This is a genomic window from Photobacterium sp. GSS17 (genome assembly GCF_028621875.1).
GTDB classification, from domain to species: domain Bacteria; phylum Pseudomonadota; class Gammaproteobacteria; order Enterobacterales; family Vibrionaceae; genus Photobacterium; species Photobacterium ganghwense.
This window is the reverse complement of record NZ_CP117517.1, coordinates 3344952-3400887: the sequence shown is the minus strand read 5'-3', so window position 1 is coordinate 3400887 and position 55936 is coordinate 3344952. Positions and strand designations below refer to the sequence as shown.

Sequence of the window (55936 nt, the reverse complement as noted above, 5' to 3'; positions counted from 1 at the left end):
GACAACGCGCACCTCTGCGCCGCGCTCGATCAGCCGACGGGTCAGTTCGGCACATTTGTACGCCGCAATCCCGCCGCTGATTCCAAGAAGAATGTGTTTTCCTGCCAGTGTTTGCATGGTGTTGCCTGTCTCTCTGAACCTGTAAATCCGGCCCACAAGATAGCACCAAAGCCGGTGAGATTCACGGCTTGGGATCAAGCGCTGCGCATGAGATCAGGAAAATGTGGTAGCTCTCGCGGTCTGTTAATGTCAAAAGTGTTGATGACTTCATGGAATATTGTCATGAAATCCTTAGGGTTAAAGCATACCGCGTTTAAAACAGGATATTGATCAGATGGAGTTACGCTGTCGTAGCAAGCTGTTGCTGCTGGTTTTATTGCCGCTCGTGATTGTGGCGGCCTTGATTAACGGGATTTACCTTTCGGAGCAAAAGTCTGACTTGGCGTCGCAAATTGACACCTACCGCAGCCAGATTACCGCAATGAAAAAGCAGGAGCTGCAAACGGCGCTGCAACTGGCGCGGACGGCCATTGCCGATCTGTATGAAGCCGATATCAACGGGAACAATATTCCGGCCGCGAAAGCCCGGCTGGTGGCGATGCGCTTTGGCGAAGATGGTTACTTCTTTGCTTATAACAGCCAGGGCGTCAATACCCTGCATGCGGCCCAGCCGACGCTGGAAGGTAAAAACCTGATTGATGTGGTGGACCAAAACGGCGTGCGGGTGATTGCCGGTCTGATTGATGCCGCCAAACGCGGGGATGGTTTTCTGAATTTCAGCTGGCATAAGCCGTCGATAAATGCCACCGCGCCCAAGCTGGGGTATGCCGAGTATCTGGCAAAATGGGACTGGGTGCTGGCAACTGGGGTGTATGTCGATGACATTGAGGCCGAAGTCTCGGCATTTCAGGCGAGTGTTGCTGCCAGGTTCGAGCATCAGGTGTGGCTGTCAGTCAGCGTGACTCTGACCGTGGTAGTGCTAGTCGCGGCACTGGTGGCCTGGCTGACAGGGCGGGCGCTGCAGCCACTTAGCCACATGCTGGTTGCCTTGCAGGGTATTGCGGCCGGAGGTGGCGATCTGACTGCTCGGTTGCAGGTGGAAAGCCGGGATGAGATTGGCGAACTGGCTGCCGCGTTTAACCAGTTTATGGCCAAGCTGCAACAGCTGATCGGTGAAGTTCAGCAGGTTGCAAGGCATGTCAGCGATGCTTCCGGTAGTCTGCAGCAGCAGACCGAGCAGGCCGGATTACAGATGGATGAGCACCATCGCCAGACCGAGCTGGTCGTGACGGCGGTGACGGAACTGAGCGTGTCAGCGCGGGAAGTGGCGAACAACACGGTGAACACGGCGACCGCGACACAGGAAGCGACCGCCCAGACGGAGGCGGCCCAGCAGGAAGTAGATGCCGTGGTTAACCGTATCGATCAGCTGGCGGCGCATGTCGATAGTGCCTCTCAAGCCATGGTGCTGCTCAATACCCAGACCACGCGCATCAGCTCGGTGCTCACTGTGATTGGTGACATTGCCGCTCAGACCAATCTGCTGGCGCTGAATGCGGCCATTGAAGCTGCCCGCGCCGGAGAGCAAGGACGGGGGTTTGCGGTGGTAGCAGATGAGGTCCGCTCGCTGGCCGGACGGACTCAGCAAAGCACGGAAGAAATTAATCAGATGCTGACAGAACTGCAGTCGGTCACCCGGGAAGCGGTGCAGGCGATGACGGTCAGTCAGCAGCAGAGTCAGGAAACTCTGGCGGAGTCGCAGCGTATTACGGCCAGTCTGGTGACCGTGACCGATGCGGTGAACAGCATTAATGCCATGGGGGTGCAAACCGCCACAGCGGCGGAAGAGCAAAGTGCGGTGTCGGAGGAAATTAACACGAACATGGTCGCCATTCAGCACATCCTGGATCAGATTGTCGGCGCGCTGGGGCATACCCGAACCACAACCACCGAGCTGGCCGCCGCCGGAGAGCAGATGCGTAGTCTGGTCGGGCAGTTCAAGGTGTAATGAGCATCGGTTTGTTTCGCACTGCCGTGAAAGTGTCGTGAAGTTGCCGGTAAAGAGTGCGAACATTTTCCCATAAGTCGGTCGGCGCTCTTGCGGCTAGGTCCGTCAGGCTCTCTTCTGGGCAGAAAACCAGGAGAGAGCCTGATGTCACTAAAACTGTTACCGTCTGATTCCCGGCCGCGGGAAAAATTACTGGCCCGGGGCGCACAGGCATTATCTGATGCCGAATTGCTGGCTATTTTTCTGCGAACTGGTATTGCGGGCATGAATGCCATTGAACTGGCCACCGACTTGCTTGAGAAATTTGGCTCACTGCGGGCCTTACTGGCTGCCGATCAGCTCACCTTTTGTCAGTACAAAGGCCTAGGCCCGGCAAAATTTGCCCAGTTGCAGGCCGTGCTGGAAATGAGCCAGCGTCATTTTGAAGAAACCCTGAAGCGTGGCGATGCCCTAACCAGTCCGGATCATACTCGGCGATATTTAAGTCATTTATTGCGCGATCGGCATCGGGAAGCCTTTTTTGTCCTGTTTCTGGATAACCAGCATCGGGTTCTGAGCGGAGAAGTATTATTTGAGGGCACAATTGACGCTGCAAGCGTTTATCCGCGTGAAGTTGTAAAAAGATCACTAGAACTTAATGCAGCCGCGCTCATTTTAGCGCATAATCACCCATCGGGCGTAGCTGAGCCGAGTCAGGCAGATCGTCGAATTACCCGCCGCATATGTGATGCATTGGCGTTGGTAGATATTCGGGTTCTGGATCACTTTGTTATTGGAGACGGAGAAATTACGTCTTTCGCCGAAAGAGGTTGGCTATAAAATAGGCCAAAATCGATCAAAATGATGCGAAAGGATCTGCTCGGGACTTGAGCAACTGGTTTTGACTTAGTATAATGCGCGACCTTTGATAGCTATGGTTAGCGGAAATGAAGATTTCCGTTTGGTTAACCATGGTTGATATCGAGCTGAAACGATTTGGAGAAGACAGTAATGTCCCGTGTATGCCAAGTAACTGGTAAGCGTCCTGTAACGGGTAACAACCGTTCACACGCACGTAATGCCACCAAGCGTCGTTTTCTGCCGAACCTGCAAACTCATCGTTTCTGGGTAGAAAGCGAAAAACGCTTCGTTAAACTACGCCTTTCTGCGAAAGGCATGCGTATCATCGATAAGAAAGGCATCGACGCCGTTCTTTCTGATATGCGTGCTCGCGGCGAGAACGTTTAAGAGGATTTGAACAATGGCTAAAGGCATTCGTGAGAAGATCCGTCTAGTATCATCTGCTGGCACTGGTCACTTCTACACTACCGACAAAAACAAACGTAACATGCCAGGCAAATTTGAGATCAAGAAATTTGATCCAGTAGTTCGCCAGCACGTTATGTACAAAGAAGCGAAAATCAAGTAATTGATTTTTTGCCTCTTGGTAAAAAGCCCAGTTTATTGACTGGGTTTTTTTATGTCTGCAATTTGGCGCCCTGCCACCTTTCCTGCTTCTCTCATACACTGATACTCATGGTATGATTTCGCATCTGCATGTGAAGGAGTCGTGTTATGAGGCTGTCCCGCCGAGGCTGGAACAATGTCATCATCATCGGAGTGGTTTGTTTTATCGCGGTGATCCGTCTGCCGGAATTGCTGCAGCAGCGTTTTGCAACGAACGAACCAGAACCGATGGTTGCCAGCGGGCTGACGCGCTTACTGCCCGAGGACACCCCAATGACCCGTTTGAGCCTGCCGCAGGTTGCCCTGAGACAGAGCGAACTGGGTTGGCTGGCGGAACCGCCGGTATCTTTGCCAGCCGCGACATTGGCTGCCCACTGGCAGCGCCTGGAAGGGACCCCGGTTAACCGGGACATGATGGCTCAGTTGCAGCCTACGCTGCAGGCCCCGAGAACCGCGGAGATCTGGCTAGCCAGCCACGAAGAGCCGGTACGGGTGACGATTTACCAGTTACCGCAATTCTGGCTGCTCCAGAACTGGCAGGGGGAGTGGCTGGCCGTCTCGGTTGATGAGGCCTATTTATTTCCGCGTCACATGAATCCGTCTGAATAATCGGACCTGCGGACAACGCGGGGTCTGAACGAGAGAAAAAATGCCTGAATTACCGGAGGTTGAAGTCAGCCGGATGGGGATTGCCCCCCATGTGACCGGCCAGCGGGTAACTGATATCGTGATCCGCAATCCCCAATTGCGTTGGCCTGTCCCGGAGGCGATCCGCCAAATCGTTGGGCAGGAGATCCGGCGGGTCAGCCGCCGGGCGAAATACCTGATGCTGGAAACCGATGCCGGTTATGCCATTGTCCATTTGGGTATGTCGGGCAGCCTGCGAGTTTTGCCGGCAGGGATTTCGCCGGAGAAGCATGATCATGTGGATCTTTGTCTGGCCAGTGGAGAAGTACTGCGCTACAACGATCCCCGCCGATTTGGTGCCTGGTTGTGGCAGGACAAAGGCGGCGAGCACCCGGTGCTGGCCAAGTTGGGACCTGAGCCATTAAGCGAGGCGTTTTGTGCACAATATTTGCAGGAAAAAGCCCGAGGCAAGCGGACCGCAATCAAGCAGTTCATCATGGATAACCATGTGGTGGTGGGCGTAGGGAATATTTACGCCAATGAATCCCTGTTCAGTGCCGGTATCCATCCGAAACGGGAAGCCGGAAAAGTTTCGGCCAAACGGTTGGCGGTGCTGGTGGCGGAAATCAAGGCCGTGCTGGCGTTTGCCATTGAGCAGGGTGGCACAACGCTGAAAGATTTCAAGAATGCGGATGGCAAACCGGGCTATTTTGCTCAGGAACTGCAGGTGTACGGCAAAGCCGGTCAACCTTGCCCGCGCTGTGACAAGTTGCTCAGTGAAGTGAAGATTGGTCAGCGGACCACAGTATACTGCAGCGATTGTCAGAAATAAGCGCACCGTAAAGACAGGAACATCGCTTCCGGTCTGCGTGACATGGGATCCCGGTTGCATGCCTAGTGATAGGTTCGTCAGTGTGAGAGTGCTATGATCCTGTTATCCAATACGTTTTATGTGTGTCGGGAGACGCACGCTGAGAAGGGTGAAACGGATGAAAAAATATCTGGTTACCGGTGCGGCCGGTTTTATCGGCAGCGCCGTTGTTGAACGTCTGTGCGCGATGGGCCATCAGGTCGTCGGGATTGATAACCTCAATGACTACTACGAGGTGTCGCTCAAGCAGGATCGTCTGACCCGAATTCAGCATCCTGGCTTCACCTTTGTGGAGCTGGATCTGGCGAACCGTGACGGTATGGCCGCGCTGTTTGCAGAGCAAAAATTCGATCGGGTGATTCATTTGGCAGCACAGGCCGGGGTACGTTACTCGATTGATAATCCGATGGCCTATGCTGACAGCAACCTGGTTGGCCACCTGACGGTTCTGGAAGGCTGTCGTCATCACAAGATAGAACACTTGGTGTATGCCTCTTCCAGCTCGGTTTATGGCCTGAATCAGAAAATGCCGTTTAATACCGCTGACAGTGTCGACCACCCGATTTCCCTGTATGCGGCGACGAAAAAGTCCAACGAGCTGATGGCGCACACCTATTCCCACCTTTACGGTGTGCCGACGACTGGCCTGCGTTTCTTTACCGTGTACGGCCCGTGGGGGCGTCCGGATATGGCGCTGTTTAAATTCACCAAGGCGATTGTCGAGGGGAAAGCCATTGATGTGTATAACAATGGCGATATGCGTCGCGATTTCACCTACATCGATGACATCGTGGAAGGCATTATCCGGATTCAGGATGTGATTCCGCAATCCTCACCGGACTGGACGGTCGAAACCGGTTCTCCGGCAACCAGCTCGGCACCTTACCGTGTGTATAACATTGGTCATGGCAGTCCGGTGAAGCTGATGGATTTCATTGATGCGCTGGAGTCGGCACTGGATATGGACGCGAAGAAAAACTTCATGCCAATGCAGCCGGGCGATGTGTACGCCACCTATGCTGATACGGCGGATCTGTTTGACGTCACTGGTTATAAACCCCAGGTCTCGGTGCAGGAAGGTGTGCAGGCCTTTGTGACTTGGTACCGTGAGTATTATCAGTGTTAAAACGGTAGTGTTAATGCAGTCGTGTTAATACGACTGCATGAATGTTGCGGCCTGAAAAGCGGTAAGTCGTGAAGGACGCAAAGTAATGCGAATAAAAAAGGAGGCGTGGCCTCCTTTTTTGATATTGCTGGGACTGGTTTTTTATTTTCCCAGTGCCTTGAACTTCTTCTCCAGCGCGTCGGCAATCACCGGGTCGACAAACTGGCTGACGTCGCCTTTGTGCAGCGCCACTTCTTTGACAATGGTGGAGGAGATGAAAGAATTTTCTTCTGACGGGGTCAGGAACACAGTTTCCAGTTCCGGCATCAGACGGCGGTTCATGTTCGCCAACTGGAATTCAAACTCAAAGTCAGACACAGCACGCAGGCCGCGAACCAGCACATTGGCCTGATATTCCTTGGCAAAATCAACCAGCAGGCCGGAGAAGCCGACGATGTCGACGTTGGTGAGGTGCGAAGTAATGGCTTTGGCCAGTGCCACGCGCTCCTCCAGTTCAAACAGTGGTTTTTTACTCGGGCTGTAGGCGATGCCGACGATCACATGATCAAACATCGCGGCGGCTCGCTCGATCAAATCCAGGTGACCATTGGTAATAGGGTCAAAGGTGCCAGGGTAGATAACTCGGGTTGTCATAATGAGTACCAGTCGCTGATGTTGAATTAAGAAATGAGAGTGTCGAGGGTCGCTGTCACCTGCGCCAGACTGATGTCTTTCATCAGCTGATCGCCTTTGACCCGGGTTCCCCACGGCAGGGCAGATACCGGTTTGCCGTGCTGCGCTTCGGCATGCTGGTCGTACACGCTGCAGACTGTTTTCAGACTGTTGTACGGGCCGGTGCGCTGGGGGTTACTGTGGGCGTACAATCCAATCACCGGGGTGCCCTGCGTGGTTGCCAGGTGAGCCGGACCGGTATCGGGTGCGACCACGACGGCGGCCTGTCCAAGCAGAGCCGTCAGTTGTTTCAGGCTGGTCTGGCCGATCAGGTTTTTGACCGGATGCTGGCAAAGCTGTTCGATGGCCTGACCCAGGGTGACTTCGCGCGGTGCCGGTGAACCGCACAGAATCACCTGCATCCCTTTTTCATTCGCATAATCGGCCAGCTGGGCATAACGTTCGGTCAGCCAGTTGCGCTCGTCTTTACTGGCGGCCGGCGAGATGATCAGTGTCGGATGCTGGTTAATCTGCTGCCGGGCAAATGCTGTGTCCTCATCGGACAGTGGGATATTCCAGTGAGGCTGGTCAAACGGCACCCCCAGATAGCGGGCAAAGTCGGCGAAATTGTCCAACACATGGAAGCTGTTGGTGTCAGGCAAATGGCGGTTGGTAAACAGCCACTGGCCTTCTTTGGTGCGGTTTTTGCCAAATCCGACCCGGTAGCGGGCTTTGATCCCCAGTGACAGGGCACTTGCGCGCAGTGCCACCTGCATATGCAGCAGGGCATCAAATTGCTGACCTTTCAGGGCGGCCCAGACAGCTTTCATTCCGGCCCATCCGGCTTTTTTGTCAAACACCACCACCTCAATGCCCGGTAAATCGCCAATCAACTGAGCTTCGATTTTTCCGGTGACCCAGGTGATTTTGGTACTCGGCCAGTGAGCCTGAATCGCTTGTACGACAGCAATGGCATGGCAGACATCACCGATGGCAGACAAACGAAGAATACATAAGGATTGTGGCGGAGTTGAAAATAACGCCATGACAGTTACCTGTTAGTGATTCAGAGAGGAAATTATGCAGTTCACGTAAGTGATTGTAAAATACTCTGTCGCCTCATGCCTGGAGAGAAAGTGTGCAATTGATTACGAAAGACAATCAGCGGATCTGGTTTGACCCGGATTTGTTACGGGAAGAGCCCCTTCGTTGCTTCGACCCGGCCTTCTGGCAACAGGCCGGACGGGTCACCGGCTCGGCACAGGGCCGGGGCACGACCTGGTTTGTCGAGGGCCAAGCACTGCCGATGGCCTTGCGCCACTATCGCCGGGGCGGCCTGTTCGGCAAGCTGGTGAAAGATGCCTACTGGTTTACAGGCTGGGACAATACCCGCGGCGCCGCAGAGTTTCGCCTGCTGGATAAACTGGCGCAGGGTGGCGTGAGGGTTCCGCGACCTGTGGCGGCGCGGGCAGTACGTAGCGGACTGACCTATCAGGCCGATTTGCTGGTGGAAAAAGTGGCTAACGCGCAGGATTTGGTCGCGATTCTCGCCGAGCAGGCTTTGCCGGAGTCGTGTTGGCGCGCGATTGGCGCCATGGTGCGTCAGATGCATGACCTGCAGGTGTGCCATACCGATCTCAACAGTCACAATATCCTGCTGGATGACCAGCAGCAGGTCTGGCTGATTGATTTTGATAAGTGCTATGAACAGCAGGGCGAGCAATGGAAAGAAGGGAATCTGTCCCGCTTGCACCGCTCGTTTGTCAAAGAGCAGGGCAAGCGGGGGATCCGGTTTGATACCTCGTGCTGGCAGTGGCTGCTGGCCGGATACCGGAACGACTAATCTTTCAGCAGAGTGGCCAGTACTGTCAGGGTTTTGTTAACCGCGCCCTGATTCTGCCTGACGACATTCAGGGCGGCCTGGCCCATGCATTGGCGCTGTTCTGGGGCCGCGAGCAATACGGACAGACGCTCGCCCAAGTCCCGGGCGTCCTGGCAAACCTCGAGAGCTCCGGCGTCCCGTAATTGCTGGGTGATGTCGGCAAAGTTATAAAAACTCGGCCCGGTTAGGGTCGGTTTGCCCATTGCGGCGGGCTCCAGCATATTGTGGCCGCCGACGCGATCGCCGATCAGGCTCCCGCCCATGAAGGTGATATCGGCAGCCCCCAGAAACAACAGCATTTCTCCCATGGTGTCTGCCAGATAAACCTGAGTTTCCGGCGTAACCGCCTGGTCGCCGGTCCGGCGAACACAGCGTAATGACTGTGCCAGACAAAGCTGCTCAACCTGATCGAAGCGCTCGGGGTGGCGGGGCACCAGAATCAGCAGACTGTCGGGATGCTGGTGGCGAACCGCGGCAAAGGCTTCCAGCACCTGTTCATCCTCTCCCTTGTGGGTGCTGGCTGCGATCCATACCGGGCGAGCTGAACCCAGCATCGTCCGCAGCTGCTGTGCCTGCTTGCGAATGCTCTCATCAATATGAATATCAAACTTCACTGAGCCGGTAACTGTCAGTCGGTTGGCTGCAATGCCCAATTGGGCGAAGCGGTCGGCATCATCTTGATGCAGGCACAGGATATGGTCAAGATGACGTGCAATCAGTTTAAAGACCGGCTGGAAGCGATGATAACGGGTGGCGGAGCGGGCGGACAGGCGCGCGTTCATCACGATCACCGGAATCCCGGCGCGGTGCACTGTCGCCAGGGTATTGGGCCACAGTTCGGTTTCCATGATCAGCATCGCGGAGGGGCGAACTGCGCGCAAAAACCCGCGGACGCACCAAGCAAAATCGATAGGCATATAGCGGTGTTCCACTAGATCCCCGAGTTTTTCGACTTGCTGGGCCCCGGTGCTGGTGGTGGTGGTAACGACAATGGGGGTGTCGGGGTAAGCCGCTTTAAGGGCTTTAATGACGGGGATCGCGGCAATGGACTCGCCCACACTGACGGCATGAACCCAGATCGGACGCTGACCCCGGACAGGCGGCGTGAAGCCAAAATGCTCTTTCCAGCGGGAACCAAAAGTCGGTTTACCGGGTTTCTTTTTATAAAGCCCGAACAACAGCACGGGAGAGGCTAGGCAGAGCAGCAGGGTATAAAGGGCGCGTATCAACATAATCAAAGGCCAGTGAACGATTTAGGGCTATTATAACGGCTTCTTTCGTCACGAACAGGCGGGGAAAACTCACTATCCACAGCATGATTCGGTTAGAATAACAGTCTTGTTTCATGTACAGACCGGCGACGGGAACCGAGCAGAGAGTCAGATGAAAAAACGTTACTTGATGTATATCGCCCAGAACTATTCGTATGCCATCTTACGGCCGCTGCAACACGCCATATTGGCACAGGGCGGGGAAGTGCGCTGGTTCCTGGAAGGCAATGAAGTCAATCCGGCTTTCCTCGCTCCTGACGAGCAGGTGCTGGCGACCATCGGCGATGTCAAAGCCTGGCAGCCGGATGCGGTGTTCGTCCCGGGCAATGTGGTGCCGAGTTTCGTTCCGGGGATTAAAGTGGGTGTCTTTCATGGTTTCAATGCCGGAAAACTCAACCGCCGCGGTCGCGAGGATCATTTTGAGATACGTGGTTGTTTTGACCTGTACTGCACGCAGGGGCCGGATACCACCGAACGATTTGAACAGTTGGCCGCTGAGCACGGTTTTTTCCGAGTGGCGCAAACCGGCTGGCCGGCACTGGATCCGCTGTTTACCCCAGAGCCTAATAACCCTTACCTGACACCGGCTGACCCGCGGCCGACGGTGCTGATGTGCTCGACGTTTTCCCGTAATCTGACATGTGCGCCGATACTGTTTGAGAAGATCAAACAGTTGTCGCAGACCGGTAAATGGCGCTGGCTGATTCAGTTCCACCCGAAAATGGATCAGGATATTGTCGATAAGTACAAAAGCCTGGCGGGCGAACACCTGCAGTTTGTCGAAACCGACAATGTGATTCCGTTGTTGCAGGCGGCAGACGTGATGTTGTGCGACACCTCATCGGTTCTGCTGATGTTCCTGTTGCAGCGTAAACCGGTTGTGACGTTCTGCAATCAGTCACCGGGGGAGTACCTGCTGGATGTCACTGAAGTGGATGCTGTCGAAGCGGCGCTTACCGAGGCTCTGCAACGCCCGGAAGCCCTGATGGCTGAGATTGAGCGCTATTGCCAACTGATTCACCCGTATTCTGACGGCGCATCCAGTGAGCGTGTACTGCAGGCCACCAACGCGATGATTGCAGACGGCCGGGCCGGGCTGAAATCCAAGCCGTTGAATTTGCTGCGTCAATTCAAAATGCGAAAGAAACTCGGATACTGGAAGTGGTAAGCTCGGGGAATGTAGCCTGCAAGTAGCTGCCCGATACAGAACTTATTCAAAACATCGTTAACAGAAAGGCCCAATTTATGAGAAGGCATTCATTGTCAGTAATTGTGATCACGAAAAACGAAGCGGATCGCATCGAGCCGTGCCTGCAATCGGTCGTAGACATCGCCGATGAAATCATTGTGCTGGACAGTGGTTCAACCGATAACACAGTCGAAATTTGTCAGCGTTATACCGACAACGTGACGATCACTGATTGGCCGGGGTTTGGTAAGCAGAAACAGCGGGCGCTGGATAAAGCAACTGGCGACTGGGTTCTGTCTATTGATGCCGACGAAGCGCTGGATGAAACGATGAAATCGGCACTGATCGCGATGCTGGAGCAAGAGCAGATTGAGCACACGGCGTACCGTCTGCCTTGGGGTGTCACGTTGTACGGCAAAACCCTCAAATATGGCCGCAGCGCCCGTTCGGTTCTGCGTCTGTTTAAACGTGAAGGCGCAAGGTTTACCCTGGATGAGGTTCATGAAACTGTGGTGCCTGCACCGGGCTCGACCGGTGTCATGAAAGGCTTGTTGCTGCATTACACCCACCGCGATTACGGTCACGGTCTGGATAAAGCCGCTAAATATGCCTGGCTGGGGTCGCAGAAATACCATCGTAAAGGGAAAAAATCCCATGGCCTGGTACTTGCCCTGCTACGAGGGATGTGGACGTTTTTCCATATTTATATTCTGCGTCGTGGTTTCCTGGACGGCAGTGTGGGATTCATCGTCGCCATGACGTATGCCCAGGTGAACTTCAATAAATATGTTGGGCTGTGGCTGCTTGAGCAAGAAAAGAACGCATGAAAGAGCTGATACGAAAACTGCGAAAGTACTTGCAGCCGACTCCTGTCATCTCTGAGCAGGATTATCAAAAGGGTCTTGAAGCGCTGTCTCATATTCAGCATCTGGAAATTCCAGCGGGTGATTTTACGAAGACCGTCTGGATGTACTGGGATTCAGGGCTCGACAACGCCCCAGAGGTTGTGCAGATTTCTTATAAAAGCTGGGTAACACAAAACCCTGATTATCAAGTTATTCTCCTGAATGAAGCGAACATCTCTGACATACTTGGCTTCAACTTTAATGATGTCTTCAATTGTTTCACGGTGGATCTTAAAGCTGCGGGCAAAAGTGATTTCCTGAGAATATTTTTATTGTATAAGTTTGGTGGTATATGGGCTGATGCTACCTCATTTTGTTTAAAGCCGCTGGATCAGTGGCTTGATATGGAAAACACTCCGTTTTTCTCCTTTCGCGAAAAGTATTCTGATGATCGTCAATTGGTCTCGTGGTTTTTAGCGGCGCGGCAGGGAGCGGTCATTCCGAAGCGGCTGCTTGAGGTGGCTATTGAGTATTTATACCAGCCGCACAGAAAACAGAAGCTCGAGATAAGAGGGCTAAATACAACCAGGAAACTTGCGGCTCGCCGGAATCTGATCAGCAAAGCCGGTAGCGGATATCCTTTGCTGGAACATATGGAACGAAAAGGGTTTGCGCCTTATTTCTGGTTGTTTTATTTATTCAATGAAGTCGTTAGCTGTGACGACCAGGCAGAGACTTGGCAACAAATTCAACTGCTATCGAATAACTACGCTGAGCTTGATGATGACTTCTCACAGTACAGGAATGCATTCATTGCCAAGCAAACCTATCGGGACAAGTATGTGCAGGGAGAGCGTTACCAGGAAAGGATAACCTTCTTGAAGCAGGAAATATTATAGGATCTTGCTGTTTCGGTATCTCCAGTATGAAGAAAAACCGCCATTTCGGCGGTTTTTTTAGTGGGACAATTTATAAATCAGCTTGCTCAGCGGCAGCTTGAACAGCCGGCGCAACTCCAGTAACAACTGCTGTGCGGTATAGGTCAGCGGCTGGCGGGCATCACAATATTTGCGGTACAGGCGCAGCCAGTCTATATGACTGTATTCATTGGCCCGCTTCAGCTTCCTGATGGAAATTTTCCGCAGACCAATGCCGCTGTTCTCCGGATCGGCAATAATGATGTTGCTGGCCAGGAATGATTCCCAGAATGTGATGTCTTGCTGACGGCTGGTAAACCGGCTGGCCATCAGAGGTGTGCGTTCGGGTAACAAGGCCTTGAGCCAGATTTGGCAGTACACTTGCTCAGCTTCCAGTGCCGGCTCTTCGGCTGACCGGCGGGTAGCCTGCGCCATCAGTTCAGCCGCGAAGGGTTGCTGGGTAAATGGCGGTTGGTCCCAGATTTTCCGCACATCGTCAGTGCGGCCATAATAGAAAAAGTCACTCGGGCTCATGATCACCCGTTGGCCGTGTGAGGTCCGTCGAAACAGGTTCGCGTTGATGACCACTTTTTCGGCAAACACGTGGTGTTCGGCCTGACTGCAAGGGAAGGCTTGCTGCAGTGCCACAAATTCGTTGCCGGTGAGGAAGTTGTCACTGCGCAGCTTCACAGCATAAGGGGTTGTCACGCGTGCTAGGCCTGCTTTGGTCGAGACGATCTGGCGATAGTAATTCACCGGGCAGAAGCCGTCACTGTTTTGCCCCGGATCTTCACTGATCACCAGCAAGTCATAATCCAGACCCGACAAGTCCTGATCCGGCCAGGTCGACAGGATGACCGTCGCTCCCGGTAAATGGGTACGGATACTGTCCAGGCAGCGTTTGGTGATGCCTTCTTCGTGATGGGTCCGGCCTTTATAGTTTTGGACCGGTCCCTGAACCACAACGCTGATGTGTTGGAAATCCTGGCTCAACCTTGTCCCTCCAGAAATTGGTAGTACTCGTCCGGTACGCCACAGAAAATGACGTCATCGGTTGCAATCAAGTGGTAATGGATAGCGTGACCGTCCTGAATCAAGGTGTTATAGAGCGGGGCGATATAGAGCTCACCTTTGGCCCATTCAGCTTGAGGGCGGGCAAGATAGCGTTCATAGGCATACGTAAACAGCACCGTTGAGGCAAAGTAATATAAACCGGTGCTGCACAGATCGGAGATCGGCTCTTTTTCGGTGGTGCGCACCACGCGGGTGGAGTCGGCTGATGCTGGTTGAGCAAATGACCAGTTATCACCACTGCCCTGAAACACTTCAAGGTAACCGTCCCACTGGGTCAACTCGGCTGGGAAAGTGAAGCCGGGACGGAAGGTGTCGATATTAAAGACGGTTATCGGGCCCTGATATTCGGGCAGCGATTGCAGCCCGAGGTACACCGTTTCCGCCTGACCGCGGGTGGCTTCCTCCAGCACAAAAATGTGGGCTTCTTTGATACCCAGGCGTTTTACTTCCTGCTCGACGAATGCCCGGGTTCCGTACACATCGCGAATGATGAACAGAAATGACTCGGTGTCGAAGTAGTGTGAGAAGCTGTTAATGGCGTGAGCAAACAGTGTATCTCCGTGGGCTTTGAGCATGTATTTTGGCTCGGTAAACCCAGCTTGGAAAAAACGGGAACTGAGGCCGGCCATGGGAATGACGATCATACTTCGGCGTCCTGAATCAGTTGGTAAAGGCGAAATGCATTGGCCATCAGCGCTTGCTGGCGGCGTAAATCGTCGGCATGCAGTGGCAGCATAGACAGAAACAGCTGGATCTGCATGGCGTACAGGGCTTTATCGGATAGCTGATACTTCTCTTTCATCAAGGTAATAAACAGCTGCTGAATGCTTTTAATGTGTTTAGGAATATCCAACCGGAAGGTGATCGCACGTTGTACCACGCTAACCTCATAGTAGCCGGCGATAATCCAGTCATACAGGCCGAGTACCGAGTGGCTCAGCTTGGCCAGATCGTAACGCACATCCCCGTACACGGTGAAGTCGCCATGTACATCCATGCCCCGTGGGTCGATGGTTTTTATTTTATCGCTGCGAAAGTCATACAAGATATTGCTAAAGCAGTAGTCGCCGTGCATGACGCTTGGTGGCAATGATGCCGTTGGCAAATATTGCTCGCTGGCCGCCAGTAAATCGGCAAAGGAGGCGCTCAGGTTGTCGTTAAACGTCCACGGTGTTGCCATCTCGCAACCAACGGATTGGCAGTATTCAGTCAGCCGCTGACGTGTTTTTTCGCCGAACAATACCTCCAGAGACTGGATCGGCTGATGGTTGTCAGTGGCCGGGGTGTGTTGTTGGCAGGCGTCGATAAAGTCCAGGCAACTGCTGAGAATTTGCTTCCACACCAGCTCCGGCAGGGTGGAGAACACAAACAGCTCGTTCAGTGCGGTATGGTGCAGGTATTCCAGCTGGTAAGATACTGTCCCGTTTTGTGTCTGAGTACCGAGAAATTGAGGCAGATAGGTGCGAAGAATCGGCGGTACCTGTTCAAACCAATGAGCTTCTGCGGCTATTTTCTGGTTTTTTGTGCTGGACTTACGAATCCATTTGGGCGTGATTTCCAGATGATTAAAGGCCCGCTGGGTCGTGAACTTGGCTTTGGAGGTGTAGTAAGTGTTCAGGTGACCAAAGTCGAGCCAGTTGGAAACGTGAACGCTGTTGAGGCCACATTCCTCGTGGTAATAGTTCAGGCTCTGGATGAAATCCCAGTGCGCCATCGTCAGTGCTTTGAGCAACCGCTGGGGCTGGCTGAATTTGAAATACCCGCAAACCACGTTGTTCTGATCCAGCAGATGGCGATGCTGTGGGGTGTCGAGCCAGTGGGAGTTATCATTGGTGACGATGGCCCAATCGTAGCTGTTTTCGACCTGGGAAATCGTAATGATATCTTCGCCGCCAGGCAGCTCGGAAAACAGGGTGTCTCCGAACAGGATACTGAGGCTACTTTTATGGTCATAATCAGCCAGTGTCAGGGCAGAGACCAGCGAGGCGCCCAGTGACAGGCCATCCGGGATGCGCAGCAGGGCGACACCGTGCTTGCTCAGCCAGGCTTCATCGTAAGTTTCGAGCTGATAGCTTTCCGGCAAGCTGAGGTAAATTTTCTTACCTTCCGGCGCACTGGCGACCTGATGCTGAAACAGACGGCGGTTACCCAGCGGCAGAAACGCCGGTGGAATGGTGCCGAACTCCGACTCTAGCTCCTGACTGACATAAGCAGCGGACATGATCAGAAACATGCTTTTTCCTTGTCGAGCAGGGCATTGATCTCCTCTACTGACAGAGAGGCAAATTCTGATGGGCGTACTGCACGGTCATCAATGTAGAAGCCGTCATGACCGCACCAGGGCTTGCCCACCAGAATCTCATCATAAGGTACCTGATGTTTGTCCAGCCAGGCTGTAATGATCGGTAGGGTGTGAATGTTAATCAGTTCTACATTCCCTTCGTAAGTGCGCATGTTGCGCGCCGTACTGATGGTGATCGTGTAGCCTTGCGCCTTGTAATTTTTCAGTTGCTCAATCACTGCCAGATTCGGCGCGACGTTCTCGTAATCATTGGTATCGGCCAGCGTTATCGTGCCGTCTAGATCAACAACCAGTTTTTTCATATCAGACTGTCCTACTTCGTTGGGTGCAGCAGCTTTTCAAAAAAGGCGATGTGATGGCGTACGGTTTCCATCGCATTGAATTCCGTATCCAGTTTCTTTTGTGCCGCGGCGCTGAATCGGGCAATTTTGTTTTTATCCGTAATCAGCTGGTTCATTGCCTGGCCCAGAGCCTGTGCATCGCCGGCCGGAACGATAAAACCGGTTTCACCGTCATCAACCAGCTCCGGCGAACCACCGGTGGTGGTGACGACAGAAGTGGTTCCGTTTGCCATGGCTTCAATAATGGTACGAGGCAGGCCTTCACCACTGACTGATGGCTGAACCTGGAAATCGGCCATGGCCATGATCGAGGGAACGTCTTTACGGTGGCCGACCAGGTGGATCCGGTCTGCCATAGGGCTTTGCCTTATTTCGTCAAAGTGAGGTTCGAAACCGCTGCCGACCAGCAACAGGTGGAAATTCGGGTTATCAATCTGGTGGGTGGCTTGTACCAGAACCGAAATCCCCTTGCTCGGGCGCACATGCGCGGCGCAGACGGCAATGATGTCATCGTCGGTCAGGCCAAATTCTTCACGCTGGGTCGGTGCAACACTGTACCAGTCCAGCTGGTGACCTTTATAAATGGTGACGATGTTGTCGCGGTTTTTCCAGACGCGCTGGCTGACATCGCGGCGCACGGCGTCAGATACACAAATGATACCGTCAACCCGTGGGTGAAGATGGGTCAGGTAAGCACTGGGATCGTGGCGATACAGGCCGCCTGTTGTGCCCCGGTAAGTCACCATTTTAGCGCGGGTGCCGATGCAGGCAAACGCGGCATTGGGAATGGTTTTGGAGTTAAATCCGTAGCAGATGTCGTAGTCGCCATCTTTCAGTTCGCGATGCAGGGTTTTGATGGTCTTTGAACAAATTTTCTTGGTCGGGTAGCAGTCGATCACTTTTACCCCGTGCTCACGAAAACGGGACACATATTCGGCATCGCCCTGCGTGGCGACCGTTACCTGATGACCCTGGCGAACCATTTCAATAAACATTTCCGCTTCTGGACGAACGCTGTTCCATGCGTGATGGTAGGAGCTGGCAATCAAAATTTTCATAATTCAGGCTTTATTTTTGTTTGATTTTATACAGAGCGTTATGTGTTTCGCGCTTAAAGAGCTCGGTCAGATTAAACCACTCCCGTTTGCAGCGGGTCAGCAGGCTGCGCGGTGGTTTCTGGCTGTCGTAACCGATGTCCGAATCGAAAATCGGGTCGTTGGTTAAACAGGCAGGGGCTGTGCCGTAGCAATCGACCTGGTTGATCCAGAAACGGTCCATATAAATATCGACCGCCATATACCAGCGATCGGAATGTGCCAGGAACTTCCGGGCTCCGGTCGGCGTCAGGTAATAACCGGTGGCACTCATATGTCCCTTGGTAAATTTGCATACAGACGTTGCGCCTAGAGAAACCAATGGGGTGAAGTTAAATGCTTTGCGCTTGTTATCAAACAGGCGGATACATTCAAATTTGGGATCAAGGGTCGGTATAGCCCGGACAAAGTCCGTCATTGGTGCCGGATAAAGCAGGGCATCATCCTCAATTACAATAATTGGCTTATTCAGCTCAACGCACTTTTGCCACAACAGATAGTGGCTGGCATAGCAGCCGAGTTGCCCTTTGCTCAGCGATTTGCCGCGGTATAGCTGACTGAGATGATCATCATAGTTGTCGAACAATGGGTGATGGCCTTCGCGGCCATTCACTGCGGAGAAAACGGAAAAGGGTAATCCGAGTTCGTCAAGCTGCCGAGAGATATTGTGACGGCGCTCAACGGAGGACTCCAGGTTGATGACAAAAATTTCGTACATATCGTTAGTGTTTTCTGCTAGATGTCGTTAAGCAGCTGACCAGAAAAATATACAACAGCAGCGGCTGTGGGTGGCTAAAAGGGACATCAGTTAACGATGCCGTGGCATAAAGAAGAACGATAGAGCTCAGCATATAGCGGTGCTGATGTGAGACGTGTGAGAGGCCGATCAATGGCACTGATAGCAATGTCACTAGTAGTATTACGCCAATTATGCCGCTCTTTACCAGCCGATCCAGGAACTGATTGTGATAATGGGCCGGATTTTCCTGCTTTAAGCTTTCGGATGCCTGCCCTTGTCGGTAGAGTTCGTTGAACTTCTCGTGGTGATATCTGCCAAGTCCCAGTAACCAGTTATCTTCAACAAGTTGCGGAGCGATTGCCCACATCTGCAACCGTAATCCTGCTGATGTATTGAAGTTACCAGACATGATCTGATTCACTTCATATTGTGTTTCATCAATTCGTGCTTCAACAACCGGTTTTAAGGCAAAGCTGCCTACAGCTAATGTAGCTAGAGTAATGAGGCAGGCTTTTCGGGTCATTAGTAAATGGCGTAAGCGTAATGCGACGATCAGCATCACTGTAATAAAGTAACCCAACCAAACTCCGCGGGTCTGACTGATGATGACAGCGGCCATACCAATGAAGAACGCCGCGATAAGAATTTTTTTATTACAAGTGTCATTGCCCGTCATCATGGCTAAGGCGGACAAGCTGATTGCTGCACTCATTGTCGCCTGAGGAATAGCATTGATTGGCCATAGCCCGCGATGCATATCTAGATACAACCCGTAATAGAAAGCCATTCCAAAACACGCAATACTTCCCATCAGGCACAGCCAGCTTAAGAGGCGCTGCGAAATGAGTTCTCGAGGAAAGCAAATCAGCATGACTGACGCCATCAACAGGGCACGAATTTCTCGGGAACTGATGCCGTGATAGAAGTGACTGAAAAGACCATAAGCGGTCAGTGCCAGTACTACCCATAAAACCCGGTTGTGACGGAGGTTGTCTCTGGTCGTCTGAAGTCCATAGTAACTTATTGAGGTAATGGCGGAAATCACAACCAGTGCGACCATCGGCTTATCGCCATCGCCGACAACCAGTAAGCCGCTGAACAGCCAGATAACCGGCAGCAGGATAAGGGTGTTGAATATTGTACTTCTGTTCATTCTGCCCTGATCCTACTTCTTGACGTTATACGGGTTGGCTTCGCCATTTGGTCGCGTTTTTAACAGACGAAGAATCCACATATATTGTTCCGGGCGTTCGGTGACGTACTGCTCGATGCACTCGTTCATCAGACGGGCATCCTGCTCTTCGGTTTCCAGAGGAAACGGTGACAACGGCGGATAAATGTTGATTTCATACTGGCCGGTTTTGCTGTTGTATACAGAATAAAGCGGCACAATTTTCGAACGGCTTAATTTGGCCAGTCGGCCAAGACCCGAAATCGTTGCCTTGGTGGTGGCAAAGAAGTCAACAAACACACTGTGTTCGGGGCCGAGGTCTTCGTCGGGTAAGTAGTAGCCCAGATACCCTTCACGGATCGATTTGATAAAGGGCTTGATACCACCACTGCGCTCATACACGCGACCGCCATACTGCACGCGTTGTTTGTGCATCAACCAGTCGGATACCTCATTCTTTTGCTTCTTGGCCATGGCCGATACCGGCAGGCCGCGGGATGCCAGCAGCACCGCAGGAATATCGATGGCCCAGGTGTGAGGTACCAGCAGGATAGCGCTTTCTCCCTGTTCTTTCAGGGCGGCCAGGTGCTCTTCACCGCGGATGATGGTGTGGCTTTCCAGCCAGGCGCGGCTGCGTACGCTCAGAGAGGCGAATCCCATCAGGAAGCTGCCTGCGGTGATGTAGCTTTCCATCAGCATGGCTTCCCGCTCAGCCTCGTTTTTGTCGGGAAAACACATCGCCAGGTTCACCCGTGCGCGTCGGTTGGACTTGCTGTCAAATTTCATCGCCAGCTTGGCAAAACCGGTCGCGATGGTGCGGCGGACACGGTGTGGCAACAGGCACAGCAGGGATGCAACAGCCACGGCCAGCCAGGTTCCCCAGTATTTTGGGTGCAGGAAATGCCAGTGAAACTCAGGGTTATAAGCTTGTTTGTCGTAATGATCTTTCATGGGCGATAAAATTTAACTGTTGATGATTGCCATGTATTCGGCCACGCCCTCGGCCACCGATTTGAATTCTTCCTTGTAACCGGCTGCGCGTAACTTGGTCAGATCTGCCTGGGTGAAGGCCTGATAACGGCCTTTCAGGTGATCCGGAAACGGAATTTCTTCCACCTGGCCCTTGCCGTGGAACGCGATGACGGCTTTAGCGACTTCGTTGAAAGACTCCGCTTTGCCAGTGCCGCAGTTATAGATGCCGGAAACGCCTTGCTGCCAGAACCAGAGGTTCACCTTGCATACATCACCGACATACACAAAATCACGTTTAAGGTGCTCTGAGCCTTCAAACAGCTTCGGATTATCACCTTGGTGGATTTGTGTATTCAGGTGGAAGGCGACGGAGGCCATACTGCCCTTGTGCTGCTCGCGGGGGCCGTAGACATTGAAGTAACGAAAGCCGGTAATTTGCGACAGCGATTCGCCGTTTGCTTCTGCGTCCTGCCACAAGCGACGGACGTAATTGTCAAACAGCTGCTTGGAGTAGCCATAGACATTGAGCGCCCCTTCGTAGGCGCGCTCTTCAATAAAGTCATGGTCGCGGCCGCCGTAGGTCGCTGCGGACGAGGCATACAGGAAAGGAATCTGGCGCTCCAGGCAGTAGTGCAGCAGCTCTTTCGAATACTCGTAGTTATTGAGCATCATGTACTTGCCGTCCCACTCAGTGGTGGATGAGCAGGCACCCTGATGGAAGACCGCCTCGATAGGGCCAAAGTCATCACCGGCCATGATTTGCGTGATGAAATCTTCCTTGTCCATGTAGTCGGCGATATCAAGGTCGACCAGGTTGGCAAATTTGGTCCCGTCTTTGAGATTGTCCACAACAAGAATGTCGTTATGGCCTTGCTCGTTCAGGGCTTTCACTATGTTGCTGCCGATCATACCGGCGCCACCAGTTACAATAATCATGGCTATTCCAGTCTTCAGTTTGGGCAAACGGTCGCATCACTGCCGCCGTTATGAATTATCTTTATGATAGTATTAGCAGATTGCCAACGTCATGGGCACAGAAGTGAGAAGCAAATGAAGACCCGCGATAGAATTATCCTGGCAGCACTAGAGCTTTTCAATGAAAGCGGTGAGCCAAACATAACCACGAACCATATAGCCGCTCATCTGGGGATCAGCCCCGGCAACCTGTATTATCATTTCCGTAATAAAGAAGAGATTATACACAGTATTTTTGATCAATACGCCCATGATCTCAGGATTCATTTCCAGCCACTTGATCTCCAACAGATCACGGCGGATAACCTACTGGCGTATCTAGACTCTGTCTTTATGCTGATGTGGCGTTATCGCTTCTTTTACGCCAATTTGCCGGACATTTTGCGCCGGGATGCCGAGTTGCAGCAAAAATACCTGCTGGCGCAGGAAGGGCTGCATCAGAACATCATGGCGATGATGAAAAGTTTCCGGGCCAGTGACCTGCTGGCGCTGGATGATACCGAGTTGGGGGCGTTGGTAAACACGCTGAAACTGGTTGTGTCCAGCTGGATTTTTTATCAGAGTGCCCAGGCACCAGGGGCCGAGATCACTAAGAGCGTGATTTATCAGGGCGTGTTGCAGATTCTGGCGATTGTCCGTCCGCTGACGACAGACAAAGGGCGGGATTATGTCCGGGAGCTGGAAGCGCATTACTGTGAACAGGTAGAGCGCAATAGCTAACCGATACTCAGACATCCCCCCTAGGGACTAAGAATTGGGCGCTAGGGTGTGGTGCCGGACGGGGGCTGATCGGCCGCATACAAGGCAGAAAGCCGGACCAGAGTGATCCCTTCTGCCGCCAGCGTCGGTAACCGGTTTTGCAGCGTGGCTAACGTAACAGGGTGAGGGTGGCCTATGGCGATCACTGCCCCCTGCTGCTGTGCCTGATAGATTGCTCGTTGCAACTGCTGGCTGATGAACGTTTCTGTGGGTTGGTGGTCCAGAAAGATGTGCCGTTTCAACGCTGGCACCTGATAGGTGTGCGCGGCCGTCAGTGCGACTGAGTGAACCGTGGTCCGACTGTCCAGAAACGCCAGATGCTGATGAGCCAGCACCTCCATCACCCAGTTCATGGCTTGAGTGTTTTGGGTGAGGGCGCTGCCCATATGGTTGTTGACCGCGAAGGCGTCGGGGACTTTGCGCAGCGCCTGACGAAGCGTTTGCTGGAATTCGGCCTTGGTCATTCGGGAAGTCAGCGTGGTGCGTTCCAGTGGCGCGGCACGGCTTGGCTCCATCGGCATATGTAGCAGGACATCTCGTAGCTGACTAGTTGCTTCGTAGCTGGTGGCGGTTGCATAGGGGGTATCGGGGAGTACCGAAATGCTGATCTCGGCAGGCAAGGTTCGGAAAGTTAGCGGAAGCGGCTGGTAGCCTAAGTCGTCAATCACGATCGCCAGCTGACCAGCCTGAATGGGCGCGGGGAGCAGTAAGCAAGAAGCCAGCAATAAGCTGGCAGAAAGCAGCAAGGCTGCCCTTTTTCTCCTGACTGTCCCTTCGCCGATGAGACGCCCTGCCTTGAGTTGTCTGGCAAAGAGGTGCCTGACAAAAGAACCGGGATATTGCCGTGTCCCTAGCTGGGGGCGTTCAGAGATACTCAGCCACCGAGTCCACGGCGTCGGAACATCATGCTCGCAGTGGTGCGAGTGAAACAGGTGGTGCAAGTGTCGAATCCATGACATTACTGCAAGTTTCTCCTGTTTCGGTCGCGATTAAGGTTGCCCCAGCCAGCTCCTTGGGTTGGTCGGCGTACCTTTGCGACGAATTTCGAAGTAAAGGGAGGACTGCTCCTGCCCGCCACTGTCGCCGACCAGTGCGATAGCTTCATTGGCCTGTACGTTATCGCCCACTTTTTTCAGCAGTGCCTGATTGTAACCATAGAAGCTCATGTCGCCTTTGCCATGATCGATCACCACCATTAGGCCGTAACCACGCAACCAGTCGGCAAACACCACCTTACCCGGGTAGATAGCCTTGACCTGGCTGCCAGCATTCTGGCCGATCACCATACCTTTCCAGCGTAGCTCACCTTGTTGCGGTGAACCATAGGCGTGGACGATTCGTCCGCTGACCGGCCACGGCAGCTTACCTTTGTGCTGGCTCAGGCCGTTCATAGGTGCCCGGCGGCGGGCGGCTTCAGCCGCGGCTTTGGCGCGGGCGATTTCTTTAATCAGGCGCTGCTCGTTCTCTTTCAGCTCGGCCAGGTAACGGTTGTCGGTGTTAATCTGCTGTTTGAGCTTGCTGACTGTGCTTTGACGCTGGCGTCGTTCCGACTCCAGCTTGGCCTGATGTTTTTTTAGCTCGTCGAGTTTGGTTTGCTGTGCTTCTTGCTGCTGGCGCAGGGTATGTTGCTTCAGCTGCAATTCGGTCGTGGTGGCAGCCAGCTCATCCAGCGCCTGAGTGCGCGCTTGGCTCAGTCGTTCGGCATAGACCGTATAGCGATCCAGTTTGTCACGGTTTTCCCCGCTTAAGAGCAGCGCCAGCTGGCTGTGCTGTCCCTGACGGTACTGGGCATCCATCAGCGCTTTCAGCATTTCCTGCTGTCCCAGCTGCTGTTGTCTGAGTGAGGCCATCTGGGTTTGCAAGGTTCGCACAGACTGATTCAGTGACTGAATCTGGCTCTCGGCACGATGGATGGATTTTGCCGTTTCAGCAATGCCAACTTCCTGTTTACGTAAATCTTTCTGGAGTTGGTCGATGTGCTGACGCTGGCTGCTGACCTGTTGTTGTTGGCGTGAAATTTCTTGTTTGACGCCATCAAGCTGGTTCTGGTTTGCCTGGGCTGCCGGAGCGGCAAACGCCAGACATAACAAAGCGCCAGTGCATAATGCACTGGCGCGGATGGATTGGTGAAGGTTACGAATGATCTCCCGCATAGCGGTGATTATTTCAGATCAAACAGCACCTGACCAGTCATCTCTGCAGGGATTTCCATGTCAGACAGCGCCAGCATGGTTGGGGCCAGATCTGACAGTTTCCCGCCATCTTTCAGAGTAATAGATTTGCTGCCCACGTAAACCAGAGGTACCGGCAGGCTGGTGTGCGCCGTATGGATGCCGCCGGTTTCCGGGTTCACCATCATTTCGGCGTTACCGTGGTCGGCAGTGATCAGCAGTTGGCCGTCCATTTCACGGATAGCGTCAACTACGCGGCCGATACAGGTATCTACGGCTTCACATGCTTTTACCGCAGCATCATAAACGCCAGTGTGGCCGACCATGTCACCGTTCGGGTAGTTACAGATAATGGTATCAAACTCACCGCTCTTGATTGCGGCAACCAGCTTATCAGTCAGCTCCGGCGCGCTCATTTCCGGCTGCAGGTCATAGGTGGCCACTTTTGGTGAAGCGACCAATTGACGAGATTCGCCGTCAAACTCATTTTCGACGCCGCCGTTAAAGAAAAACGTAACGTGCGCGTATTTTTCCGTTTCAGAAATACGCAGCTGTTTTTTGCCTTTCTTCGACAGCCACTCACCCAGGGTGTTGGTCAGGCTTTCTGGTGGGAAAGCAGCAGGCAGGTTAATGTCAGCCGCGTATTGAGTCAGCATGACAAAATCGGCCAGTGCCGGGAACTGCTTGCGCTCAAAGCCGGCGAAATCTACTTCGAATGTACGTGTGATCTGGCGGGCACGGTCAGCACGGTAGTTCATGAACAAGACGGCATCGCCATCCTGCATCGCAGCCACAGGTTGGCCTTCGGCACGGATTTCTGTCGCTTTGACGAACTCATCGTTTTCTTCGCGGGCATACGCCGCTTCCAGACCTTCAACGGCAGTGGCAGCGGTAAAGTCAGCATCCGCAGCAGTCAGCAGGTTGTAGGCTTTTTCAACACGTTCCCAGTTGTTGTCACGGTCCATCGCGTAGTAACGACCAACCAGAGACGCAATGCGGCCTTTACCCAGTTGGGCAAACAGGGCATCGAAACGCTCCAGAGAGGCTTGAGCGCTACGTGGCGGCGTGTCGCGGCCATCCAGGAAGCAGTGCAGGTAGATGTGCTCAGCACCGCTATTCGCGGCCATCTCCACGGCTGCGGCAATGTGGTCTTCGTGGCTGTGCACACCGCCTGGTGACATCAGGCCCATGATATGAACGGCTTTGCCAGCTTGAACGGCTTTATCAATCGCGGAAGTCAGCGCTGGGTTTTCGAAGAAATCGCCGTCAGCGATAGATTTGGTGATTCGGGTCAGATCCTGGTACACCACGCGACCGGCACCGATATTGGTGTGGCCCACTTCAGAGTTACCCATTTGACCGTCCGGCAGGCCAACATCCATCCCTGAGGCAGAGATCAGGGTGTGCGCTTCATTCGCCATCAGACCATCAAGAACCGGAGTTTTCGCGTTGGCAATCGCGTTGTCGGCGTTGTCTTCACGGTAACCCCAGCCATCCAGAATAACCAAAGCCAGAGGCTTCTTAGCAGACATATGCTGTCCCTCGTTAAAGTTAGAAATCTGAGTGTAAATTGGATCAATTACCTTAACCCTAAGGCACCGGCAGGATTAAGGTAATTGAACGCTTTAACCGTAATTTTACTACAGTTTCCTGCCCGAACTGTAGGGCAAGATCAAACAATGCTGTAAATGGTTTGTTATCTTCTTACGGAAATATATTCATTTCTGCCTCTTAGTGTAAGCCCTGGCGGGGAGTTTTTTTCATTTTTCTTGTTCCGGATACCGGGGGCGGAAAGATCGTTCAATACTTGTACCAGCGGCCGTAAAATCGAGTGAGCCGTAGCTCGTAATTACTGTCCCTGTCTGTACAACCGGGCTGGCGAAGGTATACTCAGGATCCTTATTTTTGTGGTGGTTAGCCTCCGGAAAGCAGGCTGATATTTAGGAACATAGAGCGTAAATCATGCAGCAATACATCGATTTTGTAACAAGTAATCCAATTCTGTCTCTGGTGTGGGTCGGTCTGATCGTAGCCATCATTGCGTCTTACGTAAAACAGAAGACTGCGGGCTACAAGTATGTGACGCCAAACGAGGCCACGGCGCTGATCAACCGTGAGAACGGGGTGTTTGTGGATATCCGCAGCCGAGATGAGTACCGCGGTGGTCATATTGCCGGGTCACTTCACATTCTGCCAAGCCAAATCAAAGAACAGAACTACGGCGAACTTGAAAATCACAAGAACGCCCCAATCATCGTGGTATGCAAAACAGGCCAGACCGCACAAGAAAGTGCCAACCTGTTGCACAAAGCCGGTTTTGACAACGTCAACCTGCTGAAAGATGGCCTGATTTCATGGAATGAAGCAAACCTGCCGCTGATTCGCAGCAAGGCCGGTAAAGGCAATAAATAAGTCTGTGGCCGGCAGCATGATGCTGCCCGTTACGATGAAATCAGATTTGTGCAGTTGTGATATAAGATCATGGTTGCGATATTGAATGGCTCACTGCGGTGAGTACAGAGAGAAAAAGGACTCTAACATGGCTGAAGCAGCAAACAACGAAGCACAGCAAAACTTCCAAATCCAGCGTATTTTCCTGAAAGATGTTTCTTTTGAAGCACCAAACTCTCCGCAAATGTTCCAGCAAGAGTGGAACCCGGACGTGAAACTGGATCTGGATACTCAGAGCCGTGAACTGGCAGAGGGCGTATTCGAAGTGGTACTGCGTCTGACTGTGACGGTGAAGAATGCTGAAGAGACAGCTTTCCTGTGTGAAGTACAGCAAGCCGGTATCTTCTCTGTGTCGGGTATGGAAGCGCCTCAGCTGGCTCACTGCCTGGGTGCATTCTGCCCGAACATCCTGTTCCCGTACGCTCGTGAAACTATCTCTAGCCTGGTGGTTAAAGGGACATTCCCACAACTGAACCTGGCGCCGGTAAACTTTGACGCACTGTTCATGAACTACCTGCAGAATCAGGCGCAGGCTCAGGGCGACGCTGAAAACACTGAAGCGTAATTTATCTGGGTGACCGTAATGAATCCTGGTAACGAACAAGCCATCACAATGACCGTTCTGGGCGCAGGCTCATACGGTACATCACTGGCGATTTCACTGGCGCGCAACGGTGCCAACGTGATCTTGTGGGGCCATGATCCGGCCCATATTGCGCAGCTGGAAATGGATCGATCCAACGAAGCCTTCCTGCCGGGAGTGGCTTTTCCGGAATCTCTGATCCTGTCTGCCGATCTGGAAGCGGCCGTGAAGGCCAGCCGTGATTTACTGGTCGTGGTGCCAAGCCATGTCTTTGGCGAGGTGCTGCATCAGGTGAAACCGCATCTGCGTTCGGACTCCCGTATCTGCTGGGCAACCAAAGGGCTGGAGCCGGAAACCGGTCGCCTGTTGCAGGACGTTGCGGTTGAGGCGCTGGGTGATCAAATCCCGCTTGCCGTGTTGTCAGGCCCTACGTTCGCCAAAGAGCTGGCGGCGGGTATGCCGACGGCGATTGCGGTGGCATCACCGGATGAAGCGTTTGTTCGTGACCTGCAGGAAAAAATTCACTGCAGCAAGACGTTCCGGGTATACAGCAACAGCGATTTTATCGGGATGCAGCTTGGCGGTGCCGTTAAAAACGTGATTGCGATCGGTGCCGGGATGTCTGACGGTATCGGTTTTGGTGCTAATGCCCGGACTGCGCTGATCACGCGGGGTCTGGCAGAGATGTGTCGTCTGGGTGCGGCGCTGGGTGCTCAGCCGGAAACCTTTATGGGCATGGCCGGCTTGGGTGATCTGGTCCTGACCTGTACCGACAACCAGTCGCGCAACCGCCGCTTTGGCCTGGCTCTGGGTCAGGGGAAAGATGTGGATAGCGCGCAACAGGAAATCGGCCAAGTGGTGGAAGGCTACCGTAATACCAAGGAAGTCTGGGTTCTGGCTCAACGCATGGGCGTGGAAATGCCGATTACCGAGCAGATTTACAAGGTGCTGTATCAGGGCAAAGATGCCCGTGAAGCGGCTAAAGATCTGCTGGCGCGTGAGAAAAAAGACGAATAACGGTCAGGTTGAGCCACAGGCTTAACCGCGCTCCCAACCCTCAAGCAACGCGGGCTGTCATACCCGCGTTGTTTTTTTTTCTGGGGGGAGTAAAGTTATAAGATTGTAAGTACACGACCGGCCCCGGTTTTTGTCGGCCGGCCAGCAAGCCTATTCCAATTCGAAACGATACCGAGGACAACGTGAGGGAATGTCAACAACACGCCGTGTGGCAGTCAATCAAGCAGGAAGCACGGGAGCAGTCTGAACAAGAACCTATGCTGGCCAGCTTTTATCATGCCACGATCATTAAGCACGATAACTTGGCTGCTGCGCTGAGTTATATTCTGGCCAATAAACTGGCAACTCCGTCGATGCCGGCAATGGCGGTGCGTGAAGTGATTGAAGAGGCGTTCAGTAGCGACTGCGCAATCACAGAGTCAGCGGCCTGTGATATTCGTGCGGTGGTCGAGCGAGACCCGGCGGTTGAGCTGTACTCGACGCCTCTGTTGTATCTGAAAGGTTTCCATGCCCTGCAAGGCTACCGGGTGGCGAACTGGTTGTGGAAGCAGAACCGGTTTGCGTTGGCGGTGTATCTGCAAAACCAGATCTCCGTGACCTGTCAGGTGGATGTGCACCCGGCGGCCCGTATTGGCCAGGGCATCATGTTCGACCACGCCACCGGGATCGTGATTGGTGAGACCGCGGTGATTGAGAATGATGTGTCGATTCTGCAAGATGTGACCCTGGGCGGCACTGGTAAAGAAAGCGGTGATCGACATCCGAAGATCCGGGAAGGGGTCATGATAGGTGCCGGTGCTAAAATTCTCGGCAATATTGTGGTGGGCGAAGGGGCCAAAATTGGCTCATGTTCGGTCGTACTGAATCCAGTGCCGCCACATACCACCGTCGCTGGGGTACCGGCCAGAATTGTCGGCCGTCCAAGCAGTGAAAAGCCTTCTATGGATATGGATCAGCAGTTCAACGGCACCAGCCAGACGTTTATTGCCGGTGACGGCATTTGAGTGTCTGATAGGGGCATGCCCTGTTACTCACACCATAAAAACACTCATACCATAAAAAACGAGAGCTCAGGCTCTCGTTTTTTATGGTCGGCAGAAAGGGTCAGACTGCGCCTTTAAAACCCAGCTGGCGCCAGGCTTCATAGCCAATGATCGCTGCGGCATTGGACAGATTCAGGCTGCGGCTGTCTGGGTGCATCGGAATCCGCAGACGTTGTTCCTGCGGCAGGCTGGCGATGAGTTCGGCTGGTAATCCCCGGGTTTCCGGACCAAACAGCAGAATATCGCCTTCGGCAAACTGCGCATTGGTATGGTAGTTGGTGGTTTTAGTGGTGCAGGCGAAAATGCGACGGTCACCCACATGGGCCAGAAAGGCGTCGTAGTTTTTATGACGGAACACATGGGCCAGATCGTGGTAGTCCAGACCAGCGCGGCGCAGCTTTTTTTCTTCCAGATCAAACCCGAGTGGTTCAATCAAGTGGAGGTTGGCACCGCAGTTGGCGCACAGGCGGATGATATTGCCGGTATTAGGGGCAATTTCCGGTTCATACAGGGCGATATCAAACATGAGGCTGATTTCTCGTTATCCGGTTGACTGCAATTGCAGGGGGGTAAAGTTTCAGAAGACGTGTAGCGGACGCTAATGTAGCAGAAGCGACCGCAACGGGAAACGCAGGCACTGTAAATCGATATGGAACAAGCGGAAGAAAAAAGCGAGCCAACATGGCTCGCTTGGTATGGTCAACGGGGACGTTCACCTGGCTCAGGAGATGGCCAGCGGCAGGGTCAGGGTAACGCGCAGGCCGCCGAGCGGGCTGCGGCTGGCCGTGACTTTACCGCTGTGCTGGCGGATGGCGCTGTCGGTGATCGCTAGCCCCAGGCCGGTGCCGCCACTGCTGCGATCCCGAGCTGTCGACACCCGGTAAAATGGGCGGAATATATCGCCCAACTCGGCTTCCGGCACGCCATCGCCGTTGTCATCGACGGTCATGATTAACCGATCGTCGGTGTGGGTAAACTCGAGGCGGATTTGGTCATTACCGTATCGGATGGCGTTGCGAACCACGTTTTCCAGCGCACTGATCAGCAGGTTCGGGTTGCCTCGCAGCGGCCATGCCTGCAGCGGGGTATACTCCAGCTGCTTGCCACATTGCTCGGCCTCAAAGCGGGCATCTTCCAGCATTTCGAACCATAAGGCCTGGGCGTCGCACAGTTCGCGCTGATCATGGCTGTTGACCTGCATGCGAGATAATTCCAGCAGTTCGCTGATCATTTTTTCCAGTCGCTCGGCCTCGGTATCAATCCGGGTCAGCTCTTTGCTTTCGCCCTGTTTGCGCTGGGCCAGCGCCGTGGCCATCCGTAACCGGGTCAGCGGAGAGCGCAGTTCATGCGAGATATCGGACAGCAGGCGTTGCTGCCCGCCAATCATCTGGTTAATGGCTTGCACCATCTGGTTAAAGCTGGCACCGGCCTGTTTGAATTCACTCGGGCCGGCTTCCAAGCGGGGATCGGCCTCAAACTCGCCGCGGGTCACCCGTTCTGCCGCCTGCTGCAGGCGGCGGGCCGGAATGGAAATCGCCCAGGCAAGCCAGAGCAGTAGCGGGGTACTGACCAGCATAGTTACCAGCAGGAGCTGGAATGGCTTGTCCAGAATCTGCAAGAAGAAGGGCGGTGGTTCCCGCCAGATCCGGCCGACATACATCAGCAGGGTGTCGTCGCGATAGCTGATCGGGAAGGGACCGGCCATCATCCAGCGGCCGTACAGCTTTTGCCGCGGGGCATCCGGGCTGTCTGCCATGGTGATGAAGTTGCGCAGTGCCTTGTTTCGTCCGGTCGGCGCAATGATTTCGGTGTCCACCGTGGTGAAATACAGCTGGAATCCGCGGTGGCGCTGGTGATCGGTAAAACGCTGCAGCTTTTGCTCCAGTGCGGCATTGCCCTGATTCAGTTCGTCAGCGACGTCGGCAGCCAGGTCGTGGTAGCGCTGGAGCTGAGGTTCCGGAATCGTGTGCTGGGTACGGGGATCCAGATGCGGCAATAGCAACAGGGTCAGTACCACGATCAGGAGGGTAAGCCAGAAGATCGCGAAAATACGGCCATACAGGCTGGAGAAACGGGGCAGTTTCATTCGCTGTCCTCAACCAGCAGGTAGCCTTTGCCGCGCAAGGTTTTCAGCCAGGGTTTGCCATCCGAGCGCTCCGGCAGTTTCTTGCGCAGGTTCGATACGTGCATGTCAATGGCCCGGTCAAACGGAGCCAGGCGTTTGCCCAGCACTTCCAGGCTGAGTTCGTGCTTGGCGATGATTTTGCCCGGATGCTGAATGAAGTAGCTCAGTAATGCCAGTTCCGTACCGGTCATTTCAATGGGGGTGCCGTGGTAAAGCACTTCCTGACGTCCCGGGTACACTTCCAGTTCCTGATAACGCAGGCAGTCCGGGCCGGATTTGGCCAGTGGGCCGTTGCCCTGGGTACGGCGCAGGATCGCGCGCATTCGTGCCAGCAGCTCACGGTCACTGAAGGGTTTCGGTAGGTAGTCGTCGGCCCCCAGTTCCAGCCCCAGCACCCGATCTATTTCCTCGCCCTTGGCGGTCAGCATTAGCACCGGTGTGGCGTGGTGCTCGCGCAGGCGGCGCAGCATTTCGGTGCCGTTGAGCACCGGCATCATGACATCTAACAGGATAAGATCGATACTGTCGTCGACCTTTGCCAGACCCTGTTCGCCGTTGTTGGCTTCAACAACATCAAATCCCTCCATTTCCAGAATATCGGTTAACAGAGAGGTCAGTTCGGTATCGTCATCAACAAGCAGAATTTTGGCCATAGCAACTACCTTACAAATAAGCGGTTGACGATAGTATCTCTAATATTAAAGGAGCACGCCAAGCGCAAGACCCCCGGCTTTACGCAGTTTTACGTTTCAAAGACAGCCCTTTACCTTGCAGGCGGTAAGCTACACCCATACCGATAACGCATTCGTTATTGCAAGAACAGAACGGAGATGAACGATGAAAGCGATGAAGAAAACTCTGGCCCTGGCTGTACTCCTTCCTCTGACAATGGCCTCTGCATCGGCCCTGGCGTACGGTGGCGGTATGCACCACCATGGCGGGAAAGGCGGCGACTGCGGGATGTATGATGGCAAACGTATGTTCAGCCAACTGGATCTGACGGCCGAGCAGCAAGAGAAGATGACCGCCATGCGCGATGCCAACCGTGAAGCCCGTCGCAGTGAAATGGCGAGCCACCGGACTGAAATGCAGGCCCAGCATCAAAAGATGCAGCAATTGGTCCTGGCAGATAACTTCGATGAAGCGGCTGTGCGCGAGTTGGCAAAACAGATGTCTGAGCAGCAGGTTGAACACCGCGTCACCATGCTCAAGCAGCGCCATGAAATGTTTAAGCTACTGACTCCAGAGCAGAAATCCAAGTTCCAGCAGCTGCAGCAAGATCGTATGGCACAGTGCCAGGCTCGCTGGGCTGAAAAAGCGAAAAACTAACAGACTTATTCGGGTAGCCTTGCGCGAAAACCGTCTCTTTCGGGAGGCGGTTTTTTTATATCTTTGTTATTTAGATCAGGATGTGATTTCAGTCGCTTGCCCGATTTTTGTTATTAATTTTCATCACAAAACAGCTATACTGCGGGTAATGCCCAGTCTGTGCTGCCAATCAGGCGTGATTATCATGGAGGAATTCACATCGCCCGCGGTCGTCACCCTTGCGCACTACTGGAGGCCCTGATGTCAGGATATATACTGGTTATAGTATGTGAGTGAAGGCGTTGTCATGCGTTTGCCCTGCCACTCAACAGGGCCTGTATCACAGCGATAACCCCCGCGGTTGGAGAAAATATCGGCACCGGGGTGAAGTCGCAGGCTATCGTGATATGAATCAACAAATTTTTTTATCAAAATTGTAATACTCCTACATTAGTAGGAAAGTTACAGTTTTATGCGAGCATGAGCCCGGAGCGGGTTTATGGTGCCAAGCAGGGGAACCTTGGCAACTCGTACCGGATTTGAGTTTTCATTTCCCAAAGTCAGAGGGTAACCATGATTAAGAAGATTGGTGTATTGACCAGTGGTGGTGACGCACCTGGTATGAACGCGGCGATTCGCGGTGTTGTGCGTGCAGCATTGTCTGAAGGCCTGGAAGTTTATGGTGTTTATGACGGCTATCAGGGCCTGCATCAAAACCGCATTGAGAAACTGAACCGCTCAAGCGTGTCTGATGTGATCAACCGCGGCGGTACTTTCCTGGGCTCCGCGCGTTTTCCTGAGTTCAAAGATGAAAAAGTGCGTGCTCAGGCCATTGAAAACCTGAAAATTCACGGCATTGACGCGTTGGTTGTGATCGGTGGTGACGGCTCTTACATGGGCGCCAAGAAGCTTACTGAAATGGGTTATCCGTGTATCGGTCTGCCTGGCACGATCGATAATGACGTGGCTGGTACCGACTACACCATCGGCTACCTGACGGCGCTGAACACGGTCATTGATGCGATTGACCGCCTGCGTGACACGTCTTCCTCGCACCAGCGTATCTCTATCGTTGAAGTGATGGGCCGCCACTGTGGTGACCTGACGCTGATGTCGGCGATCGCGGGTGGTTGTGAGTACATCATTACGCCGGAAACGGGCCTGAACAAAGAGCAGCTGCTGGCGAAAATCAAAGAGGGCATTTACAAAGGCAAGAAACACGCCATTGTTGCCCTGACAGAGCTGATGACTGACGCGAACGAGCTGGCAAAATACATCGAAGATGAAACGGGCCGCGAAACCCGTGCAACAGTGTTGGGCCACATCCAGCGTGGCGGCCAGCCGACAGCCTTTGACCGTATTCTGGCATCACGCATGGGCGCCTTTGCGGTTGAGCTGCTGATGCAGGGCCACGGTGGTCGTTGCGTGGGTATCCAGAATGAGCAAATGGTTCACCACGACATCATTGATGCGATCGAGAATATGAAACGCCCGGTTCGTACGGATCTGTACGCGCTGGCTGACAAACTGTTCTGATCGCCGTCGCGATTGTTGCAGAGTGAGAAAAAGCCGGTGTTTGCACCGGCTTTTTTGTGCCTGTTATTTCGGTTTTTGGGCTGCCTGCCGTTGTGCTGCTATCGTATTGGCTGTTTATGATGCGAAGCTCTGGGACGGGCAGTAAGTAACGGGCCGCTTTAATGAAAAATCCACGCATCAGTCGGCATACACAGAAACGCCAGCAACAAAAAAGCCGCCAAGTGGCGGCTTTTGTCATCTGACCGGGGATACCGGCAGAAGAAGATTATTTTTTCGCTTCAGCCGCCGCTTTTGCGATAGCCGCAAAGCTGGTTGCATCCAGAGCTGCACCGCCAACCAGCGCGCCGTCGATGTCAGGCTGGGCAAAGTAAGCGGCCGCGTTTTCTGGTTTCACAGAACCGCCGTACTGGATGACGACTTGTTTAGCCACATCTTCGCTTTTCTCTGCGATGTGCGCACGGATAGCCGCGTGAATGCGCTGAGCGTCATCCGCTGTTGCAGCTTTACCGGTACCGATGGCCCAGATTGGCTCGTATGCGATGATTGCGCCGTTCAATGCGTCAACACCCAGGGTGTTGATCACTGCGTCGATTTGACGGGCACAGACAGCGACTGTTTCGCCAGCTTCGTTTTGCGCTTCAGATTCACCGATGCACAGTACTGGCGTCAGGCCGTGCTCTTTCAGGAATGCAAATTTCTTCGCGACGAACTCGTCAGATTCGCTGTGGTATTCACGGCGCTCAGAGTGGCCGATGATGATGTGGCTTGCGCCGAAGTCTTTTAGCATCTCTGGAGAGATATCACCGGTGAAGGCACCGCTGGCGTTCACGTCAACGTTCTGAGCACCCAGAATGATCTTGTTCTTGGCCTTGCCGATCAGTTGTTCAGCCAGATCCAGGTACATCACTGGTGGAGCAACGGCTACGTCAACACCTTCAACCCCTTCAAGAGCCGCATCAAGGCCCTTAATCAGGTTAGATACCATTTCCTTGCTACCGTTTAGCTTCCAGTTACCCATAACCACAGGATGGCGCATAGCTTTTCTCCAAGTCTATTTGCTGTAAAAAGAATACCTAAGAGCATAGTGATCTGAGGGCGTGGTGCTGGCTGGGCCGGCAACCCAGATGACTATGCTATTGGGTATTCGTGACCGCGGTGATGTTGCGTACTTAAACTGTAACTATATATCAGTTTGTGACAATAATTTACTGCTCTAAATCATTTCTGTGCTCGGTTGTACCTTTTTCCCTGATAAAAGGGAACCGTTACGCGGCATTTTTTTTCAGGCTGGTGAAATTAGCGGCACAATCCGGGCGCGGAGAGAGTGATCGGCCGGGCAAATCTGACGGTCAGGCTTGGCGAGCCGCGCCGCTTTTCGTTACTGTGGCGGGGCGAATGATTTCCCCGGCAGGGTGCCGGGGCTGATTACCTAGGAGGAAAGGATGCCAAATCTCGTCATGGAATACGCTGAACCTGTTGCTGAGCGGGTTAATGTTCCCGGTTTACTGGATGACCTGCATCAAGTGCTGTTGACCAGCGGGGTGTTTGAACCGGCCTCGGTCAAATCCCGCAGTTACTGCTGCCAGAACTGGCTGGTGGGCGAGGCCGCCAATGTGCCCACTTTTATTCATCTTGAACTCAGTCTGCTGTCCGGTCGCTCGCCGGAAACCAAACGGACGATTTCCCGGGCGCTGATGGCGGTGCTGGAACAGCATGCCGGAGGGATCAACAGCCTGACGATTGATATCCGGGATATGGATCGTGAGTGCTTTCTTAAAGTCAGCGGATGATGTGTTTCCACAACGTTAGCTTGCCCAACGATAGCTTTCCTATCGTTAACTTTCCCATCGTTAGCTTTCCTATCGTTAACTTTCCCATCGTTAGCTTTCCCATCGAGAGTTTTTTCAACGAGAGCTTTTGAGCGGTCGCTGTTTCCAACAGCCACTGTCTCTGATACCTCAGCTCCGAAGACGGGCTGATTGTCTCCCTCCGCCTCCTGTTACCGTGTTTGCTTGGGCGTGGTGGCATCCGGTTGGCGGGGCGAGGCCGGAAAGGCACGAATATCAGCCTGTTGCTCGGTCAGGGTATCGGGTGCATTAAGCGCTTGGGCAAAGCGTTTGAGCTGCTGCTGCAATTCGCTCATTAGCAGAATATTGGTGTGGTTGGGGTTTTTGCCCCGGGCAATGACATGATTGATATGACTGAGTTGAGCGCGCAGCCGGGGTTGCATCTCTGCACTGGCATGGCGAATGATCTCTTCGCTCATGGACAGGCGCAGTGCTTCGAGGGCGTCCGGATTGTCCTCGGCCATTTTTTTCAGTTCATCAAACGACGGTAAAGTCTGCATAAGGCCCCCTAACACTTTACAAGTGAAAAACTGTAAGTAGAAACAGCTGGATTGTTGTTATGCAATAAAGTTAGTTGTCAGGGAGGGGAGGAGTCTGCTTCATGATTGAGACACCGGGATCATTGGTGATCCCGGCGGAGAGTCGGATGGCTGTGAGACGTTTTGGGTTACCAGTAATGCTCCATGGTGATTTGGCCCGGTTTGCGGCGCAGATTTTTGGCAAATCCTAGCGCTTCAAGAGTGGCTTTGGTGTCACGCACCATTTCCGGGTTACCGCAGAGCATGATCTGGCTTTTTCCCGGGTTGAGCTTCAGCCCGATGTGGCGTTCCAGCATGCCGTCGGCGATGGCCTGCGGAATACGGCCGGTCAGTGCCAGTTGTGCCGGCTCGCGGCTGACAAAGGGCTGGACAATCAGCTGGTCCGGGTGTTTTTCCAGCAGGGTATTGATCTCCGCCTGATAGCTCAGATCGGCCGCGAAGCGCACCGCGTGGATCAGTATGACTTTGCGAAACCGTTTCCAGACCTCGGCTTCGCGCAGAATCGACAGATACGGGCCAATCGCAGTCCCGGTGGCCAGCAACCAGAGATGTTCGCCGTCCGGCACCTCATCAAGGGTAAAAAAGCCGGTCGCCCGGGCTGAAATCAGGACTTCATCACCGGCTTCCAGGGCATGGAGAGCAGGAGAAAGCTGGCCGTCCGCCACGCGGGTAGCATAAATTTCAATGTGCGGGCTCGACGGAGGATTAACGAAGGAGTAGGCACGCTGAACCCGTTTGCCGTCAATATCCAGCGCCAGTTTAGTAAACTGGCCGGCTTTGAAGGGTTCGATGTTGGCCGTCAGCACCAGGCTAAATAAGTCCTGGTTCCAATGGCGGTTAGTAATAACCTGAGCGGGGATCCAGTCAGCCATAATGTTCTCCTCGTTATGATTTTTTTATGCGATACGTACAGCGCCTCTCGCCAGCAATAATGTGTTCATTACGCTCTACCTGGATGTCCTTACCCAGTAGACGTTGGAAAATGGTGAGTTCGGACCGACAAAGGGACGGGCAGTGCTCGGCGGCATGACAGATAGGACAGTGATTCTCAATCAGGATAAAGTCCTCGCCATCCCGTTGAAGCTCTGCCATGTAGCCTTCCTGTTCCCTGAGTGTAGTCAGAATTTGCAGTTTTTCTTCTAAATTTTCGGCCTGTGCCAGCTCGGCCTGATATTGTTCAAAGGTTTGATTCTCCCGGCGTTCGACGACCTGATCGAGGCCGCTGCGGCCAAACAGTTCTTCGACAGAATCAAGCATTTGAATAATAAGATCGCCGTGACGGTCAGCAAATCGCTTGTGCCCTTTGGGTGTCAGGTGCCAGTGGCGGGTCGGCCGGCCCACTTTCACTTTGACATCCTCAAAGTCCACCAGGCCATCTTCTTCCAAGCCGAGCATGTGCTGGCGCACGCCCATGGTCGTGAGCTTGAACTCTTCAGCCAGCATTTTGGCCGTCACCGGTCCTTCTCGTTTCATCCGGTAAAGAATTCGATCAATGGTTTTCATAGCCACCCGTGTTAAAAAAGTGTTCCTAGTAATTATGTAGTCAGGCTGCTAAATAAAGCAACAACTTTACAAAGTGAGGCGGGGGAGGATCACGGGTAATAAGGAAGGAAAAGGGCGCACTTGTTGTGCGCCCGGGAGATGCGGTTACAGGATGTGGTCTTTGATGGCCTCATCCTTGCGATCCAGGTAGTGGGTCGATTTGATGCGGCGGATCGTGCGGCATTTACCGCGGATCAGCAGAGTCTCGGTCGTCGCCATGTTGCCCTGACGGGTAATCCCTTCTAGCAGGTCGCCTTTGGTGATCCCGGTACCGGCAAAAATCACGTTATCGCTGCGTGCCATGTCATTCATGGTCAGGATAGTGTTCGGCTCAATGCCCATTTCGCGGCAACGGCTGATTTCTACTTCGCCCAGCTCGCGGTTTTCAGCCGTATCGCCTTTGACCTGATGACGCGGCAGCAGACGGCCATGCATGTCGCCGCCCAGCGCGCGGATCGCGGCGGCAGAAACTACGCCTTCCGGTGCGCCGCCAATGCAGTACATAAGGTCAACTTCGCTGTCTGGCATACAGGTCAAGATGGAAGCGGCTACATCACCGTCCGGCACGGCGTACACGCGTACACCCATCGCCTGCATCTCTGCAATCACTTGTTCGTGACGTGGCTTGGCCAGAGTGATGACCACTAGGCGATCCAGGGGTTTATCCAGCGCAGCGGCAACGGCTTTCAGGTTGTCAGTCAGGGATTTGCCCAGATCGATCACCCCTTTGGCGGCCGGACCGACAACCAGTTTTTCCATGTACATGTCAGGGGCTTTGAGGAATGACCCTTTTTCACCGGCCGCCAGAACGGCCAGGGCGTTGTTCTGGCCCATTGCTGTCATACGGGTGCCTTCGATAGGATCCACTGCGATATCAACGGCATCACCGCCAGTACCCACTTTTTCCCCGATGTAGAGCATAGGTGCTTCATCGATCTCACCTTCACCGATGACGATTTCACCGTCAATTTCAGTTTGGTTGAGCAGGGCACGCATCACTTCGACCGCTGCGCCGTCGGCCGCGTTTTTGTCGCCGCGGCCCAGCCATTTGTAGCCAGCCAGTGCAGCGCCTTCTGTGACGCGGGAAAATGCCATCGCCAAATCGCGTTTCATGGTTACTCCAGAAAAAGAAAATCAGTGGGCTAGAAAACTGGCGGCGATTTTATCACAGCTGACAAGGAAACGTTTGCGTTTGCGCAAAAATGTGAAATTCGCAGCGGTTTACGCGCAGAATCGGATCGAAAGCGAAATGTTTGTTCGGGGCGCGCTGGGGATACGGCACCGGGCTGGAGTGTTCTGGTGACGGTCGCGGGCATGAAAAAGGCCTGCATCGGCAGGCCTTGAAAGGGAACGAGTTTGAGGGGATTAGCAATCGTCTTCGTCGATGGCCCAGCCTTTGGCGCACTCCACCGCACGTTTCCAGCCGCGGTAGCGACGGTTACGTTTGTTCTCATCGGCACATGGGATGAACTTGCGATCCAGCACAGCTTTGTCTTTTAGCTCATCGATGTTGCCCCAGAATCCGACTGCCAGACCAGCCAGGTAGGCAGCCCCCAGTGCGGTAACTTCGGTTACCACCGGACGGTGCACCTCAGTATTAAGGATGTCGGACTGGAACTGCATCAGGAAGTTGTTGGCGACCGCGCCACCGTCCACTCGCAGGCTCGCCAGTTGAATGCCGGAATCTGCCTGCATTGCGTCCAGGACATCGCGGGTCTGGTAGGCCACACTTTCCAGCGTTGCGCGGATAATATGGTTTGAGTTCACCCCGCGGGTCAGACCAACGATGGCACCACGCGCGTAAGGGTCCCAGTAAGGCGCACCCAGACCGGTGAAAGCCGGTACCACATACACGCCGTTGGCGCTGCCCACTTTCTCTGCAAAGTATTCGGAGTCTTTGGCATCGTCCAGCAGTTTGACTTCATCACGCAGCCACTGAATTGACGCACCACCCATAAAGACGGCACCTTCCAGGGCGTAGGCCACTTCCCCTTTCGGGCCACAGGCCAGGGTTGTCAGCAGGCCGTTGTGTGAGGTGACTTTCTCGCTGCCGGTATTCATCAGCAGGAAGCAGCCGGTACCGTAGGTATTTTTCGCCTGACCGGCGCTGACACACATCTGGCCAAACAGTGCAGCCTGCTGGTCACCGGCAATCCCGGCGATAGGAATACGGGTACCGCCTTTACCACCGATGTTGGTTTTGCCGTACACTTCAGATGAAGGCTTCACTTCCGGCATCATCGACAGTGGGATATCCAGCGCTTTCAGCAGTTTTTCATCCCACTCCAGGGTATTGATGTTGAACACCATAGTACGTGAGGCGTTGGTGTAATCCGTCACGTGAACACGGCCCTGGGTCATTTTCCAGATCAGCCAGGTATCGACCGTACCGAACAGCAGGTTGCCGGCTTCTGCCTCTTCGCGGGCACCTTCGACGTTGTCGAGGATCCACTTGATTTTGGTACCGGAGAAGTACGGGTCAACAACCAGGCCGGTGTTGTCACGGATGTACTCTTCCAGCCCTTCAGCTTTTAGTTTTTCGCAGATATCAGCGGTACGGCGGCACTGCCAGACGATGGCATTGTAAACCGGCTTACCTGTATTTTTGTCCCAGACAATGGTGGTTTCACGTTGGTTAGTGATACCAATCCCCGCCACCTGATCAGAGCTGATACCGGCTTTTGCCAGCGCTTCGACCAGTGTAGAGCTTTGTGTTGCGTAGATTTCAAGAGGGTCATGCTCAACCCATCCGGCTTTCGGATAGATTTGGGTAAATTCACGCTGCGCGGAACACACAATATTGGCGTTGTGGTCCAGCACCACGGCGCGTGAGCTGGTCGTCCCCTGATCTAGTGCAACAATGTACTTTTGCTCTGTTGTCATGACGGTTTCCTCTATTTTCATTTTATAAGGGTAGTAGAGTGTTTGTTATTCATACGTAGCTGCGGCATGAACGCCATTGACTACGCTTGTGCTGCGCTTTTGTCACCAGCCTCTTCACACTGGTTAGGTAGCGTGCAGCGGTTACCAGGCAGATACACACCGATGGTTTTCGGGTATAGCCAGGCACCGGCACAGGCACCCAGAATTGGGGCTACGAAAGGCACGATAAAGTAAGGGATGTCTTTCCCGCCGGTCAGCGCTACGTCGCCCCAGCCAGCCAGGAAAGCAAAGAATTTAGGACCGAAATCGCGCGCCGGGTTCATGGCAAAACCGGTTAGCGGACCGAGAGAGCCGCCGATCACCGCAATCAGAATACCGATTAGCAGCGGGCCCATGGCACCGCGTGGTGCACCGTTTTTCTCGTCACCGATGGCCAGGATGGCGAACATCAGCACGGCAGTGATCACAAATTCCACCGCAAAGGCTCCGCTGAAAGACAGGGCGGCATTCGGGTATGTCGAGAAGATACCGGCTGTTGCCAGGCTGGCTTCGGTACCGCGCACAATGCCGTTGGCGGTTTCGAAGTTGGTAAACAGGTTGCCGTACAGGCTGTAAATCAACGCGGCGGTAAAGAAGGCACCAAGCATTTGTGCCGCAATGTACGGCAGGACTTTGCGTTTATCGAAACCGTGGAACATTGCCAGTGCGATGGTCACGGCTGGGTTGATGTGCGCGCCGGACACACCGGCGGTGCAGTAAATCGCAATTGCCACACCCAGACCCCACATAATACTGATTTCCCACTGGCCGAACTCTGCGCCAGTCAGTACCAGCGCCGCCACGCAGCCGACACCGAAAAAGATCAGTAATCCCGTGCCTATAAATTCGGCCAGGCACTCGCCGAGTAGAGTGTGTTGTTTCGGGGTAGTCATGGTTCAGTCCTTTTGTTATGTCGTAGGGGTATTGTTATGTTTGTTGTGGGCTAAATGTACTCGATCTCGCAGCGAAGAAAATTGGATTGCGCGAGAAATGTGCGTTCGAGCATAAAAACAATTCTATTTTTGCGAATGCGCGCAAACGATTGCTGGGTGCTGGGGATTTTTCCCTTTGCGAGCATTTTTGGGGTAATTAGATGAGGAGAAATAAAGGTTTTTTTTTAAGTTGATGTTTATAAAATAAAAAATCCGACCTGTGCAGGTCGGATGTGCCAGATTGGGCAAAGTCTTGGATAAATCCAAGAGAGATACGATCAGGACAGAAATTAGCACGCTCACCCTGCATTAAAATAGAGTTTGATCGCAGTTTTACCCATTTAGACGGCGTGTCCGAGCGATTTTTGCACGCATAGTTCATATGGTGGGAAGCTGGCGCGGCGGCCGGAAAAACGGGGTGATCAGGGGGAGATCGGAGTGCGGGTGATCAGGAAAGCAAAAATCTCATCAAAATTGTGTAATTTTTGCCCGTTTGTTGAAAAGCGTGGTATTTGTAGATGTCATAAGCAGGACGCCTCGCTAGAATAGGTGGCATATGAACCGTAAATGTGCCTGTGTAAGGTTGTCTTAATGGTTAGGGCAAACCGATAGGCTGAAGACAGGTGGAAAAAATGTCTCTAGAAATGTTGGAAAAGCTGGAAGCCAAAGTTCAGATGGCTGTTGATACAATTTCTCTGCTACAAATGGAAATTGAAGAACTAAAAGAACAAAATGATAGCCTGGCTAACGAAGCACAGGCACTGCGCTCAGGTCGTGAAGATCTGGAGCAGGAAAACCACAAGTTGCGTGATGATCACCAGGCGTGGCAAGAGCGCGTACGCGCACTGCTGGGCAAAATGGAACACGTCGAGTAATCGACCCGGAATTCGCTTCCGCCGCTGGCGGGGGAAGCGCCCGATCAAAAACAGAGCCGTTGGGCTCTGTTTTTGTTAGTAAGGCATCTGTACCAGCAGCATTGCCGCGGGTTATTCGATGTCCAGAGGTTCCGGCGACAGGATGACCCCGGTGTTGTCCGCGTAGATGTGATCTTCCGGCAGGAAGGTGACGCCGCCGAAATTGACCGCCACATCCACTTCACCGATGCCTTGTTCGTCGGCACCGACCGGGATAGACGCCATCGCCTGAATGCCGATGTCGAGTTCATCCAGGTCATCCACATGGCGGACGCAGCCATACACGATTAACCCTTCCCATTCGTTGCCGGCAGCCAGCTGCGCCAGTTCCGCATCCACCAGGGCGCGGCGCAGTGAGCCACCGCCATCAATCAGCAGCACCCGGCCTGCGCCAGGTTCTTCCAGCACCGTGCGGATCAGACCGCAGTCCTCGAAACACTTGATCGTGGTGATCTGGCCGCCAAACGAGCTACGGCCGCCATATGAACTGAACATAGGTTCGACAACGTCGACCTTGTCGAGGTAGATGTCGCAGAGTTCGGACGTATTGTATTCCATGGGCGCGCTTCTTCTTGTGGCAAATGAAAAGGGTCGCCGGGTTGCCTGCGGGCAACCAGGCATAATTTGTTGAAAGTATAATCAGTTAGCTGGTCAAGATACAAGACCGCCAGCGGTTATACCAGGAAATCACACGGCCGCGAGGACCACACCGGCGGCAAACAGCAAGTTGGTCAGCAAAGCGCACTTCACCATGGTTGCCATCATCGGGCGAAGTGCCGCCCCGTCAGCGGCGGTCAGTACCTGTTTACCATGCTTAAACAGCAACGGCGCACTCAGGATAAACAGCCAGCCATAGGGCGAATGGATTTCCAGGGCGGCAAACAGCGCCAGACACAGCACGCTGCCGACCAGCAGAAACAGGTGGTATTTGCGGCCCCATTCCGGTCCCATTCGAACCGCCAGAGTCAGCTTGCCACAGGCCCGGTCGTTGTCGATATCGCGCAGGTTATTGATATTGAGCACGCCCACGGCCAATAAGCCACAAGCGGTTGCTGGCAGCATGATGATAGAGTCAATCTGTCCGGCCTGCAGATAATAGGTTCCGGCCACGCCCAGCCAGCCAAAGAACATCAGGACGGAAAGATCGCCAAGGCCGCGATAGCCGTACGGCTTGTTGCCGACGGTGTAGGCGATAGACGCGGCGATCGCCATCAGCCCGAGCAGCATAAAGCCGAACATGTCTTGTAGGTTATCGGTCGCGATTGCAATCAGGCTCAGGCCGCTGGCAATGGTCAGGCCGATATTCAGCAGCATGGCTTTGCGCATCGCGGCAGGGGTAACCAGCCCTGACTGGATAGCACGCTGTGGCCCCAGGCGTTGCTCGTTGTCGGTGCCTTTAACGGCATCGCCGTAGTCGTTGGCAAGGTTCGAGAGGATCTGCAACAGCAGCGCTGTCAGCAGAGCAAGACCGGCGATAAGGGCAGAGAAGCTGCCTTGCCAGCCCGCCACGGCACTGCCGCAGACGATAGAGGCGACGGCCAGAGGCAGCGTTTTTGGCCGGCAAGCGTCCAGCCAGATTGCGAGTGAAGATGATTTCATAGTGAGCTTTCGTCAATCAACCGGTGAGTGATCCATTATGGCTGAACTGTGATTATGGGCAACTTTATCGGGAGATTGTTTGTTTAAAAACAAAAAAACGGTGCCTTATGGCACCGTTTGCAGAATCAGCCGGAAGAAACTTACAGGATGAAACGGCTCAGATCTTCATCATCGACCAGTTCACCCAGACGGGCTGTGACGTAAGCATCGTCAATCAACACTTTCTCACCGTTTCTTTCAGTCGCATCGAAAGACAGCTCTTCCATCAGGCGCTCCATCACGGTGTGCAGGCGACGGGCACCGATGTTCTCGGTACGCTCATTAACCTGCCAGGCCGCTTCAGCCAGCTTGCTGATCCCGCTTTCATCGAACTCAATGTTCACGGATTCGGTCGCCATCAGGGCTTTGTACTGCTCGGTCAGCGAGGCATTCGGCTCAGTCAGGATGCGCTTGAAGTCATGGCTGGTCAGGGCTTCCAGCTCAACGCGAATTGGCAGACGGCCTTGTAGTTCTGGGATCAGATCTGACGGTTTGGCAACCTGGAACGCGCCTGAGGCGATGAACAGGATGTGGTCGGTACGAACCATGCCGTGCTTGGTTGAGACCGTGCTGCCTTCAACCAGTGGCAGCAGGTCACGCTGGACCCCTTCGCGAGACACATCAGGACCTGACGTTTCACCGCGCTTACAAATCTTGTCGATTTCATCCAGGAACACGATACCGTGGTTTTCCACTGCAAAGATGGCCTGATCTTTCAGCTCGTCATGGTTAACCAGCTTGGAGGCCTCATCTTCCGTTACCGCCTTCATCGCGTCCTTGATTTTCATCTTACGCTTTTTGGTGGTGTTGCCGGCCAGGTTCTGGAACATGCCCTGAAGCTGGTTGGTCATCTCTTCCATGCCAGGAGGGGCCATGATCTCTACGCCCATTTGCGGCGCAGCGACATCGATTTCGATCTCTTTGTCATCCAGCTTGCCTTCACGCAGTTTTTTACGGAAAGACTGGCGGGTGGCAGAGTTGTTGTCGCTGGACTCGTTCTGGCCCCAGGCGTCACGGGCCGGTGGCAGCAGCACATCCAGAATGCGGTCTTCGGCCAGCTCTTCAGCGCGGAAACGTACTTTTTCCATCGCCTGCTGGTGGGTCATTTTGACCGCCACATCCGTCAGATCACGGATAATGGTTTCGACTTCTTTGCCGACGTAGCCGACTTCGGTGAACTTGGTGGCTTCCACTTTGATAAACGGCGCGTTAGCCAGCTTGGCCAGGCGGCGGGCAATTTCTGTTTTACCCACACCCGTCGGACCGATCATCAGGATATTTTTCGGGGTTACTTCAACGCGCAGCTCTTCCGGCAGCTGCATACGACGCCAGCGGTTACGCAGCGCGATCGCAACTGCACGCTTGGCTTTGTCCTGACCGATGATGTGGCGGTCAAGTTCATGGACGATTTCGCGAGGAGTCATTTCAGACATGGCCGCTTCCCTTATTTTGTGTCGAGCTCTTCGATGGTGTGGAAATGGTTGGTGAACACACAGATGTCACCCGCAATGTTCAGGGCCTTCTCGGCAATTTCGCGGGCGCCCAAATCGGTGTTTTCCAGCAGTGCAATGGCCGCGGCCTGGGCAAAGTTACCGCCTGAGCCAATGGCAATCAGGTCGTGCTCAGGCTGAACCACGTCACCGTTACCGGTGATGATCAGTGAGCCGGTTTCATCGGCTACCGCCAACAGAGCTTCCAGGCGGCGCAGCATACGATCTGTCCGCCAGTCTTTAGCCAGTTCCACCGCCGCTTTTTGCAGGTGGCCCTGGTGCATTTCCAGCTTACGCTCGAAACGTTCGAATAGAGTGAAGGCATCCGCTGTGCCGCCTGCAAAACCTGCAAGCACTTTGTTGTTATATAAACGGCGCACTTTGCGAGCGTTACCTTTCATAACTGTGTTGCCCAGGGAAACCTGGCCATCACCGGCGATAACGACTTTACCGTTTCGACGAACAGATACGATAGTTGTCACGGTGTTACCTCTTTGAGTCTTTCCGGCTGCTGCCGGTTTGGGTATACCTGACGATCTGGGGGTGGGGGACGGTGGTTTCAAGGGCGGAAAAAGAAAAGGATGCCGGGGCATCCTTTTTCTGTGCATGTTCTGCCGCACAGGGCAAACCTGATACAAGCTGGGAAAAACGGCTGGCCGGAGACACTGAGCCTAGTGCTCAGGACTCCCAGAACCAGATGGCACATGGCTCGATGCCGACCCGGCGCAGCTGGTTGCGATCGCTCTCGGCTTTACGCTTTTGCGGATACGGCCCCAGAATCACGCGGTACCAGGTACCTTTTTCACCCTGACTGATCTTGATCTGGCTGGTCAGCCCCTGGAACGCGATCATCGCTTTGCGCTCTTCGGCCTGACTTTGGCTGCGGTAAGCACCACACTGCATCAGATAAGGGCGGGTCGGGACCTGCTCTTTCTTCGCTTCGACCTGTATTTCTTTATTTTCCAGTTCTTCAATGTAGCGCCATTTTTCTTCCGGCTTCGGCGGCAGCGTTTTGGCCTCCGGAGTCGGTTTGGGCTGCACTACCGGTTTGGTGATCGGTTTTACTTCAGGTTTTACTTCCGGTTTTGGTGTCGGCTTTGGTTCAGGCGGCTTGGGCTTAGACGGGGCCGGAGGCGGCGTCTGCTGGGTTGCCTGAGAATGCGCGGGGGCTGGGGAGGTCGACAGGAAATAAAGTCCATAGCCCAACCCGGCCACCAAAATCAGGGCAATGGTGGCCCACTTCACTGGAAACCCGCTACTTGGCGGGGCTTTGCGACTGTTTCGTGCCGGTTTCTTGGGGGCACGACCGCGTTTAACGTAATCTTTTGTAGCCACGATGCTGCTGGTTTATTCGGATGGACAATGGGCCTATGTTACAAACTTGCGCCATAACTGACCAGACCCTGAACGCGTTATGATTCGAAGCCTTACAGCCAGGCGCAGAAGTTTTGTGAGCTTATGTGCAAAACATAAGCTCATATTGACAGCGATCAAGCGTTCGCTGGTGGGGCGGCACTCTCGCGAATCACCAGTTTGGCATCCAGCAGGCGGGAGCCGGAGGCGATGTCTTTGCCTTTGAGAATATCCAGCAGCATCAGCATGGACTGACGGCCGATTTCATAGCGAGGCTGGGACACCGTCGTCAGAGGTGGATCGCAGTATTCCGCAAACTGAATATCATCGAAACCGACAATTGACAGATCCTGCGGAACCCGGAAACCGAGACGTTTGGCTTGCTGCATGGCACCAATGGCCATCACATCATTGTGGCACAGCAGAGCGGTCGGAGGCTCCGGCATCGACAGCAGGGCTGTTACCGCACGGGCGCCACCGGCAAAGGTGAAATCGCTCTTGACGGTGTAGGCCGGGTTCAGCTCCACTCCAGCACGGCGCATGGCCTGCTGGTAACCCTGATTACGGAACTGACACAAAGCGGCAGAATCCGGTCCGGCGATCTGAGCGATACGCTTATGGCCCATCTGGGTTAAGTAGTTCACCGCTTCAAACGCAGCGGTCAGGTTATCGATATGGACAGTTGGCAGCTCCAGCTCAGGGGCAAATTCGCAGGCCATCACCATTGGCGGCAGGTTTTTCTGTTCCGGTTTACTGACATCAAACGGCAGATCCGTGCCGAGTAGCAGCATCCCGTCAGCTTGTTTGGTAAAGACCAGATTAACAAATGAATTTTCCCGGGTTTTCTGCTGTCCGCTGTCGCCCAGCAGCACCAGGTAACCGTGTTCCATCGCCGCTTCTTCAATCCCGCGAATAATTTCCGTGAAATATGGGTCACAGATATCCGGGACAATGGTAACGATGGTTTTTGATTCGTTGCGACGTAAATTCCTAGCCAGTGAATTGGGTGAATAGCCAGCGTCCATGACAGCCTGTTCAACCTTTTTTCTTGTTGAGGCTGACACTTTTTCCGGGTTCATCAGGGCACGGGACACCGTGGCTGTAGACACACCGGCGAGCTGGGCAACATCCTTCATTGTCGCCATATTAGGGTTCCTCTCTATTATTTTTCTCTCTCATGCTGGAGGATCATGGCCAAACAGGGCTGATACCTGTACCAGCGAGCCTGTTATTGTAGGCTGTCTGCCGGGGATTAAACATGCTTAAAACACCATTAATTTCATCCAGCATGTGACGTGAGTCGCATTGTTCATTTTAAGTTAAATCCTGAGGTTCCACATCGATCGACCAGCGGATCTTCTTGCTCAGCGGCAACAGTCCAATCGCCGGTTTGGCCAGAGATAGCAGTTGCTGCAGGGCCTTTCGGCTGGGGGCCTGGATCAGCAGTTGCCAGCGATAGCGCCCGGCCCGGCGAGCCAACGGAGCCGGGTTAGGGCCCATGACCTGGGTATCTTGGTTAAAGACCGGGCTGGCTTCAAAGATTCCCCGGATCTGTTGCAGGAACTGCTCGACCTGATGATTCTCATGGGCTTCTGCGCGCAGCAGGGCCAGATAGGTATAAGGCGGCAGCCAGGCCTGTTTGCGCTCTTGCAGGGCACTGGTGGCAAACTGGTCATAGCCTTTGTACAGCAGCGCCTGCAGCAGGGCGTGTTCCGGGTGGTGGGTTTGCAGGATCACTTCGCCCGGCTTGCTGGCCCGCCCGGCGCGTCCGGCGACCTGGATAAACAGTTGGGCCAACCGCTCGCTGGCCCGAAAATCGTTACTGAACAGGGCACTGTCAACGTCAATCAGGGCGACCAGGGTGACGTCCGGAAAGTGGTGGCCTTTTGCCAGCATCTGGGTGCCAATCAAAATCTGGTATTCGTTGCGGCGGATGGCTTCCAGGTAATTTTCCAGGCTGCCTTTACGGCGGGTACTGTCTCGGTCAATCCGCACGGTTTTGTAGTCGGGAAACAGGGTGGCCAGTTGTTGCTCGAGCTGCTCGGTACCGACCCCGACCGCATGCAACTGGGTCGAGCCACAATTGCCGCACTGCGGCATCACCGGGCGCTGGGTGGCACAGTGGTGGCAGCGCAATTCGCCGCTTTGCTGGTGATAGGTGTAGTAGGCGTCGCAGCGTTTACATTCCGCCAGCCAGCCACACTCATGGCACATGACCGCCGGGGCATAGCCGCGCCGGTTGAGAAACAGCATGACCTGATTGCCGGCCGTGAGGTGTTTGCGCATCTGGGCGATCAGCGGAGCTGACAGCCCGGCTTCGAGATACAGTCCCTTAACGTCCAGCACCCCGTGTCGGGCTGACTGAGCGTGTCCGGCCCGGCGGGTTAGGTGAAGATGGTGGTATTTCCCGCTTTTGGCGTTGTGCAGGGTCTCAAGGGCCGGTGTTGCCGAGCCCAGAATAATGGGGATGTTGCCCTGGCTGGCCCGCATCACCGCCAGATCGCGGGCGTGATAGCGCAGGCTGTCCTGCTGCTTGTACGAGGCGTCGTGCTCTTCGTCGACAATAATGATGCCGAGGTCGGCAAACGGCGTGAACAGGGCAGAGCGGGTGCCGATAATGATCCCGGCCTGGTTATCCCGTCCGGCCAGCCACGCCGACAGGCGCTCGGTGTCGTTCAGGCCGGAGTGGATCGTTTCCAGCGGAACATTGAAACGTCGCTTGAAGCGGTTGATGGTCTGCGGGGTCAGGCCGATTTCCGGGACCAGGATCAGGGCCTGTTTCCCGGCCGCCAGAACCGGTTCGAGCAGATTCAGGTAGACCTCGGTTTTGCCTGAGCCGGTGACCCCTTCCAACAGGTAGCAGGCAAAATCGGGATTGGCGTTCACCGACGCGATCGCCAGTGCCTGCTCCTCATTGAGCTTGGGTTTTTCTTCCGTCACGGCGAAATGCGCTGCCCAGTCGGCCGCAGCCGGTTGCTGTTCCGATGCGGAGATCCAGCCTTTTTCGCTCAGTGTTTTCAGGGTCGCCGCGGAGATGTCCTCGGCGAGCAAAGCATCATGGCTGACCTCGCCCTGGCGCAGGGCATTGAGGACCTGTACCTGACGCGGAGCCCGTGTCAGCGCACTGAGGGGCTGATCATAACCGGCCGGAGTCAGTTGCCAGACTTTCAGGCTGGCCGGGGACGCTTCGCGGCCTTTACGCAGCAGAGTCGGCATGGCGTTGGCGAGGGTGTCGCCGAGCGGGTACTGGTAGTACCGGCTGGCCCAGCAGAGCAGGTTAAACAGCGATGACGGCCACAGGGGCTCGCCATCCAGCACGCTGTTCAGTGGTTTGAGTTGGTCGACCGGCCACTCCGATTCCGTGCTGATCGCCATGACGATACCCACCAGATGCTGGCGTCCGAACGGCACTTTGACCCGTCCCCCGACCACCGGTGTCTGACCGGGTTTGATCAGGTAATCAAACTGTTTATCGAGGGGGACAGGAAGGGCCACTCGGGCAATGTTGGGCGTCATAATCAACCGCAAATCAGCATGTACTAAGATAGAGAAGTGTACCCTGCTAACACGGGTGCGGCAAAGCGGTGAAAAAAGGAGCGTATCTGTTGATTTGGAGGGCGTGATTGATTACTATACGCGGCCTGAATTTGGCGTATTGGCCATACCTATACGCTGTTTGTTATTAACGACGTGTGGTGCCCGGCTTAGGATCGGGAGAGCGACACGGCCTTAAATGTTTGAGGTTATCCCATGAAACAAGGTATTCACCCAGAATACACAGCTGTGAACGCTAAATGTTCTTGCGGCAACACTTTCGTATTCAACTCTACTCTAGGTAAAGACGCTCTGAACCTGGACGTATGCGACAAGTGTCACCCATTCTACACTGGTAAACAGCGTCAAGTGAGCACTGGTGGCCGTATCGACAAATTCAACAAGCGTTTTGGCGCTCTGTCTAGCAAGTAATTGCACGTTGAATTTCGAAAAAAGGGGATGCTTCGGCATCCCCTTTTTTATACCCATTGATCCTTCCTGAGCCTGTAACAGTCACATTCTGTTAGCGTTTCCTTCCCTGTAGTGACACAGAAATTACCCATTTTTACGGATACGGATCATAGCTCACAACAAACCTGACTAATCCGCTCAGGAATCCTTGGCTCGACCAGATGTTCGGTGCTAGGATTTTCTGCTGCTATCGCATATGATTTAGCGTTTCCAACGAACTGAACATTATTATTATTCAGGATCCTGAACATTATGTCTGAAGATTTTCGCCAACAAGCCCTCCATTACCACGCGTACCCTGTTCCCGGCAAAATTTCTGTTGAGCTGAGTAAACCAGCGAACACTGTTGAAGATCTGGCGCTGGCTTACAGCCCAGGCGTTGCTGAGCCAGTACGTGAAATTGCCCAGAATGCTGAGAATGTTTACAAGTACACCGGCAAAGGCAACATGGTTGCTGTTATTACTAACGGTACGGCCATTCTGGGTCTGGGTAACCTGGGTCCCCTGGCGTCTAAGCCAGTAATGGAAGGGAAAGCGCTGCTGTTCAAGCGTTTTGCTGGCCTGGACTCCATCGATATCGAAGTGAAACACCGTACTATCGACGAGTTCGTTGATACCGTAGCCAACATTGCTGACACCTTCGGTGGTATCAACCTGGAAGACATTAAAGCCCCAGACTGTTTTGAAATCGAAAAACGCCTGATTGAGCGTTGTAACGTACCGGTTTTCCACGATGATCAGCACGGTACCGCTATTGTTACTGCAGCCGGTATGCTGAATGCGCTGGAACTGCAGGGTAAAGACATCAGCGAAGCGGTGATTGTCTGTCTGGGTGCCGGTGCTGCTGCGGTAGCATGTATGGAACTGCTGATTAAGTGTGGCGCACAGCGTGAGAAGATCTACATGCTCGACCGCAAGGGCGTGATCCACACTCGTCGTGATGACATTAACGAATACAAACAACTGTTTGCCAACAACACTGACAAGCGTACGCTGGAAGACGTGATTGACGGCGCAGATATTTTTGTGGGCGTATCGGGTCCGGATCTGCTGGCTCCTGAAGCACTGAAACTGATGGCTGACAAGCCGGTGGTCTTTGCGTGTTCAAACCCGGATCCGGAAATCAAACCGGAACTGGCGCACGCGGTGCGTGATGACCTGATCATGGGTACAGGCCGTTCTGACTACCCGAACCAGGTGAACAACGTGATTTGTTTCCCGTTCATCTTCCGTGGTGCACTGGACGTGCGTGCCAGCGAAATCAACGATGAGATGAAACTGGCGGCAGTACACGCGATTCGTGAACTGGCGAAAGAGCCGGTACCGGCGGAAGTGGTGGCAGCGGCGGGTGCTCAGTCACTGGAGTTCGGTTCTGAGTACATCATTCCAAAACCAATGGATCCACGTCTGCTGCCGCGCGTTGCGAAAGCGGTGGCTCAGGCGGCAATTGACTCCGGCGTGGCACAGATCGCGATGCCAGTGGGTTACATGGAAGACAAGTAAGGCATCTGCCTGAAACGAAAAAACCAGCCTGAGGGCTGGTTTTTTTATGGCTGCTGCCAGGGAAATCAGTCGCGAGTGGGCGCCGCGAGAGCACGGTTACTCGTTGATATCTTCGTACTTGATCCCTTTCTCATCCATGATGGCCTTGGCTTCTGCTGGCAGGTCATCCGGGCGATCTTTACGGATGTCATCATCGGTCGGCAACGGCTGGCCGGTGTAGGCATGCAGGAAGGCTTCGCACAGCAGTTCACTGTTGGTCGCATGACGTAAGTTATTAACCTGGCGACGGGTACGTTCATCGGTCAGGATTTTCAGAACCTTCAGTGGGATCGAAACTGTAATTTTCTTTACTTGTTCGTTTTTCTTACCGTGTTCCGCGTATGGACTGATGTATTCGCCATTCCACTCTGCCATTTTTAACCTTCTCAGCGATTTTAAATTGAAGTAATAGAACTAAGACGGATTTTAGCGGGATTTACTGCCATAAGCAAAGACATATGGACGTCTAGAAGTGTTGACGTCCTTTGTGATAGCCGCTATGTTGATGCGTAAAGTTTATTCAGCTGCAATCGCCCAACAAGGAAAGTAACTATGAGTGACAAGAAGCTTGCCACCGTCGCGGTTCGAACCGGCATTGAGTCCGACACCCAGTTTAATGCCGTGGTGCCACCCATCTATCTGACGTCCACCTATGGTTTCCCCCAGTTGGGCGAACTGCCTCAGTATGACTATTCGCGTTCCGGAAATCCAACCCGCAATATGCTGGCAGAAGCACTGGCGGAGCTAGAGGGCGGAGCCGGTGCCATTGTGACGAACTGCGGGACTGCGGCGATTAACTTGCTGGTGTCGGCCTTGCTGGGACCGGGCGACTTGGTTGTGGCACCGCATGACTGCTATGGCGGGACCTACCGCTTGTTCAATACCCGGGCGGAAAAGGGCGATTTTCAGGTCCGCTTCGTGGATCAGACCAACCCGCAGGCGGTGGCTGAGGCGCTGGCACTGAAACCTAAGCTGGTGTGGGTGGAAACGCCGTCCAACCCGCTGCTGCGGATCGTGGATATTGCCGAGCTGTGCGCCGCTGCCGATAAAGTCGGGGCGCTGGTCGCGGTCGATAACACCTTCCTGTCACCTATCTTGCAGCAACCCTTGGCGCTGGGCGCCAATTTTGTTGTGCACTCCACCACCAAATACATCAACGGCCATTCTGATGTGCTGGGCGGGGTGCTGGTCGCCAAGTCAGAAGAGCAGGCGGAGCACCTGGCATGGTGGGCCAACTGTATCGGCGCTACCGGCGCACCGTTTGATGCGTACCTGACGCTGCGCGGTCTGCGCACGCTGGCTCCACGGATGCGGATGCATGAGGAGAACAGCGCGCAGATTCTGGCATATCTGCAAACCCAGCCATTGGTCGGGCAGATTTATCATCCTAGCCAGCCGTCGCACCCGGGGCATGAGATTGCCCTCAAGCAGCAGAAAGGATTTGGCGCTATGCTGAGTTTTGAGATCGCAGGCTCTCAGGCACAGCTGGAAACCTTTGTCCGTGAACTGACCTGCTTCTCGTTGGCGGAGTCTCTCGGCGGGACGGAGAGTCTGATTTGCCATCCGGCCAGCATGACCCACCGCGCCATGTCGGATGAAGCGCAGGCTGCGGCCGGGCTGAAACCGTCATTGTTGCGGTTGTCTGTGGGGCTGGAAGACCCGGCAGATTTGATTGCAGATTTGGCGCAGGCCTTTCAGAAAGCGGCGGAGGTGGCGGCATGAGTGCAGGCAATCCGAGGCAATTGCACAAGTTTGGCGGCAGTAGCCTGGCCGATCCGGACTGTTATCGCCGGGTCGTCGAGATTCTACGGGAATACTCCGGTGACACCGATCTGGTGGTGGTGTCTGCGGCAGGAAAAACCACAAATAATTTAATCGAGTGGCTGACCTTGCTCGGCAAAGATGGCCGTCAGGCCCACGAAGCCTTGCAGGCTTTGCGTCAGTTCCAGCAACAACTGATTGAAAACCTGCTCAGCGGTGAGTTGGCAGATGAACTGCTGACTCAGCTGCATCTGGAGCTGGGCGAGATCGCCCGTGTCGGGGAGCAGTTGCCGCTCAGTGAAGCGCAGTCAGCCTGGGTTCAAGGGCACGGGGAGCTCTGGTCGGCTCGGCTGATGGCCGCACTGCTGAGTCAGCAGGGACTGCCTGCCGTGAACCTGGACTCTCGCCTGTTCCTGCGCACAGAACGCTCGGCGCAGCCGGAGGTCGACAGGGCCCAGTCATGGCCGCTGCTCAAGGCGCAACTGGCGCAGCATCAGCACAAGCGGGTGGTGATCACCGGGTTTATGGCGCGTAACGGCGCCGGGGAAACCGTGCTGCTCGGCCGTAACGGCTCGGATTATTCCGCTACCGTGATTGGCGCACTGGCTGAAGTCCAGCGGGTGACGATCTGGAGCGACGTCGCTGGGGTGTACAGCGCCGATCCGCGCAAAGTCGGGGATGCCTGCCTGCTGCCGCTGCTGCGGCTCGATGAAGCCAGCGAACTGGCGCGGCTGGCAGCCCCGGTACTGCACAGCCGGACCCTGCAGCCGGTGGCGCAGAGTGCCATTGATCTGACCCTGCGTTGCAGCCATCAGCCGGAATCCGGTTCAACCCGGGTTGAGCGGGTGCTGGCCTCCGGACGCGGCGCCAAAATCGTGACGTCACTGGATGACGTCTGTGTGATTGCGTTGTCGGTCCCGCGTTCACAAACCCTGGAGCCGGTGCTGGCGGAGGTCG

At 54.1% G+C, this 55936-nt stretch carries 58 protein-coding genes (2 of these 58 only partly in view); 24 read left to right on the top strand and 34 right to left on the bottom strand.

Going from position 1 to position 55936, the window contains the following annotated elements:
• On the bottom strand, positions 1-117 hold the 5' end (the start) of the coding sequence (coaBC, locus tag PGW97_RS15560; RefSeq protein WP_273857913.1) for a bifunctional phosphopantothenoylcysteine decarboxylase/phosphopantothenate--cysteine ligase CoaBC. 1101 nt of this gene lie to the left of the window's left edge; the window shows 117 of its 1218 coding nt (coding positions 1-117); the start codon lies at positions 115-117; its stop codon lies beyond the left edge, outside the window.
• 217 nt (positions 118-334) lie between these two features.
• On the opposite strand from coaBC, the gene PGW97_RS15555 reads away from it, so the two are divergent.
• The 7 genes from PGW97_RS15555 to PGW97_RS15525 all read left to right on the top strand — a co-directional run bounded on the left by PGW97_RS15555 (position 335) and on the right by PGW97_RS15525 (position 6078).
• On the top strand, positions 335-2008 hold the full coding sequence (locus PGW97_RS15555) for a methyl-accepting chemotaxis protein (protein WP_273857911.1): 1674 nt from the start codon (positions 335-337) through the stop codon (positions 2006-2008).
• A gap of 144 nt (positions 2009-2152) precedes the next feature.
• Positions 2153-2827 carry a RadC family protein gene (radC, locus tag PGW97_RS15550; RefSeq protein WP_273857910.1) on the top strand — a complete coding sequence of 225 codons (675 nt, stop codon included), beginning with the start codon at positions 2153-2155 and terminating at the stop codon, positions 2825-2827.
• A gap of 171 nt (positions 2828-2998) precedes the next feature.
• Positions 2999-3235: a 50S ribosomal protein L28 gene (gene rpmB, locus PGW97_RS15545; RefSeq protein ID WP_047875542.1), complete on the top strand. Its 237-nt coding sequence runs from the start codon at positions 2999-3001 to the stop codon at positions 3233-3235.
• A 13-nt stretch (positions 3236-3248) separates the two neighbouring features.
• A complete protein-coding gene (gene rpmG, locus PGW97_RS15540) occupies positions 3249-3416 on the top strand; it encodes a 50S ribosomal protein L33 (RefSeq protein WP_002535344.1) in 168 nt (55 codons plus the stop codon).
• A gap of 146 nt (positions 3417-3562) precedes the next feature.
• The gene (locus PGW97_RS15535) at positions 3563-4063 is read left to right on the top strand and encodes a hypothetical protein (RefSeq protein WP_047887227.1); all 501 of its coding nucleotides are present in this window, start codon (positions 3563-3565) and stop codon (positions 4061-4063) included.
• Positions 4064-4103: 40 nt separating this feature from the next.
• Positions 4104-4913 carry a bifunctional DNA-formamidopyrimidine glycosylase/DNA-(apurinic or apyrimidinic site) lyase gene (gene mutM, locus PGW97_RS15530; RefSeq protein ID WP_273857708.1) on the top strand — a complete coding sequence of 270 codons (810 nt, stop codon included), beginning with the start codon at positions 4104-4106 and terminating at the stop codon, positions 4911-4913.
• Between the two features lie 157 nt (positions 4914-5070).
• Positions 5071-6078, top strand: coding sequence for an NAD-dependent epimerase (locus tag PGW97_RS15525; RefSeq protein ID WP_273857707.1), 1008 nt, complete (start codon positions 5071-5073; stop codon positions 6076-6078).
• Positions 6079-6219: 141 nt separating this feature from the next.
• Here PGW97_RS15525 and coaD read toward each other — a convergent pair whose 3' ends face one another.
• Both coaD and PGW97_RS15515 read right to left on the bottom strand, forming a co-directional pair.
• Positions 6220-6711, bottom strand: a complete 492-nt coding sequence (coaD, locus tag PGW97_RS15520) for a pantetheine-phosphate adenylyltransferase (RefSeq protein WP_273857706.1) — start codon at positions 6709-6711, stop codon at positions 6220-6222.
• Between the two features lie 26 nt (positions 6712-6737).
• A complete protein-coding gene (locus PGW97_RS15515) occupies positions 6738-7775 on the bottom strand; it encodes a glycosyltransferase family 9 protein (RefSeq protein ID WP_217392829.1) in 1038 nt (345 codons plus the stop codon).
• Between the two features lie 92 nt (positions 7776-7867).
• Here PGW97_RS15515 and PGW97_RS15510 point away from each other — a divergent pair, with 92 nt between their 5' ends.
• Positions 7868-8572, top strand: coding sequence for a 3-deoxy-D-manno-octulosonic acid kinase (locus PGW97_RS15510; protein ID WP_273857703.1), 705 nt, complete (start codon positions 7868-7870; stop codon positions 8570-8572).
• Here PGW97_RS15510 and waaA read toward each other — a convergent pair.
• Positions 8569-9843 (bottom strand): lipid IV(A) 3-deoxy-D-manno-octulosonic acid transferase, encoded by a 1275-nt coding sequence (gene waaA / locus PGW97_RS15505; RefSeq protein ID WP_273857701.1) that lies wholly within the window; start codon positions 9841-9843, stop codon positions 8569-8571. The two genes, PGW97_RS15510 and waaA, sit on opposite strands and share 4 nt — an antisense overlap.
• A gap of 151 nt (positions 9844-9994) precedes the next feature.
• Between waaA and PGW97_RS15500 the strand changes: the two genes are divergently transcribed.
• From PGW97_RS15500 to PGW97_RS15490, 3 genes are all read left to right on the top strand, one after another.
• Positions 9995-11050, top strand: a complete 1056-nt coding sequence (locus PGW97_RS15500; RefSeq protein WP_254463150.1) for a CDP-glycerol glycerophosphotransferase family protein — start codon at positions 9995-9997, stop codon at positions 11048-11050.
• 77 nt (positions 11051-11127) lie between these two features.
• On the top strand, positions 11128-11898 hold the full coding sequence (locus PGW97_RS15495; protein WP_047887219.1) for a glycosyltransferase family 2 protein: 771 nt from the start codon (positions 11128-11130) through the stop codon (positions 11896-11898).
• Positions 11895-12815, top strand: coding sequence for a capsular polysaccharide synthesis protein (locus PGW97_RS15490; protein ID WP_273857699.1), 921 nt, complete (start codon positions 11895-11897; stop codon positions 12813-12815). The genes PGW97_RS15495 and PGW97_RS15490 overlap by 4 nt, the downstream gene beginning before the upstream one ends.
• A gap of 57 nt (positions 12816-12872) precedes the next feature.
• Here PGW97_RS15490 and PGW97_RS15485 read toward each other — a convergent pair whose 3' ends face one another.
• The 9 genes from PGW97_RS15485 to rfaD are packed head-to-tail and all read right to left on the bottom strand — an operon-like array spanning position 12873 to position 21462.
• Entirely contained in the window at positions 12873-13826 is a 954-nt protein-coding gene (locus PGW97_RS15485) for a WavE lipopolysaccharide synthesis family protein (protein WP_273857697.1), read from the bottom strand.
• Complete coding sequence (locus tag PGW97_RS15480; protein ID WP_273857695.1) at positions 13823-14551, bottom strand: glycosyltransferase family 2 protein; 729 nt, start codon at positions 14549-14551, stop codon at positions 13823-13825. Before PGW97_RS15480 ends, PGW97_RS15485 begins: the two co-directional genes overlap by 4 nt.
• The gene (locus tag PGW97_RS15475) at positions 14548-16140 is read right to left on the bottom strand and encodes a phosphotransferase (protein WP_047887214.1); all 1593 of its coding nucleotides are present in this window, start codon (positions 16138-16140) and stop codon (positions 14548-14550) included. Before PGW97_RS15475 ends, PGW97_RS15480 begins: the two co-directional genes overlap by 4 nt.
• Positions 16131-16511 carry an HAD hydrolase family protein gene (locus tag PGW97_RS15470; RefSeq protein ID WP_273857693.1) on the bottom strand — a complete coding sequence of 127 codons (381 nt, stop codon included), beginning with the start codon at positions 16509-16511 and terminating at the stop codon, positions 16131-16133. The genes PGW97_RS15475 and PGW97_RS15470 overlap by 10 nt, the downstream gene beginning before the upstream one ends.
• An 11-nt stretch (positions 16512-16522) precedes the next feature.
• A complete protein-coding gene (locus PGW97_RS15465) occupies positions 16523-17608 on the bottom strand; it encodes a glycosyltransferase family 4 protein (RefSeq protein ID WP_047887212.1) in 1086 nt (361 codons plus the stop codon).
• Between the two features lie 10 nt (positions 17609-17618).
• Positions 17619-18362, bottom strand: coding sequence for a glycosyltransferase family 25 protein (locus PGW97_RS15460; protein ID WP_217392836.1), 744 nt, complete (start codon positions 18360-18362; stop codon positions 17619-17621).
• Positions 18363-18366: 4 nt separating this feature from the next.
• Positions 18367-19536, bottom strand: coding sequence for an O-antigen ligase family protein (locus tag PGW97_RS15455; protein WP_273857689.1), 1170 nt, complete (start codon positions 19534-19536; stop codon positions 18367-18369).
• 12 nt (positions 19537-19548) lie between these two features.
• Positions 19549-20505, bottom strand: coding sequence for a lauroyl-Kdo(2)-lipid IV(A) myristoyltransferase (lpxM, locus tag PGW97_RS15450; protein ID WP_273857687.1), 957 nt, complete (start codon positions 20503-20505; stop codon positions 19549-19551).
• A 12-nt stretch (positions 20506-20517) separates the two neighbouring features.
• On the bottom strand, positions 20518-21462 hold the full coding sequence (gene rfaD / locus PGW97_RS15445) for an ADP-glyceromanno-heptose 6-epimerase (RefSeq protein WP_217392838.1): 945 nt from the start codon (positions 21460-21462) through the stop codon (positions 20518-20520).
• Positions 21463-21576: 114 nt separating this feature from the next.
• Between rfaD and PGW97_RS15440 the strand changes: the two genes are divergently transcribed.
• A complete protein-coding gene (locus tag PGW97_RS15440) occupies positions 21577-22221 on the top strand; it encodes a TetR/AcrR family transcriptional regulator (protein WP_273857685.1) in 645 nt (214 codons plus the stop codon).
• 41 nt (positions 22222-22262) lie between these two features.
• Here PGW97_RS15440 and PGW97_RS15435 read toward each other — a convergent pair whose 3' ends face one another.
• The 3 genes from PGW97_RS15435 to gpmM are packed head-to-tail and all read right to left on the bottom strand — an operon-like array spanning position 22263 to position 25963.
• Complete coding sequence (locus PGW97_RS15435) at positions 22263-23219, bottom strand: divergent polysaccharide deacetylase family protein (protein WP_273857684.1); 957 nt, start codon at positions 23217-23219, stop codon at positions 22263-22265.
• A 30-nt stretch (positions 23220-23249) separates the two neighbouring features.
• Positions 23250-24413, bottom strand: coding sequence for a peptidoglycan DD-metalloendopeptidase family protein (locus PGW97_RS15430; protein WP_047887205.1), 1164 nt, complete (start codon positions 24411-24413; stop codon positions 23250-23252).
• An 8-nt stretch (positions 24414-24421) separates the two neighbouring features.
• Positions 24422-25963: a 2,3-bisphosphoglycerate-independent phosphoglycerate mutase gene (gene gpmM, locus PGW97_RS15425; RefSeq protein ID WP_273857682.1), complete on the bottom strand. Its 1542-nt coding sequence runs from the start codon at positions 25961-25963 to the stop codon at positions 24422-24424.
• Positions 25964-26393: 430 nt separating this feature from the next.
• Between gpmM and PGW97_RS15420 the strand changes: the two genes are divergently transcribed.
• The 4 genes from PGW97_RS15420 (at position 26394) to cysE (ending at position 29486) form a co-directional block, all read left to right on the top strand.
• Complete coding sequence (locus PGW97_RS15420; protein WP_047887203.1) at positions 26394-26843, top strand: rhodanese-like domain-containing protein; 450 nt, start codon at positions 26394-26396, stop codon at positions 26841-26843.
• Positions 26844-26970: 127 nt separating this feature from the next.
• Positions 26971-27447, top strand: a complete 477-nt coding sequence (gene secB, locus PGW97_RS15415; protein ID WP_047887202.1) for a protein-export chaperone SecB — start codon at positions 26971-26973, stop codon at positions 27445-27447.
• A gap of 18 nt (positions 27448-27465) precedes the next feature.
• Positions 27466-28482: an NAD(P)H-dependent glycerol-3-phosphate dehydrogenase gene (gene gpsA, locus PGW97_RS15410; RefSeq protein ID WP_273857679.1), complete on the top strand. Its 1017-nt coding sequence runs from the start codon at positions 27466-27468 to the stop codon at positions 28480-28482.
• 182 nt (positions 28483-28664) lie between these two features.
• Positions 28665-29486, top strand: coding sequence for a serine O-acetyltransferase (gene cysE / locus PGW97_RS15405; RefSeq protein WP_047887200.1), 822 nt, complete (start codon positions 28665-28667; stop codon positions 29484-29486).
• Positions 29487-29586: 100 nt separating this feature from the next.
• On the opposite strand, the gene trmL is transcribed toward cysE, so the two are convergent.
• The 3 genes from trmL to PGW97_RS15390 all read right to left on the bottom strand — a co-directional run bounded on the left by trmL (position 29587) and on the right by PGW97_RS15390 (position 32303).
• Positions 29587-30051: a tRNA (uridine(34)/cytosine(34)/5-carboxymethylaminomethyluridine(34)-2'-O)-methyltransferase TrmL gene (gene trmL / locus PGW97_RS15400; RefSeq protein WP_047887199.1), complete on the bottom strand. Its 465-nt coding sequence runs from the start codon at positions 30049-30051 to the stop codon at positions 29587-29589.
• A gap of 195 nt (positions 30052-30246) precedes the next feature.
• Entirely contained in the window at positions 30247-31611 is a 1365-nt protein-coding gene (gene cpxA / locus PGW97_RS15395) for an envelope stress sensor histidine kinase CpxA (protein ID WP_273857675.1), read from the bottom strand.
• Positions 31608-32303 (bottom strand): response regulator, encoded by a 696-nt coding sequence (locus PGW97_RS15390; protein WP_047887197.1) that lies wholly within the window; start codon positions 32301-32303, stop codon positions 31608-31610. Before PGW97_RS15390 ends, cpxA begins: the two co-directional genes overlap by 4 nt.
• Positions 32304-32487: 184 nt before the next feature.
• Between PGW97_RS15390 and PGW97_RS15385 the strand changes: the two genes are divergently transcribed.
• Together PGW97_RS15385 and pfkA are read left to right on the top strand one after the other, a co-directional pair.
• Positions 32488-32979: a CpxP family protein gene (locus PGW97_RS15385; RefSeq protein WP_273857674.1), complete on the top strand. Its 492-nt coding sequence runs from the start codon at positions 32488-32490 to the stop codon at positions 32977-32979.
• 552 nt (positions 32980-33531) lie between these two features.
• A complete protein-coding gene (gene pfkA / locus PGW97_RS15380) occupies positions 33532-34494 on the top strand; it encodes a 6-phosphofructokinase (RefSeq protein WP_047887195.1) in 963 nt (320 codons plus the stop codon).
• A gap of 265 nt (positions 34495-34759) precedes the next feature.
• On the opposite strand, the gene tpiA is transcribed toward pfkA, so the two are convergent.
• Positions 34760-35530 (bottom strand): triose-phosphate isomerase, encoded by a 771-nt coding sequence (gene tpiA, locus PGW97_RS15375; RefSeq protein ID WP_047887194.1) that lies wholly within the window; start codon positions 35528-35530, stop codon positions 34760-34762.
• A 406-nt stretch (positions 35531-35936) separates the two neighbouring features.
• Between tpiA and PGW97_RS15370 the strand changes: the two genes are divergently transcribed.
• On the top strand, positions 35937-36284 hold the full coding sequence (locus tag PGW97_RS15370) for a 5-carboxymethyl-2-hydroxymuconate Delta-isomerase (RefSeq protein ID WP_047887193.1): 348 nt from the start codon (positions 35937-35939) through the stop codon (positions 36282-36284).
• Between the two features lie 209 nt (positions 36285-36493).
• On the opposite strand, the gene PGW97_RS15365 is transcribed toward PGW97_RS15370, so the two are convergent.
• The 6 genes from PGW97_RS15365 to PGW97_RS15340 form a co-directional block, all read right to left on the bottom strand.
• Positions 36494-36841 (bottom strand): DUF3135 domain-containing protein, encoded by a 348-nt coding sequence (locus PGW97_RS15365; protein ID WP_047887192.1) that lies wholly within the window; start codon positions 36839-36841, stop codon positions 36494-36496.
• Positions 36842-37008: 167 nt separating this feature from the next.
• The gene (locus tag PGW97_RS15360) at positions 37009-37752 is read right to left on the bottom strand and encodes a ferredoxin--NADP reductase (protein WP_047887191.1); all 744 of its coding nucleotides are present in this window, start codon (positions 37750-37752) and stop codon (positions 37009-37011) included.
• A gap of 13 nt (positions 37753-37765) precedes the next feature.
• Positions 37766-38383: a helix-turn-helix transcriptional regulator gene (locus tag PGW97_RS15355; RefSeq protein WP_047887190.1), complete on the bottom strand. Its 618-nt coding sequence runs from the start codon at positions 38381-38383 to the stop codon at positions 37766-37768.
• Positions 38384-38527: 144 nt separating this feature from the next.
• Entirely contained in the window at positions 38528-39535 is a 1008-nt protein-coding gene (gene glpX / locus PGW97_RS15350) for a class II fructose-bisphosphatase (protein ID WP_047887189.1), read from the bottom strand.
• Positions 39536-39787: 252 nt separating this feature from the next.
• Entirely contained in the window at positions 39788-41305 is a 1518-nt protein-coding gene (glpK, locus tag PGW97_RS15345) for a glycerol kinase GlpK (protein ID WP_107193914.1), read from the bottom strand.
• Between the two features lie 80 nt (positions 41306-41385).
• Complete coding sequence (locus PGW97_RS15340) at positions 41386-42237, bottom strand: MIP/aquaporin family protein (protein ID WP_273857665.1); 852 nt, start codon at positions 42235-42237, stop codon at positions 41386-41388.
• 671 nt (positions 42238-42908) lie between these two features.
• Between PGW97_RS15340 and zapB the strand changes: the two genes are divergently transcribed.
• A complete protein-coding gene (gene zapB / locus PGW97_RS15335) occupies positions 42909-43151 on the top strand; it encodes a cell division protein ZapB (RefSeq protein ID WP_047887185.1) in 243 nt (80 codons plus the stop codon).
• A 111-nt stretch (positions 43152-43262) separates the two neighbouring features.
• Here zapB and rraA read toward each other — a convergent pair whose 3' ends face one another.
• The 7 genes from rraA to priA all read right to left on the bottom strand — a co-directional run bounded on the left by rraA (position 43263) and on the right by priA (position 51187).
• Positions 43263-43748: a ribonuclease E activity regulator RraA gene (rraA, locus tag PGW97_RS15330; protein ID WP_047887184.1), complete on the bottom strand. Its 486-nt coding sequence runs from the start codon at positions 43746-43748 to the stop codon at positions 43263-43265.
• A 129-nt stretch (positions 43749-43877) separates the two neighbouring features.
• Positions 43878-44789 (bottom strand): 1,4-dihydroxy-2-naphthoate polyprenyltransferase, encoded by a 912-nt coding sequence (locus PGW97_RS15325; RefSeq protein WP_047887183.1) that lies wholly within the window; start codon positions 44787-44789, stop codon positions 43878-43880.
• A 140-nt stretch (positions 44790-44929) separates the two neighbouring features.
• The gene (gene hslU, locus PGW97_RS15320; protein ID WP_047887182.1) at positions 44930-46261 is read right to left on the bottom strand and encodes an HslU--HslV peptidase ATPase subunit; all 1332 of its coding nucleotides are present in this window, start codon (positions 46259-46261) and stop codon (positions 44930-44932) included.
• A gap of 11 nt (positions 46262-46272) precedes the next feature.
• Positions 46273-46800 (bottom strand): ATP-dependent protease subunit HslV, encoded by a 528-nt coding sequence (hslV, locus tag PGW97_RS15315; RefSeq protein ID WP_047887181.1) that lies wholly within the window; start codon positions 46798-46800, stop codon positions 46273-46275.
• Between the two features lie 196 nt (positions 46801-46996).
• A complete protein-coding gene (locus PGW97_RS15310; RefSeq protein WP_047887180.1) occupies positions 46997-47653 on the bottom strand; it encodes an SPOR domain-containing protein in 657 nt (218 codons plus the stop codon).
• A 155-nt stretch (positions 47654-47808) separates the two neighbouring features.
• A complete protein-coding gene (gene cytR / locus PGW97_RS15305) occupies positions 47809-48816 on the bottom strand; it encodes a DNA-binding transcriptional regulator CytR (protein ID WP_047887179.1) in 1008 nt (335 codons plus the stop codon).
• 169 nt (positions 48817-48985) lie between these two features.
• Positions 48986-51187, bottom strand: a complete 2202-nt coding sequence (priA, locus tag PGW97_RS15300) for a primosomal protein N' (RefSeq protein ID WP_273857656.1) — start codon at positions 51185-51187, stop codon at positions 48986-48988.
• Positions 51188-51421: 234 nt separating this feature from the next.
• On the opposite strand from priA, the gene rpmE reads away from it, so the two are divergent.
• Both rpmE and PGW97_RS15290 read left to right on the top strand, forming a co-directional pair.
• On the top strand, positions 51422-51637 hold the full coding sequence (gene rpmE / locus PGW97_RS15295) for a 50S ribosomal protein L31 (RefSeq protein WP_084712681.1): 216 nt from the start codon (positions 51422-51424) through the stop codon (positions 51635-51637).
• 291 nt (positions 51638-51928) lie between these two features.
• A complete protein-coding gene (locus tag PGW97_RS15290; protein WP_217392184.1) occupies positions 51929-53179 on the top strand; it encodes a malic enzyme-like NAD(P)-binding protein in 1251 nt (416 codons plus the stop codon).
• Between the two features lie 96 nt (positions 53180-53275).
• Here PGW97_RS15290 and metJ read toward each other — a convergent pair whose 3' ends face one another.
• A complete protein-coding gene (gene metJ, locus PGW97_RS15285) occupies positions 53276-53593 on the bottom strand; it encodes a met regulon transcriptional regulator MetJ (protein WP_047887175.1) in 318 nt (105 codons plus the stop codon).
• 177 nt (positions 53594-53770) lie between these two features.
• Between metJ and PGW97_RS15280 the strand changes: the two genes are divergently transcribed.
• The gene (locus PGW97_RS15280) at positions 53771-54940 is read left to right on the top strand and encodes an O-succinylhomoserine (thiol)-lyase (protein WP_217392185.1); all 1170 of its coding nucleotides are present in this window, start codon (positions 53771-53773) and stop codon (positions 54938-54940) included.
• A protein-coding gene (locus tag PGW97_RS15275; protein ID WP_273857653.1) for a bifunctional aspartate kinase/homoserine dehydrogenase II crosses the window boundary here: on the top strand, positions 54937-55936 show its start. The gene runs 1424 nt beyond the window's last position; the window shows 1000 of its 2424 coding nt (coding positions 1-1000); its start codon is at positions 54937-54939; its stop codon lies off the right edge, out of view. The genes PGW97_RS15280 and PGW97_RS15275 overlap by 4 nt, the downstream gene beginning before the upstream one ends.

Coding starts and splice junctions, on each gene's coding strand:
- PGW97_RS15555 (WP_273857911.1), top strand. CDS start 335: ATGGAGTTACGCTGTCGTAGCAAGCTGTTGCTGCTGGTTTTATTGCCG.
- radC (WP_273857910.1), top strand. CDS start 2,153: ATGTCACTAAAACTGTTACCGTCTGATTCCCGGCCGCGGGAAAAATTA.
- rpmB (WP_047875542.1), top strand. CDS start 2,999: ATGTCCCGTGTATGCCAAGTAACTGGTAAGCGTCCTGTAACGGGTAAC.
- rpmG (WP_002535344.1), top strand. CDS start 3,249: ATGGCTAAAGGCATTCGTGAGAAGATCCGTCTAGTATCATCTGCTGGC.
- PGW97_RS15535 (WP_047887227.1), top strand. CDS start 3,563: ATGAGGCTGTCCCGCCGAGGCTGGAACAATGTCATCATCATCGGAGTG.
- mutM (WP_273857708.1), top strand. CDS start 4,104: ATGCCTGAATTACCGGAGGTTGAAGTCAGCCGGATGGGGATTGCCCCC.
- PGW97_RS15525 (WP_273857707.1), top strand. CDS start 5,071: ATGAAAAAATATCTGGTTACCGGTGCGGCCGGTTTTATCGGCAGCGCC.
- coaD (WP_273857706.1), bottom strand. CDS start 6,711: ATGACAACCCGAGTTATCTACCCTGGCACCTTTGACCCTATTACCAAT.
- PGW97_RS15515 (WP_217392829.1), bottom strand. CDS start 7,775: ATGGCGTTATTTTCAACTCCGCCACAATCCTTATGTATTCTTCGTTTG.
- waaA (WP_273857701.1), bottom strand. CDS start 9,843: ATGTTGATACGCGCCCTTTATACCCTGCTGCTCTGCCTAGCCTCTCCC.
- PGW97_RS15500 (WP_254463150.1), top strand. CDS start 9,995: ATGAAAAAACGTTACTTGATGTATATCGCCCAGAACTATTCGTATGCC.
- PGW97_RS15495 (WP_047887219.1), top strand. CDS start 11,128: ATGAGAAGGCATTCATTGTCAGTAATTGTGATCACGAAAAACGAAGCG.
- PGW97_RS15490 (WP_273857699.1), top strand. CDS start 11,895: ATGAAAGAGCTGATACGAAAACTGCGAAAGTACTTGCAGCCGACTCCT.
- PGW97_RS15480 (WP_273857695.1), bottom strand. CDS start 14,551: ATGATCGTCATTCCCATGGCCGGCCTCAGTTCCCGTTTTTTCCAAGCT.
- PGW97_RS15475 (WP_047887214.1), bottom strand. CDS start 16,140: ATGTTTCTGATCATGTCCGCTGCTTATGTCAGTCAGGAGCTAGAGTCG.
- PGW97_RS15470 (WP_273857693.1), bottom strand. CDS start 16,511: ATGAAAAAACTGGTTGTTGATCTAGACGGCACGATAACGCTGGCCGAT.
- PGW97_RS15465 (WP_047887212.1), bottom strand. CDS start 17,608: ATGAAAATTTTGATTGCCAGCTCCTACCATCACGCATGGAACAGCGTT.
- PGW97_RS15460 (WP_217392836.1), bottom strand. CDS start 18,362: ATGTACGAAATTTTTGTCATCAACCTGGAGTCCTCCGTTGAGCGCCGT.
- PGW97_RS15455 (WP_273857689.1), bottom strand. CDS start 19,536: ATGAACAGAAGTACAATATTCAACACCCTTATCCTGCTGCCGGTTATC.
- lpxM (WP_273857687.1), bottom strand. CDS start 20,505: ATGAAAGATCATTACGACAAACAAGCTTATAACCCTGAGTTTCACTGG.
- rfaD (WP_217392838.1), bottom strand. CDS start 21,462: ATGATTATTGTAACTGGTGGCGCCGGTATGATCGGCAGCAACATAGTG.
- PGW97_RS15440 (WP_273857685.1), top strand. CDS start 21,577: ATGAAGACCCGCGATAGAATTATCCTGGCAGCACTAGAGCTTTTCAAT.
- PGW97_RS15435 (WP_273857684.1), bottom strand. CDS start 23,219: ATGTCATGGATTCGACACTTGCACCACCTGTTTCACTCGCACCACTGC.
- PGW97_RS15430 (WP_047887205.1), bottom strand. CDS start 24,413: ATGCGGGAGATCATTCGTAACCTTCACCAATCCATCCGCGCCAGTGCA.
- gpmM (WP_273857682.1), bottom strand. CDS start 25,963: ATGTCTGCTAAGAAGCCTCTGGCTTTGGTTATTCTGGATGGCTGGGGT.
- PGW97_RS15420 (WP_047887203.1), top strand. CDS start 26,394: ATGCAGCAATACATCGATTTTGTAACAAGTAATCCAATTCTGTCTCTG.
- secB (WP_047887202.1), top strand. CDS start 26,971: ATGGCTGAAGCAGCAAACAACGAAGCACAGCAAAACTTCCAAATCCAG.
- gpsA (WP_273857679.1), top strand. CDS start 27,466: ATGAATCCTGGTAACGAACAAGCCATCACAATGACCGTTCTGGGCGCA.
- trmL (WP_047887199.1), bottom strand. CDS start 30,051: ATGTTTGATATCGCCCTGTATGAACCGGAAATTGCCCCTAATACCGGC.
- cpxA (WP_273857675.1), bottom strand. CDS start 31,611: ATGAAACTGCCCCGTTTCTCCAGCCTGTATGGCCGTATTTTCGCGATC.
- PGW97_RS15390 (WP_047887197.1), bottom strand. CDS start 32,303: ATGGCCAAAATTCTGCTTGTTGATGACGATACCGAACTGACCTCTCTG.
- PGW97_RS15385 (WP_273857674.1), top strand. CDS start 32,488: ATGAAAGCGATGAAGAAAACTCTGGCCCTGGCTGTACTCCTTCCTCTG.
- pfkA (WP_047887195.1), top strand. CDS start 33,532: ATGATTAAGAAGATTGGTGTATTGACCAGTGGTGGTGACGCACCTGGT.
- tpiA (WP_047887194.1), bottom strand. CDS start 35,530: ATGCGCCATCCTGTGGTTATGGGTAACTGGAAGCTAAACGGTAGCAAG.
- PGW97_RS15370 (WP_047887193.1), top strand. CDS start 35,937: ATGCCAAATCTCGTCATGGAATACGCTGAACCTGTTGCTGAGCGGGTT.
- PGW97_RS15365 (WP_047887192.1), bottom strand. CDS start 36,841: ATGCAGACTTTACCGTCGTTTGATGAACTGAAAAAAATGGCCGAGGAC.
- PGW97_RS15360 (WP_047887191.1), bottom strand. CDS start 37,752: ATGGCTGACTGGATCCCCGCTCAGGTTATTACTAACCGCCATTGGAAC.
- PGW97_RS15355 (WP_047887190.1), bottom strand. CDS start 38,383: ATGAAAACCATTGATCGAATTCTTTACCGGATGAAACGAGAAGGACCG.
- glpX (WP_047887189.1), bottom strand. CDS start 39,535: ATGAAACGCGATTTGGCGATGGCATTTTCCCGCGTCACAGAAGGCGCT.
- glpK (WP_107193914.1), bottom strand. CDS start 41,305: ATGACAACAGAGCAAAAGTACATTGTTGCACTAGATCAGGGGACGACC.
- PGW97_RS15340 (WP_273857665.1), bottom strand. CDS start 42,237: ATGACTACCCCGAAACAACACACTCTACTCGGCGAGTGCCTGGCCGAA.
- zapB (WP_047887185.1), top strand. CDS start 42,909: ATGTCTCTAGAAATGTTGGAAAAGCTGGAAGCCAAAGTTCAGATGGCT.
- rraA (WP_047887184.1), bottom strand. CDS start 43,748: ATGGAATACAATACGTCCGAACTCTGCGACATCTACCTCGACAAGGTC.
- PGW97_RS15325 (WP_047887183.1), bottom strand. CDS start 44,789: ATGAAATCATCTTCACTCGCAATCTGGCTGGACGCTTGCCGGCCAAAA.
- hslU (WP_047887182.1), bottom strand. CDS start 46,261: ATGTCTGAAATGACTCCTCGCGAAATCGTCCATGAACTTGACCGCCAC.
- cytR (WP_047887179.1), bottom strand. CDS start 48,816: ATGGCGACAATGAAGGATGTTGCCCAGCTCGCCGGTGTGTCTACAGCC.
- priA (WP_273857656.1), bottom strand. CDS start 51,187: ATGACGCCCAACATTGCCCGAGTGGCCCTTCCTGTCCCCCTCGATAAA.
- rpmE (WP_084712681.1), top strand. CDS start 51,422: ATGAAACAAGGTATTCACCCAGAATACACAGCTGTGAACGCTAAATGT.
- PGW97_RS15290 (WP_217392184.1), top strand. CDS start 51,929: ATGTCTGAAGATTTTCGCCAACAAGCCCTCCATTACCACGCGTACCCT.
- metJ (WP_047887175.1), bottom strand. CDS start 53,593: ATGGCAGAGTGGAATGGCGAATACATCAGTCCATACGCGGAACACGGT.
- PGW97_RS15280 (WP_217392185.1), top strand. CDS start 53,771: ATGAGTGACAAGAAGCTTGCCACCGTCGCGGTTCGAACCGGCATTGAG.